49 protein-coding genes (1 of these 49 running past the window's edge) are annotated in these 56,432 nt (G+C 67.4%); 14 read left to right on the forward strand and 35 right to left on the reverse strand.

Annotated elements, in window-relative coordinates; all coding sequences use genetic code 11:
- Positions 1-60: 60 nt before the first annotated feature.
- A complete protein-coding gene (gene tgt, locus ASD94_RS22440; RefSeq protein WP_056648377.1) occupies positions 61-1,233 on the reverse strand; it encodes a tRNA guanosine(34) transglycosylase Tgt in 1,173 nt (390 codons plus the stop codon).
- A 109-nt stretch (positions 1,234-1,342) separates the two neighbouring features.
- Between tgt and ASD94_RS22445 the strand changes: the two genes are divergently transcribed.
- Positions 1,343-1,822, forward strand: coding sequence for a universal stress protein (locus ASD94_RS22445; protein ID WP_056648077.1), 480 nt, complete (start codon positions 1,343-1,345; stop codon positions 1,820-1,822).
- An 86-nt stretch (positions 1,823-1,908) separates the two neighbouring features.
- On the opposite strand, the gene ASD94_RS22450 is transcribed toward ASD94_RS22445, so the two are convergent.
- The 4 genes from ASD94_RS22450 to ASD94_RS22465 all read right to left on the reverse strand — a co-directional run bounded on the left by ASD94_RS22450 (position 1,909) and on the right by ASD94_RS22465 (position 6,532).
- On the reverse strand, positions 1,909-2,295 hold the full coding sequence (locus tag ASD94_RS22450; protein ID WP_056648080.1) for a hypothetical protein: 387 nt from the start codon (positions 2,293-2,295) through the stop codon (positions 1,909-1,911).
- A gap of 372 nt (positions 2,296-2,667) precedes the next feature.
- Positions 2,668-3,903 (reverse strand): phospholipase A, encoded by a 1,236-nt coding sequence (locus tag ASD94_RS22455; RefSeq protein ID WP_056648082.1) that lies wholly within the window; start codon positions 3,901-3,903, stop codon positions 2,668-2,670.
- Positions 3,900-4,253, reverse strand: a complete 354-nt coding sequence (locus ASD94_RS22460; protein WP_235510738.1) for a hypothetical protein — start codon at positions 4,251-4,253, stop codon at positions 3,900-3,902. Before ASD94_RS22460 ends, ASD94_RS22455 begins: the two co-directional genes overlap by 4 nt.
- Positions 4,254-4,432: 179 nt before the next feature.
- A complete protein-coding gene (locus ASD94_RS22465) occupies positions 4,433-6,532 on the reverse strand; it encodes an ATP-dependent helicase (protein ID WP_056648086.1) in 2,100 nt (699 codons plus the stop codon).
- A 323-nt stretch (positions 6,533-6,855) separates the two neighbouring features.
- Here ASD94_RS22465 and ASD94_RS22470 point away from each other — a divergent pair, with 323 nt between their 5' ends.
- Together ASD94_RS22470 and ASD94_RS22475 are read left to right on the forward strand one after the other, a co-directional pair.
- The gene (locus ASD94_RS22470; protein WP_156391499.1) at positions 6,856-8,136 is read left to right on the forward strand and encodes an ABC transporter substrate-binding protein; all 1,281 of its coding nucleotides are present in this window, start codon (positions 6,856-6,858) and stop codon (positions 8,134-8,136) included.
- Positions 8,137-8,246: 110 nt separating this feature from the next.
- Positions 8,247-9,200, forward strand: a complete 954-nt coding sequence (locus ASD94_RS22475; RefSeq protein ID WP_056648088.1) for an AEC family transporter — start codon at positions 8,247-8,249, stop codon at positions 9,198-9,200.
- Positions 9,201-9,228: 28 nt separating this feature from the next.
- Here the strand turns inward: ASD94_RS22475 and ASD94_RS22480 are convergent, their stop codons facing one another.
- Complete coding sequence (locus tag ASD94_RS22480; RefSeq protein ID WP_056648092.1) at positions 9,229-9,510, reverse strand: cupin domain-containing protein; 282 nt, start codon at positions 9,508-9,510, stop codon at positions 9,229-9,231.
- A gap of 324 nt (positions 9,511-9,834) precedes the next feature.
- Here ASD94_RS22480 and ASD94_RS22485 point away from each other — a divergent pair, with 324 nt between their 5' ends.
- Positions 9,835-11,796, forward strand: a complete 1,962-nt coding sequence (locus ASD94_RS22485; protein WP_056648095.1) for a gamma-glutamyltransferase family protein — start codon at positions 9,835-9,837, stop codon at positions 11,794-11,796.
- 93 nt (positions 11,797-11,889) lie between these two features.
- Here ASD94_RS22485 and priA read toward each other — a convergent pair whose 3' ends face one another.
- The 4 genes from priA to ASD94_RS22505 all read right to left on the reverse strand — a co-directional run bounded on the left by priA (position 11,890) and on the right by ASD94_RS22505 (position 18,434).
- On the reverse strand, positions 11,890-14,022 hold the full coding sequence (priA, locus tag ASD94_RS22490) for a primosomal protein N' (RefSeq protein WP_056648386.1): 2,133 nt from the start codon (positions 14,020-14,022) through the stop codon (positions 11,890-11,892).
- Between the two features lie 885 nt (positions 14,023-14,907).
- Entirely contained in the window at positions 14,908-16,020 is a 1,113-nt protein-coding gene (gene hemE / locus ASD94_RS22495) for a uroporphyrinogen decarboxylase (RefSeq protein WP_056648097.1), read from the reverse strand.
- Between the two features lie 152 nt (positions 16,021-16,172).
- Positions 16,173-17,753, reverse strand: a complete 1,581-nt coding sequence (locus ASD94_RS22500) for an MFS transporter (protein ID WP_056648100.1) — start codon at positions 17,751-17,753, stop codon at positions 16,173-16,175.
- Positions 17,754-17,888: 135 nt separating this feature from the next.
- Positions 17,889-18,434: a MarR family winged helix-turn-helix transcriptional regulator gene (locus ASD94_RS22505; protein ID WP_056648103.1), complete on the reverse strand. Its 546-nt coding sequence runs from the start codon at positions 18,432-18,434 to the stop codon at positions 17,889-17,891.
- Positions 18,435-18,552: 118 nt separating this feature from the next.
- Here ASD94_RS22505 and ASD94_RS22510 point away from each other — a divergent pair, with 118 nt between their 5' ends.
- The 4 genes from ASD94_RS22510 to ASD94_RS22525 all read left to right on the forward strand — a co-directional run bounded on the left by ASD94_RS22510 (position 18,553) and on the right by ASD94_RS22525 (position 22,958).
- The gene (locus tag ASD94_RS22510) at positions 18,553-19,509 is read left to right on the forward strand and encodes a Bug family tripartite tricarboxylate transporter substrate binding protein (RefSeq protein ID WP_056648106.1); all 957 of its coding nucleotides are present in this window, start codon (positions 18,553-18,555) and stop codon (positions 19,507-19,509) included.
- Between the two features lie 148 nt (positions 19,510-19,657).
- Positions 19,658-20,992 (forward strand): sulfatase, encoded by a 1,335-nt coding sequence (locus ASD94_RS22515; protein WP_056648110.1) that lies wholly within the window; start codon positions 19,658-19,660, stop codon positions 20,990-20,992.
- An 84-nt stretch (positions 20,993-21,076) separates the two neighbouring features.
- Positions 21,077-22,045 carry a helix-turn-helix domain-containing protein gene (locus ASD94_RS22520; protein ID WP_056648113.1) on the forward strand — a complete coding sequence of 323 codons (969 nt, stop codon included), beginning with the start codon at positions 21,077-21,079 and terminating at the stop codon, positions 22,043-22,045.
- A gap of 184 nt (positions 22,046-22,229) precedes the next feature.
- Positions 22,230-22,958: an alpha/beta hydrolase gene (locus ASD94_RS22525; protein WP_056648116.1), complete on the forward strand. Its 729-nt coding sequence runs from the start codon at positions 22,230-22,232 to the stop codon at positions 22,956-22,958.
- Between the two features lie 78 nt (positions 22,959-23,036).
- Here the strand turns inward: ASD94_RS22525 and ASD94_RS22530 are convergent, their stop codons facing one another.
- Entirely contained in the window at positions 23,037-23,939 is a 903-nt protein-coding gene (locus ASD94_RS22530; RefSeq protein ID WP_056648119.1) for a LysR family transcriptional regulator, read from the reverse strand.
- A 160-nt stretch (positions 23,940-24,099) separates the two neighbouring features.
- Here ASD94_RS22530 and ASD94_RS22535 point away from each other — a divergent pair, with 160 nt between their 5' ends.
- The 3 genes from ASD94_RS22535 to ASD94_RS22540 are packed head-to-tail and all read left to right on the forward strand — an operon-like array spanning position 24,100 to position 25,817.
- On the forward strand, positions 24,100-25,083 hold the full coding sequence (locus ASD94_RS22535) for a TerC family protein (protein ID WP_056648123.1): 984 nt from the start codon (positions 24,100-24,102) through the stop codon (positions 25,081-25,083).
- Positions 25,084-25,110: 27 nt separating this feature from the next.
- Positions 25,111-25,269, forward strand: a complete 159-nt coding sequence (locus ASD94_RS23910) for a hypothetical protein (RefSeq protein WP_200954265.1) — start codon at positions 25,111-25,113, stop codon at positions 25,267-25,269.
- Positions 25,266-25,817 carry a DUF2062 domain-containing protein gene (locus ASD94_RS22540; protein WP_056648127.1) on the forward strand — a complete coding sequence of 184 codons (552 nt, stop codon included), beginning with the start codon at positions 25,266-25,268 and terminating at the stop codon, positions 25,815-25,817. Before ASD94_RS23910 ends, ASD94_RS22540 begins: the two co-directional genes overlap by 4 nt.
- Positions 25,818-25,880: 63 nt before the next feature.
- Here the strand turns inward: ASD94_RS22540 and ASD94_RS22545 are convergent, their stop codons facing one another.
- From ASD94_RS22545 to ASD94_RS22560, 4 genes are all read right to left on the reverse strand, one after another.
- A complete protein-coding gene (locus tag ASD94_RS22545; RefSeq protein WP_056648130.1) occupies positions 25,881-26,849 on the reverse strand; it encodes a tripartite tricarboxylate transporter substrate binding protein in 969 nt (322 codons plus the stop codon).
- A gap of 96 nt (positions 26,850-26,945) precedes the next feature.
- Positions 26,946-27,203, reverse strand: coding sequence for a DUF2783 domain-containing protein (locus tag ASD94_RS22550; protein ID WP_056648132.1), 258 nt, complete (start codon positions 27,201-27,203; stop codon positions 26,946-26,948).
- Positions 27,204-27,229: 26 nt separating this feature from the next.
- Positions 27,230-28,882, reverse strand: coding sequence for an FAD-dependent oxidoreductase (locus ASD94_RS22555; protein WP_056648135.1), 1,653 nt, complete (start codon positions 28,880-28,882; stop codon positions 27,230-27,232).
- A 26-nt stretch (positions 28,883-28,908) separates the two neighbouring features.
- Positions 28,909-29,868 (reverse strand): MBL fold metallo-hydrolase, encoded by a 960-nt coding sequence (locus tag ASD94_RS22560; protein WP_056648138.1) that lies wholly within the window; start codon positions 29,866-29,868, stop codon positions 28,909-28,911.
- A gap of 142 nt (positions 29,869-30,010) precedes the next feature.
- On the opposite strand from ASD94_RS22560, the gene ASD94_RS22565 reads away from it, so the two are divergent.
- Entirely contained in the window at positions 30,011-30,820 is an 810-nt protein-coding gene (locus tag ASD94_RS22565; RefSeq protein ID WP_056648142.1) for an IclR family transcriptional regulator, read from the forward strand.
- Positions 30,821-30,832: 12 nt separating this feature from the next.
- Here the strand turns inward: ASD94_RS22565 and ASD94_RS22570 are convergent, their stop codons facing one another.
- The 6 genes from ASD94_RS22570 to ASD94_RS22595 form a co-directional block, all read right to left on the reverse strand.
- Positions 30,833-32,155, reverse strand: coding sequence for an O-acetylhomoserine aminocarboxypropyltransferase/cysteine synthase family protein (locus ASD94_RS22570; protein ID WP_056648144.1), 1,323 nt, complete (start codon positions 32,153-32,155; stop codon positions 30,833-30,835).
- Positions 32,156-32,259: 104 nt separating this feature from the next.
- Positions 32,260-32,775 carry a CoA-binding protein gene (locus tag ASD94_RS22575; protein WP_056648147.1) on the reverse strand — a complete coding sequence of 172 codons (516 nt, stop codon included), beginning with the start codon at positions 32,773-32,775 and terminating at the stop codon, positions 32,260-32,262.
- Between the two features lie 40 nt (positions 32,776-32,815).
- Positions 32,816-33,430: a thioredoxin family protein gene (locus ASD94_RS22580; RefSeq protein ID WP_056648151.1), complete on the reverse strand. Its 615-nt coding sequence runs from the start codon at positions 33,428-33,430 to the stop codon at positions 32,816-32,818.
- Positions 33,431-33,493: 63 nt separating this feature from the next.
- Complete coding sequence (locus ASD94_RS22585) at positions 33,494-35,749, reverse strand: protein-disulfide reductase DsbD (protein ID WP_056648154.1); 2,256 nt, start codon at positions 35,747-35,749, stop codon at positions 33,494-33,496.
- Between the two features lie 241 nt (positions 35,750-35,990).
- Positions 35,991-39,830, reverse strand: a complete 3,840-nt coding sequence (locus tag ASD94_RS22590) for a DUF748 domain-containing protein (RefSeq protein ID WP_056648389.1) — start codon at positions 39,828-39,830, stop codon at positions 35,991-35,993.
- Positions 39,831-40,131: 301 nt separating this feature from the next.
- Positions 40,132-40,884 carry an alanyl-tRNA editing protein gene (locus ASD94_RS22595; RefSeq protein ID WP_056648157.1) on the reverse strand — a complete coding sequence of 251 codons (753 nt, stop codon included), beginning with the start codon at positions 40,882-40,884 and terminating at the stop codon, positions 40,132-40,134.
- Positions 40,885-40,948: 64 nt separating this feature from the next.
- Between ASD94_RS22595 and ASD94_RS22600 the strand changes: the two genes are divergently transcribed.
- Positions 40,949-41,800 (forward strand): creatininase family protein, encoded by an 852-nt coding sequence (locus tag ASD94_RS22600; protein ID WP_056648160.1) that lies wholly within the window; start codon positions 40,949-40,951, stop codon positions 41,798-41,800.
- Positions 41,801-41,888: 88 nt separating this feature from the next.
- Here the strand turns inward: ASD94_RS22600 and ASD94_RS22605 are convergent, their stop codons facing one another.
- The 12 genes from ASD94_RS22605 to ASD94_RS22660 all read right to left on the reverse strand — a co-directional run bounded on the left by ASD94_RS22605 (position 41,889) and on the right by ASD94_RS22660 (position 52,574).
- Positions 41,889-42,560, reverse strand: a complete 672-nt coding sequence (locus ASD94_RS22605) for a histidine phosphatase family protein (RefSeq protein WP_056648163.1) — start codon at positions 42,558-42,560, stop codon at positions 41,889-41,891.
- 119 nt (positions 42,561-42,679) lie between these two features.
- Complete coding sequence (locus tag ASD94_RS22610) at positions 42,680-44,443, reverse strand: hypothetical protein (protein ID WP_056648166.1); 1,764 nt, start codon at positions 44,441-44,443, stop codon at positions 42,680-42,682.
- A 73-nt stretch (positions 44,444-44,516) separates the two neighbouring features.
- Positions 44,517-45,503 (reverse strand): threonine dehydratase, encoded by a 987-nt coding sequence (locus ASD94_RS22615; RefSeq protein WP_056648169.1) that lies wholly within the window; start codon positions 45,501-45,503, stop codon positions 44,517-44,519.
- Positions 45,500-46,141: a LysE family translocator gene (locus tag ASD94_RS22620; protein WP_056648172.1), complete on the reverse strand. Its 642-nt coding sequence runs from the start codon at positions 46,139-46,141 to the stop codon at positions 45,500-45,502. Before ASD94_RS22620 ends, ASD94_RS22615 begins: the two co-directional genes overlap by 4 nt.
- 6 nt (positions 46,142-46,147) lie before the next feature.
- Entirely contained in the window at positions 46,148-46,867 is a 720-nt protein-coding gene (locus tag ASD94_RS22625) for a VOC family protein (protein WP_056648175.1), read from the reverse strand.
- Positions 46,864-47,739, reverse strand: coding sequence for a PhzF family phenazine biosynthesis protein (locus tag ASD94_RS22630; protein WP_056648176.1), 876 nt, complete (start codon positions 47,737-47,739; stop codon positions 46,864-46,866). Before ASD94_RS22630 ends, ASD94_RS22625 begins: the two co-directional genes overlap by 4 nt.
- 180 nt (positions 47,740-47,919) lie before the next feature.
- On the reverse strand, positions 47,920-48,783 hold the full coding sequence (locus ASD94_RS22635; RefSeq protein ID WP_056648179.1) for a PhzF family phenazine biosynthesis protein: 864 nt from the start codon (positions 48,781-48,783) through the stop codon (positions 47,920-47,922).
- 8 nt (positions 48,784-48,791) lie between these two features.
- Positions 48,792-49,421 (reverse strand): glutathione S-transferase, encoded by a 630-nt coding sequence (locus ASD94_RS22640; protein ID WP_056648184.1) that lies wholly within the window; start codon positions 49,419-49,421, stop codon positions 48,792-48,794.
- 6 nt (positions 49,422-49,427) lie between these two features.
- Entirely contained in the window at positions 49,428-50,633 is a 1,206-nt protein-coding gene (locus tag ASD94_RS22645; protein ID WP_200954266.1) for a PLP-dependent aminotransferase family protein, read from the reverse strand.
- 98 nt (positions 50,634-50,731) lie between these two features.
- Entirely contained in the window at positions 50,732-51,061 is a 330-nt protein-coding gene (locus ASD94_RS22650; protein WP_056648187.1) for a DHCW motif cupin fold protein, read from the reverse strand.
- Positions 51,058-51,963 (reverse strand): DMT family transporter, encoded by a 906-nt coding sequence (locus ASD94_RS22655; protein WP_056648190.1) that lies wholly within the window; start codon positions 51,961-51,963, stop codon positions 51,058-51,060. The genes ASD94_RS22650 and ASD94_RS22655 overlap by 4 nt, the downstream gene beginning before the upstream one ends.
- The gene (locus ASD94_RS22660; protein WP_056648192.1) at positions 51,960-52,574 is read right to left on the reverse strand and encodes a LysE family translocator; all 615 of its coding nucleotides are present in this window, start codon (positions 52,572-52,574) and stop codon (positions 51,960-51,962) included. Before ASD94_RS22660 ends, ASD94_RS22655 begins: the two co-directional genes overlap by 4 nt.
- A gap of 165 nt (positions 52,575-52,739) precedes the next feature.
- Between ASD94_RS22660 and ASD94_RS22665 the strand changes: the two genes are divergently transcribed.
- Complete coding sequence (locus ASD94_RS22665; RefSeq protein WP_056648196.1) at positions 52,740-54,236, forward strand: PLP-dependent aminotransferase family protein; 1,497 nt, start codon at positions 52,740-52,742, stop codon at positions 54,234-54,236.
- Positions 54,237-54,323: 87 nt separating this feature from the next.
- On the opposite strand, the gene ASD94_RS22670 is transcribed toward ASD94_RS22665, so the two are convergent.
- Positions 54,324-55,571, reverse strand: a complete 1,248-nt coding sequence (locus tag ASD94_RS22670; protein ID WP_056648198.1) for an HDOD domain-containing protein — start codon at positions 55,569-55,571, stop codon at positions 54,324-54,326.
- Positions 55,572-55,706: 135 nt separating this feature from the next.
- Positions 55,707-56,432, reverse strand: partial view of a flagellar hook-associated protein FlgL gene (gene flgL / locus ASD94_RS22675; protein ID WP_056648201.1) — the 3' portion only. It continues 528 nt past the right edge of the window; only the last 726 of its 1,254 coding nucleotides appear in the window; its start codon lies off the right edge, out of view; it ends in the stop codon at positions 55,707-55,709.

Here is a 56,432-nt window from a genome sequence, read left to right on the forward strand (position 1 = left end):
GGATCATGCCTAGATTGCTATACAAAACATAGCAAATCTGGCGAAAAGCGGATCTGCCGCTCACACGCCGCGCGCCCGTTCGGCCTTGAACTGCGCGCGGAACTGGGCAAAGGTGCCGGCCTCCAGCGACTCGCGCACCTCGCGCATCAGGTTCAGGTAGTAGTGCAGGTTGTGCACGGTGGTGAGCATGGGGCCCAGCATCTCGCCGCAGCGGTCCAGGTGGTGCAGGTAGGCACGTGAGAAGCCTTCACGCCCACCGTCGTCCCACGACACGCCCGAGCTGCCTGCACAGGCATAGCAGGTGCAGCTGGTGTCCATCGGCTGGTGGTCGGCCTTGTGGCGGGCGTTGCGGATCTTCAGGTCGCCAAAGCGCGTGAACATGGTGCCGTTGCGTGCATTGCGGGTGGGCATCACGCAGTCGAACATGTCCACGCCGTCGGCCACGCCCTGCACCAGGTCCTCGGGCGTGCCCACGCCCATCAGGTAGCGCGGCTTGTGTGCGGGCAGGCGGTGGGGCGTGTGGGCCATGATGTCCAGCATCTCGTCCTTGGGCTCACCCACGCTCACGCCGCCCACGGCGTAGCCGGGGAAGTCCATCTCGACCAGGCGCTCCAGCGACTCCTGGCGCAGGTGCTTGAACATGCCGCCCTGCACGATGCCGAAGAGCGCGTTGGGGTTTTGCAGCCGCTGGAACTCATCGCGCGAACGCTGGGCCCAGCGCAGGCTCATCTCCATGCTCTTGCGCGCCTCGGCTTCGGTGGTGAGGTGGCCCTTGGTTTCGTACGGGGTGCACTCGTCGAGCTGCATCACGATGTCGGAGTTGAGCGTGGTCTGGATCTGCATGCTCACCTCGGGCGACATGAAGAGCTTGTCGCCGTTGACGGGGCTGGCAAAGGTCACGCCTTCTTCGGTGATCTTGCGCATGGCGCCCAGGCTCCAGACCTGGAAGCCGCCCGAGTCGGTGAGGATGGGCTTGTCCCATTTTTCAAAGCCGTGCAGGCCGCCAAAGCTCTGCATCACGTCGAGCCCCGGGCGCATCCACAGGTGGAAGGTGTTGCCCAGGATGATCTGCGCGCCCATGTCGTGCAGGCTGCGCGGCATCACGCCCTTGACGGTGCCATAGGTGCCCACGGGCATGAAGATGGGGGTCTGCACCACGCCGTGGTTGAGCGTGAGCTGGCCACGGCGTGCGTGGCTGGAGGGGTCGGTTTTGAGAAGGTCGAACTGCAGCATGATGGGGCGCATTGTCCCAGACGGGCCGGGCTGACCTGCTGCAAGGGATTGGACTGGCGCTGGCGGATGGCGTCGCTACACTGGTCTTCACTGACTCAAGGAGAACCCCATGCTCAAGATCCTCATCGCCGTGGACGGCTCTGAACTCTCCCTGGACGGCGTGCACCACGCGCTGGCGCTGGTGCGCCAGGGGCTCCAGGCCACGATGGTGCTGGCCAATGTGCAAGAGCCCGCCACGCTGTACGAGCTGGTCACCACCCGCGACCCCGACCTGATCGCCGCCGCCAGCCTGGAGGCCGGCGAGCACCTGATGGCGCCTGCCCGAGCGCTGCTCGATGCCGCCGGGGTGGCCTACGAAACCGATGTGGGCGTGGGCGACGTGGCGCACACGCTGGTGGACATGATCGAGCGCTCGGGCTGCGACATGGTCATCATCGGCGCCAAGGGGCAAGGCGCCATCACCAGCGCGCTGCTGGGCTCGGTGTCGCAGGAGGTGGCGCACGCGAGCCCGGTACCCGTGACCATCGTCAAGCATGCGGAGGTGCTGGAGACCCAGGGAAGTGATGTGGCTGAGGATACGGAGGCCTGAGCCCTTTTCAGTGCGCACGTCTGAAAAGAAAAGGGCCGCTGTGCGCGGCCCCGGTGGGGAGCTTGGAGGAGGGGCGCTCCCAGGGATCAGGCAGCCTTGCGAAACGGCTCCGCAGGGCGCTGCAGCTTGCCATGGGGCAAGGTGGCCAGGCGCGAGAACATGCGGCGCACATAACCGCGCACCCACAGGCATTTGTTGAGCTCGTCCACGGGTAGCGGGCCCGACACCACCACGATGTCGTTGGCCACGTCCTGCGCCCCGGCGGCGCGCAGGCGGCGGCGCGTGTTGTTGGCCCACGACTGGATGCGCGTGGGGCTGCCATGCTGGTGCACCTCGCCCGTGTGCTTGTCGAACGCAATGGCCACTGTGTCGGTCTTGAGCTTGAAGCGGCGTTCACCCGTCACGGCGCTGGGCGTCTCGCGCATGTCATACAGGTAGTAGCTGCCTGCCTTGAGCTGGTATTGCATGTCCATGGGTGTGTTCCTCTCTCGGGGCATTGTCGAGGGGCACGCTGCAGGCGATGGCAGGTAAAACGGTGGGAAAGGGGCTCTTTTTGAACGCCTTCCGCAGAAGGCCACGCCGGTTTCGGTGCGCGTGCCATTGTGGCCGCACGTCGGCGCCATCCGGAGAAACTTGAGGACGATGTCGTAACGAGTTGTGAGCAGACTCGTACGACCCCTGGTGGCGTTGGGCTGTGCCCTGTCTCGGGCCTGTGCAGCGGGCACGGCCCACCCCAGGGCCACCGCGCAAGGGCCACCCCGCCGCGCTGGTGGCGTTCCCCTTCCCGACTCGCGCAGCGAGGCGAGAGAAGGGGGAAGCGGCGCAGCCGCTCAGGGGGATGGCCTCTAGAAATCTACCAGGCTCAGTCCCACGCTGAACACGGTGCGCTTGCGGTTGTAGTCGATCATGCTGTCGCCGTAGCCGCTGAACAGCGAGGTGTGCAGGCGCAGGTTGCTCTTGCTGCCAAACAGGCCGGTGCCCAGGGCCTGCAGCCACTCCACGCGCACCGAGCCCCGGTCGCTGCTGGCCAGCGTGTGGCGCACGGTGGCGCCCAGGGTGTTGTCCTTGTTCACGTTCCACAGCAGCGACAGTTCGCCCCGGCCGATGTAGTCGCTGACGCCGGGGTTGTCGTCGCTGCCCGCGCTTTCGGGGACGCGCTTCCAGAGGCGGGCGTTCACGCTGAAACGGTTGTCCAGCTCCACGCCGGTCATCAGGTACGCGCGGTTCCAGCTGCGCGACAGGGGCTTGCTCTGGCCATTGGACTGGTGCACCAGTCCGATGCCGCTGTAGCGCCACCTCCAGCCCCACGGCAGTTGCGCCGTGGTGGGGTACACGTACATCAGCTCGGGCTCGTGGTCGGTGGCGCGGAAGGGGCGGGAGATGTCGGGCGTGAACAGTTGCCAGTACGACTGCTGTGTGTAGCCAAACCACAGCGAGTCCTTGAGCGTGGGATGGCCCTGGGTGAGCATGCCCTGGGCGATCTTGGTGCGCACGGACAGCTGGATGCGGTTTTCGGTGCGGCGGTACGGCGTGGAGTCGGTGGCCGAGTTGCCGTCGGCGTCCGATGTGGGCTGGCGGTTCACGCTGCTCGATGCCACCACCGACACCGTGATCGGGCGGTAGCCGCGGAAGCTGAACGTGCCGCAGTCGGTGCCCGTCTCCAGCTCCCAGAAGCGGGAGAGGTCGCTGTACTGCGGGTCGCGGCAGCCTTCGGTGCGCGCCACGTCGATGATGCGCGTGGCGGGCAGCGTGGCGTCCACCGGTGGCGGCACGGCCGACGAGGACGTTGCGCCGCTGGCGTTGGCTGATGCCGCCGGGGCTTGCCACGCCTGCCCACCCGCAGGAGCCGCCTGCGCCTGCTCGGCCGCCCAGGCATCAAAGCAGGCCAGGCGCGCCTGGTTGTCGCTGGACAGGGCGGTACAGCGGCGCAGGGCGGCGTCGGTCCCCGCCACAGCGCCGGTGGCTGCGGAAGGGGCTGATTGCGCCAGCGCCGCGCCAGCCGGTGCGAGGGCTGCCACCAGCAGCAAGGCCAGCGAGCGGTGCCGATGGGGTGCTGCGGGGACGCGCGTCACGGCGCTCATTGCCAGGCCGCCTGTTTGCGCAGCACAAACGGTGCTGACGGCGTGGTGGGGGTGGGGTGGGCGTTGTTCCATGTTCCGCGTATTTCCTTGCCGCAACTTCCATCGACCACCTGGCCTGTCCAGGTGGCGCTGATGTTGGTGCCGTTGATCGATTCTTCCAGGGTCAGGTCGCCGCCATCGACGTCACCACTGACCTGGGCGGTGGTGCCGCTGCGCACCACGGTGCCGCGCACGCTCTGTGCCAGCTCGGGGTGCGGGCCCAGTTGCAGCGTGGCCGTCGTGGGCTTGTCTCCCGGTGCCGGGGCCTGCAGCTCGGCGCGCCACTGGCCCTGCAGGTGTTGGTGGTCCATGTCTGCCGCCGTCGGGCATGCCGCGGTGGATTGTGGGCCTTTTTGGCCGATGGCGCTTGTAGGACAAGCGCTTATAGCTATCAAAAGCGCAGCAATGCCCCAGGCGCTGCGGCCACGGGGCAGGGCGGGGCGTGGGGTGGTATCGGTGGCGGGGTGTTGTGCCATGTGCGTACGCCCTCTCAAGCAGTCGGCGCCGGGTTGGCGGCAGCAGCGGCGTTGGCTGCCGTGGTGGCCTGGGCTTTGGCCGCAAACTCGGCGCGCAGGGCCTTGAGCTTTTCGCGCGGGTCTTCGCGGGCAGTGGTCTTGTCCAGGCCCATTTCGGCGATGAAGCGGCTGGGCTGTGCGGCCACCATTTCGCGGCCCTTCTTGCGGCGCTTGGTCCAGCTCACGGCCAGGGTGCGCTGGGCGCGTGTGATGCCCACGTACATCAGGCGGCGCTCTTCCTGCAGGCGCTGCAGCACGTCGTCGGTCACCTTCTGCTGGCGGCCTTCGTCGTCGTCCAGCTTGAAGGGCAGCATGCCCTCGGTCACACCCACCAGCACCACATGCGGCCACTCCAGCCCCTTGCTGGCGTGCAGGGTCGAGAGCGTGACCATGTCCTGCTCTTGCTCGCGCTCGCTGATGGTGGAGAGCAGCGCAATGGTCTGCGACACCTCCAGCAGGCTCTTGGTCTCCTTGGCCACCACGGCGCCTGCGGTGTCGTCGATTTGCCCGCCCGCGCGCTGGGCCATCCAGTCGCAGAACTCCATCACGTTGCTCCAGCGGGCGGCAGCCACCTTCTCGCTGTCCTCGTTGTCGTACAGGTGCTGCTCGTAGCCGATTTCCTTGAGCCATTCGTTCAAGAAGGTACGGGCGTCTTCGGCGCCATGGGTGCGGCGCGCGCTGTACTCCAGGTAGTTGATGTAGCGGCCAAACTCGTGCAGCCCGTCCATGGCGCGCTTCGGAATCGCAGCGGGCAGCATGCCGTTGAACAGCGCGCCGAACATGCTTTGCTTGTGCTGGGTGGCAAAGGCCCCCAGCGAGGCCAGCGTGGTGTGGCCGATACCACGCTTGGGCGTGGTGATGGCGCGCAAAAACGCCGGGTCATCGTCGTTGTTGATCCACAGCCGGAACCACGCGCACAGGTCCTTGATTTCGGCGCGGTCAAAAAAGCTGGTGCCGCCTGACACCTTGTACGGCACATTGGCTTTGCGCAGCGCTTTCTCGAAGGGCTTGGCCTGGTGGTTGGCGCGGTACAGGATGGCAAAGCTCTTCCAGTCCGGTGGCGGGTTGCTGGCCGCGCGCAGGCTCTGGATGCGGGCCACGGCGCGCTCGGCCTCGTGCTCCTCGTTGTCGGCATCGACCACGCGCACGGGCTCGCCTTCGCCCAGCTCGCTGAACAACGTCTTGGGAAACAGCTTGGGGTTGGGCCCGATCACGTTGTTGGCCGCGCGCAGGATGGCGCTGGTGGAACGGTAGTTCTGCTCCAGCTTGATGACCTTGAGGTGCGGGAAGTCGATGGGCAGCTTTTTCAGGTTGTCGAGCGTCGCGCCTCGCCAGCCATAGATGCTCTGGTCATCGTCGCCCACGGCGGTGAAGTGGCCGTTCTCCCCCACCAGCAGCTTGAGCAGCTCGTACTGCGTGGCATTGGTGTCCTGGTATTCGTCTACCAGCACATGGCCCAGCGACGCCTGCCACTTGGCGCGCACTTCCGGGAAGTCGCGCAGCAGGCGCAGTGGCATGCCGATCAGGTCGTCAAAGTCCACGCTCTGGTAGGCCGCCAGGCGCTCTTCGTAGCGCGCCATCAGCGTGGCGATGATGCGTTCGTTGTCGTCCGCTGCCTGGGCCAGGGCCTCTTCGGAGGTCAGGCCCATGTTCTTCCACTTGCTGATGACCCACTGCCACTGGCGCGCGGTGGCCATGTCGGTGGTGCCGCCCGAGGCTTCCTTCAGGATGCCCGTCACATCGTCGGCATCGAGGATGCTGAACTGCGGCTTGAGGCCGAGCACCGCGCCGTCCTCGCGCACCATGCGCACACCCAGGGCGTGGAAGGTGCAGACCAGCACATCCTTGGCGCGGCGCCCGATCAGGCCCTTGGCGCGCTCTCGCATCTCGGCGGCCGCCTTGTTGGTGAAGGTGATGGCCGCAATGCGCTTGGGGTCCATGCCTTTTTCGATCATGTGGGCGATCTTTTGGGTGATCACCCGCGTCTTGCCTGAGCCCGCACCCGCCAGAACGAGGCAGGCCCCGTCGGTGTAGTGGACAGCCTGGAGCTGGGCGAGATTGAGACCGGCGGACATGGGAATGGGGCGGGGGGAATAAAGAGGCGAAGGGCAGGAGCGGGGCAGGGCCGAGGCAGATGCTTGCCACGGCGCAGTTGGTACACCGGGGGTGTGCAGCGCAAGGGCGCAATGATACCGGCGCGCCCGTGGCGGCGGCGCGGGGCATCGGCCGTCGTCCATGCGCGCGACGCCTGACGGCGTGCTGACGGGCCCGCCGTCGGAGCAGGGTGTGGCCCCCGTGCTTCGGGTAACCCCGCTAGGGGCTTTGTTTTCACAATTTGATACTGGTTGGCGAGTCCCTCCCGTTGTCGGGCGGGGTGTGTTGTGAACCGAGCACCGCCATGAACCCTGTTGATCTGCCTCCCGCCGCCTTGACCGCCGCAGCTACCCCGCCGCGCCGCCGTCTGTTGCCGCCGCCCGCGTGGACGGCGCTGGTGGCTGCTGGTGCGATAGCGGGCGCGGCGCTGCTGCCGGGGCTGGCGCAGGCCCAGATCGGCGGCAACACCCCCGTGCGCGTCGGCGTGGTGGGGCCTTTCACCGGGCCGTCGGCCGACTTTGGCGTGCCCATGCTCAACGGCATCAAGCTGGCGGTGGACGAAATCAACGCCGTGGGCGGCTACCTGGGTCGGCCGCTGGAGCTGGTCGTCAAGGACGACGCGGCCAACCCGGACCAGGGCCGCAAGGTGTCGCAGGAGCTGCTGGCCGACAAGGTCGTCGCCACCATCGGCTTTTGCAACACCGGCGTGGCGATGAAGGCCATTGACCTGTTCCAGGACGCCAAGAGTCCGCTCATCGTGCCCTGCGCCACGGGCACGGCGGTCACCACCAAATACCCCTCTGCCGACAGCTACATCTTCCGCGTGCAGGCCCGCGATGCGTTGCAGGCCCCCTTCATGGTGGATGACATCGTCAAGCGGGGCTGGGACAAGGTCGCCATCTTTGCCGACAAGACCGGCTATGGCGAAGGTGGCTATACCGATGTGGTGGCGGCACTGGCGGCCAAGAACCTCAAGCCTGTGCACGTGGCCCGCTTCGACCTGGGCGTGAAGGACCTCACGGCCGAACTCGCAGCGGCGCGCAACGCGGGCGCCAATGTGGTCTACAGCTACACCGTGGGCCCCGAAAACGCGGTCATCGCCAACGGCAAGAAGGCGCTGGGCTGGAAGGTGCCCCAGGTGGGCGCCTGGCCGCTGTCGTTCCCGTTTTTCCTCGAAGGCGCCAAGGATGCGGCCGAGGGCGCGCTCATGGTGCAGACCTTCATCGCCGAGCCCAGCAACGAGCGCCGCGCGTCCTTCCTGTCGAGCTACACCCGCAAGTACCAGGGCAAGGTGGCCGTGCCCATGGCTGCGGCCAACGCCTACGACGCCACCTATCTGCTGATGTATTCGTTCCTGGGCATCCGTGACGGCAACCTGAACGGCAAGGCCATCAAGGAGTCGCTGGAAGGCAAGATGAAGACCTACTACGGTGTGGTCTCCACCTACGAAAAGCCGTTCAGCGTGCAGGACAAGGACGCCATCACCCGCAACATGCTGGTGATCGGGCAGGTGAAGAACGGCGCCATCACTTTTGCCTACCCCGAGGATGCCAAGCGCAACCTCATCATCCAGCGCAAGCAATAACAAAAAACGGTGCCTGCGCTCGCCACCCGCGAGCCCACCCACCTGACTTTGCGCTGACCACCCCGGGCGCTGCAGGCCCTGGCCGCAGGCGCAACAAGGACAATCGGGCTGTGCTGTCCGTCCTTCTCATCACCTTCCCCTTCTTTGCGCTGGTGCTCTGCGGCTACCTCGCCGCACGGCGCGGTGTGCTGCCGCAGCCTGCCATTCCGGGGCTCAATGCCTTCGTGCTGTACTTTGCGCTGCCCTGCATGCTGTACCGCTTTGGCGCCAGCACGCCCATCGGGCAGCTGCTCGATCCGGCCGTGGCGGGCGTCTATCTGCTGTGCGCGCTGGTCATGGTGGGAGCCACGGTGGCGCTCACGCGCAACGCGCGCATCGGCTGGAACGACGCGGCCTTTGGTGCGCTGGTGGCGGCCTTCCCCAACACCGGCTTCATGGGCGTGCCGCTGCTGGTGGCCCTCCTGGGCGCGCAGAGCGCGGGCCCGGCCATCGTCACCATCGTGGTGGACATGGTCATCACCAGCTCGCTGTGCATTGCGCTCTCGCGCCTGGATGGCGCAGGCACCCATGGCGTGGGCGTGGCGCTGAGGAACGCCTTCAGGGGCATGGCCACCAACCCCATGCCCTGGTCGATTGCGCTGGGCGCGCTGGCGTCGGCGCTGCAGTTCAAGCTGCCGGGTCCGGTGGACAAGACCATCGCCATGCTGGCCGACGCGGCCTCGCCGGTCGCGTTGTTCACCATCGGCGCGGTGCTGGCCCGTTCGCAGATGAACCAGCACGAGCAGGTCCCCGCGCGGGACTATGTGCCGGTGGCGCTGGCCAAGCTGCTGGTGCACCCGCTGCTGGTGTGGGGCGCAGGTACCGCGGCCATGGCGCTGGGGGTGCCGCTCACGCCGTTTGCACTCACGGTGATGGTGCTGCTGGCGGCGCTGCCCAGCGCCAGCAACGTGTCGCTGCTGGCCGAGAAGTTTGGCGCCAACAACGGGCGGGTGGCGCGCATCATCCTGGTGTCCACCGCGCTGGCGTTTCTGAGCTTCTCTGCCGCCGTCGCGCTGCTGACCTGAGCCGCCAGGCTGCTGCGGTGCGGTGGGCTCAGGCCGCTGCAGGCGTCTTGCGCCCAACCAGGTATTGCACGCCCAGCATTCCGTAGAACTCCGAGTGCGGCTCTTCGGCCGCTAGGTGAAAGACATCACCCGCCTGGTACATGCGTTCTGACGTAGCCGTGGAGATGCGGATATCGCCCGACAGGATCAGCGCCTTGGCCTCGAACGGGTGCGTGTGATCGCCCAGCATGCCCCCGGCCTCGCGGGTCACGGTGACGGCGGGCTCAAAGCCCTCGCGGGCCAGTTCGTCTGCAAATTGTTCGGGGGTCATGGGGTCTCCTGCTGCGGTACGGGGCAGTGTAGGTGCGGGCTCAAAGCCAGGGTAGGGGCTCGGACTATCAAAAATGATAGCTACCAGCGCATGATTCACTAGCGCTACCGCAGGATTTTCTTCAATTTTCATGCGGAGCTCGCGCGCAGGTGTCGTCCAGACAATGTGGCCGTTCCGCTGCCTTGGCCTGCCTGTCGTTGCCTTCCTTAGATGGCAGCCTTGAGAAAACGATACGAAAAAACATTCGACACGGCATGCTTTTTGCGCCGACGATGCCACGTGGTCAATCCATGCCCACGAACGGACAACAACAGGAGATTCACTATGAGGAAGAGGAATATTGCGCTGTGGGCACTCACGCCCGTGGCCGTTGCGCTGGTGCTTTCGGGCTGCGGCAGTGGCTCGGACAACGACCTGGCCGTGGACAACAATGCCCAGAGCTGCTCGGTGGTGTCCAGCTCCGGCTCGGCCGTGGTGGTGGGCTCTGGCGTGGCGGGCGACCCGGCAGCGCCCGAGGCGGCATCGGGCTACCGCCTGGGCTACAAGGCCAAGCAGTCGAGCAAGTACATGGTGGTGGCTAACACCCCACTGGCCACCAAGGCCGGGTGCGACGTGCTCAAGGCCGGCGGCACGGCGGTGGACGCTGCCGTGGCCGTGCAGGCCGTGCTGGGCTTGGTGGAGCCGCAGTCCAGCACGCTGGCGGGCAGCGCCTTCATGATGTATTACGACGCCAACACCAAGAAGGTCGTGGCTTACGACGGCCGCGAGACCGCGCCTGCTGCCGCCAATGGCTACTACCTGGTGCGCCAGGACCAGGGCGATGCCTCTTCCGCCGCGCCCGTGCCCAGTGCTCGCCGCAGTGGCCGCTCCATCGGGGTGCCCGGTGTGATGCGCATGCTGGACATGGCCCACAAGGAACACGGCAAGCTGGGCTGGGACAAGCTGTTCGACGAAGGCATCCAGCTGGCCACCAACGGCTACCGCATTCCGGGCCGCATGGGCGACGCCATCAAGGGCAACGCTGCCAGTCTGGCGCTGGACGCGAATGCGGTCGCCGCCTTCTTCAACGCCGACGGCACACCCAAGGCCACCGGCACCGTGACGACCAACCTGCCCTATGCACAGACGCTGCGCACGCTGGCTAGCGGCGGCGCCAGCGCCCTGTACTCCGGCCCCCTGGCCGAAGCCATCGTGGCCAAGGCAGCCCAGGCGGTGGGTGACGATGCGGCCAAGACGCCCATCACCCCCAGCCTGATGACGGTGGCCGACCTCAAGAACTACCAGGCCAAAAAACGCGAGCCCGTGTGCACCACCTACCGCGCAAGCTACTACGTCTGCACCATGTCGCCACCGTCGTCGGGCGGTATCGCCATTGCGCAGGCGCTGGGCATTTTGGAGAACTTCGACCTTTCCAAATACGGCCCCACCAACCCCACCAACGAAGGCGGCGTACCGAGCGTGATGGGCGTGCACCTGGTGTCCGAGGCCGAGCGCCTAGCCTATGCCGACCGCGACAAGTACGTGGCCGACACTGACTTCATCCCGCTGCCCGGTAAGGGCGTGTCCACCATGCTGGACAAGGTCTACCTCAAGCAGCGCGCGGCACTGATCCAGCCGGACGGCAAGTCGCTGGGAACGGCCTCGGCAGGGGCGCTGGGCGATGTGCCTCTGGGCGTGGACAAGACGGTGGAGCGCGGCACGACGCACTTCTCCATCGTGGATGCCTACGGCAACGTGGTGTCGATGACCTCCACGGTCGAGTCCAGCATGGGCTCGTTCCACATGGTGGGCGGCTTTCTGCTGACTAACCAGCTCACCGACTTCTCGGCCCAGCCGGCTGACGGCGCCGGTGTGCCCATTGCCAACCGCGTGGCGCCCGGCAAACGCCCCCGCAGCACCATGGCGCCCACCCTGGTGTTCAAGGGCTCGGAGCCGGGTGATTTCGTGATGGCCACGGGCTCGCCCGGCGGCGGCACCATCATCCAGTACGTGCTCAAGACCGTGGTCGGTGCGGTGGACTGGAACCTCGATGCCCAGCAGGCCACATCGCTGGTGAACTTTGGCGCCACCAACAGCCCCACCACCAACGTGGATGGTGCCAACACGGCGCTGGACCTCACCGGCCTGATCGACGGCCTCAAGGCCAAGGGCCACACGGTGAACAACGCCGCGCAGTCGAGCGGAGTCTCCACCATCATGCGGGTCAACCGCAACGGCCAGACCCGGCTGGAAGGCGGGGTGGACCCCCGCCGTGAAGGCATCGTGCTGGGTGACGGCGCGCTGTAACCGGCGAACCACGCTCTGTCGAGACGGGGGCTGCGTTGAAAAGCGCAGCCCCCGTTGTGTATTGAGGCCGCTGCGTGGGCCTGCCGGTCGGACTTAGATGGCCAGCGGGTCCACGTCCACCAGCCAGCGGATCAGCCCTTTGTGCTCCGGCTGGCTGCGCGTGGCTTGCAATATCGGCTGCCACGCGGCCAGAAAGCGCTGGAGGGTGGCGCGGCTGCTGCTTTCCATCAGCATCTGGGCGCGCTCCACATTGGCAACGCGCTGGATCGTGAGCGGCACGGGCGGGAACAGGATCACCGTGCCATCGGGCAAACCCGGCAACTGCGCGGCGTGAGCGGCGGCCGTGGCAGCGGTCAGAAAGCCCTGGGCCACCTCCTGCGTGCGCGCATCGGCCCGCACCAGCGCCTGGTACGAGAACGGCGGCATGGCCGCCTCTTCGCGCTCCTTGAGCTGCTGGGCCGCAAAGGCCTCATAGTCGTGCTTGCGCAGCGCCTCGAACACGGCGTGCTGGGGGTGAAAGCTCTGCACCCACATCTCGGGCTGCGTGCCGTGCACCGCTTGGGCGGCCATGTAGGCAGCGTCGCGCCCGGCGCGGCCCGCCGCCTGCATCAGCAGGGCAAACAGCCGTTCGGCGGCGCGGAAGTCGCTGCTGAACAGCGCGCCATCGGGCTGCACCGCAGCCACCAGCGTGATGCGCCGAAAGTCGTGCCCCTTGGCAATCATCTGCGTGCCCACCAGCACATCCACTTCGCCCGAATGCACCTGTGCCAGTTGGGCTTCCAGTGCGCCCTTGGCTTTGGTGGTGTCGGCGTCGATGCGGGCGATGCGGGCGGGCGTGCGGTCGGGCCGCAGCACCTCCCGCAACAGGGTGCCCAGCTGCTCCTCCAGTTGCTCGGTGCCCTTGCCCATGGGGTGGATGTCGGGGCTGCCGCAGGTCGGGCAGTGAAACGGCACGCGCACCGTGTAGCCGCAGTGGTGGCAGCGCAGGGTGCGGTCGGTCTTGTGGAACACCTGGTGCGCGCTGCAGTGCGGACAGTCGCTCTTCCAGCCGCAGTCCACGCAGTGCAGCACGGGCGCGTAGCCCCGGCGGTTCAGCAGGATCATGCTCTGCTCGCCGCGCGCCACGCGTTCGGTAATGGCCTGCAGCAGCGGCGCGCTGAACACGGTGCGGCGGGGCTGCTGGTTCATGTCTACCCGGCGCACACGGGCGAGGGCCCCGGCGCCGATGCGGCTGGGCATGTGCAGGCGCACGTAGCGGCCGCCCTCGGGGTCTTCGGCCGTGGGCGGGCGGCTGGCGTGCCAGCTCTCCAGCGAAGGCGTGGCCGAGCCCAGGACCACCTTCGCGCCCTGCTCGCGCCCGCGCCAGATGGCCAGGTCACGGGCCGAGTAGCGCGCGCCTTCTTGCTGCTTGTAGCTGGGGTCGTGCTCCTCATCCACCACGATGAGCTTCAACCCCGGCAGGCTGGCGAACACCGCCATGCGCGTGCCCAGCACGATGCGCGCGCTGCCGCCATGGGCGGCCAGCCAGCTGGCCAGGCGTTGCGGGTTGGTCATGCCGCTGTGCAGCGACACCACGGCGCCGGGGCCAAAGCGCGGCGCAAAGCGGCCTGCAAACCGCTCCTCCAGCTGGGGCGTGAGGTTGATCTCGGGCACCATGACCAGCGCCTGGGCGGTGGGATCGGCCTCCAGCATCTCTTGCACGCAGCGCAGATACACCTCGGTCTTGCCGCTGCCCGTGCTGCCAAACAGCAGGAAGGGCCCTCTTTCTGCAGAAATTCGGGCTCTGGCGCTTTCCTGTTCTGCGGTGAGTGCTATGTTTTCGATAGTAAATGAGGCGTCTCCAGCGCCCCTGGCCGGGCGCCGCAGCCGCCGCGCCAACTGCTCGGGGCGCAGGTCGCGTAACTGGGGGGGCAGGGCGGCCAGCGCCACCTCGCCCAAGGCGCGCTGGTAGTAGCGCGCCGCAAACCCCACCAGCCGGCGCCACGGCGCATCCAGGGGGGGGACACCCTCCAGCACGCCGGCAATGGGGCGCAGGGTGGCGCCATCGGGCAGCTCGCCAGGGGCCTCGTCGGCATCCCACACCACGCCCAGCACCTCGCGTGTGCCCAGGGGCACACGCACCAACGCACCTGGAGGGAGCGGGTGCTCACTGGCGTAGCTCAGCAGGTCGCCGACGCCACTGTGGGAAGGCGTTTGCAGGGCAACGTGGACGATGGCGAAAGGGATTGACACAAGCTATGAGACAAGAAGAAGGCTTAGTGCGGGTTGTGGATGTGATCTGGAGGTTTAGCGGCTAAGTGCTTGATTTGCCGTGGGTGTGTGAGTAATCCCGAATTTCTGTGGATAACTTTGTTGACATCCTGCCCGGACCACCGTCCAAGCCGCATGAATACTGGCTGCGAACAGATTGCCCGGAAATACGGCACCCCAAAAAAATCGTTATGAATCAATCATCTGAAGAAATTTGCCGCCGATTTTTGTGCTATGCCGTGCCGGCGGCTTTATGTTGCGCTGCATCACGAATTGTGTGCATAAGTCGGACACCCGGACTTCGTCAAGAGGACAGGTAGCCCCTTTTTGTGCTAGTGGCGTGGTTTCATGTTCATGCATTTCTTCGATATGGGCTGCAAGTGATTGATTTGACAGGGTATTTGTAAGAAATTCAGAATTCCTGTGGATAACTTTGTTGATATCCCTTGGGTTTGCCCCGCAAGTCTTTGTCAATCCGTGCTTTGGCTGGATTGCCTATCAAAAAGGCAGGGGCTTTAAATTCATACAAATCAACCACTTAGCGATTGGGCAAGGATATTTGGCGAGCCCCGGTCTGAAGCCGAAAGGGGCGGGCGGATGCTCCAGTTTTGTGCATAAGTGCGCCTGGCGCGCCGCCTCGGCCGGAGGTAAACGCTCTCGGATTGTCGCAGGGGCCGCTGTGGCGCCCTACCCAGGTGCAAGCCAGAGGATGATGACCGGGCAGGGGCAATGGTGGGGAGAGGGGGCGGGCGGCGGGTGGCTGCCAGGGCCGGAGTGTGCTTGCACCCAGGGCGGGCCTGGGAAGGGAGCGCATGCCGCCAGAGAGGATGGCGGGCTCTTACCGCTGTCTGGTCCCTGCGATCAGCGCTGGCGCTGCGCGCGCGAGTGGCTGTGCACTGCTTCCACAAGGGCTGCCACATGCTCTGGCGGCGTGAACTGGCTGATGCCGTGGCCCAGGTTGAAGATGTGCGTGGGACCCGTGGTGGTTCGGTCGGTGTGCGGCGTGCCGAAGCTGTCGAGCACGGCGTGCACCTGCGTGATGATCTGCGCGGGGGGCGCAAACAGCACGTTGGGGTCGATATTGCCTTGCAAGGCCTTGCCGGGGCCGCCCGCCGTGCCACCCACGATGGTGCGCGCCTTGCCCAGGTGGGCCGTCCAGTCCAGCCCCAGCACCTCGCAGTCGATGTCTTTCATGTCTTCCAGCCAGATACCGCCGCCCTTGGTGAAGACGATGCGCGGCACGTCGGTGCCATCCACGCCGGTGCGCTTGAGTTGCGCCAGCACACGCTTGGTGTACGCCAGGCTGAATTCCTGGAACGCGCCATCGGCCAGCACGCCGCCCCAGCTGTCAAAAATCATCACGGCTTGGGCGCCCGCGTCGATCTGGGCGTTGAGGTACGCGGCCACGCTGTCGGCATTCACGGCCAGGATGCGGTGCATCAGGTCGGGGCGGCTGTACATCAGCGTCTTGACCAGGCGGTAGTCGTCGCTGCCCTTGCCCTCGACCATGTAGCAGGCCAGCGTCCAGGGGCTGCCCGAGAAGCCGATCAGCGGTACACGGCCGTTGAGGGCCTTGCGGATGCTGGTCACAGCGTCGAACACGTAGCGCAGCTTGTCCATGTCGGGCACGGCCAGCTCGGCCACGGCGGCTTCGTCGCGTACCACCTTGGCAAAGCGCGGGCCTTCGCCCTCGGCAAACGACAGGCCCAGGCCCATGGCGTCGGGCACGGTGAGGATGTCACTGAACAGGATGGCCGCGTCGAGCGGGAAACGCTCCAGCGGCTGCAGAGTCACTTCGGTGGCGTAATCCACATTGGTGGCCAGGCCCATGAAGCTGCCCGCCTGGGCGCGTGTGGCCTTGTACTCCGGCAGATAGCGCCCCGCCTGGCGCATCAGCCACAGGGGCGTGTAGTCAGTGGCCTGGCGGCGGCAGGCGCGCAGGAAGGTGTCGTTGGCAAGAGGGGCGAAGGTCATTCCGCAATTGTCGCAGGCCGACTGCCAGCCTTGGCACCCGACCTGGCGGTAGAAATTGACGCGCATCAAGTTGGTGCGCCTGCGGAACCGGCTTTGCCGGGCCGCCGGATGCATCCCCTTTGGGAAAAGCGGCGCAGCCGCTCAGGGAGGCGTCACCTTTCAGCGATGTAGTGCGACATGCGTACCACCTCGCCCGGCGCCAGAAACGTCCGCACCTCGGTCTCCAGGGCTTGGTCGGCCATGGTCGCGCGGGAGCGCTGGTGCAGGTAGTCGGCCCAGGATTCGACGATGAAGCGCTCCACATAGCGCGAGGGCTCGCCCAGGTCCTTGTACACGCGCCAGAAGGTGGCGCCGTCACGGCGGCGCGGGGCCTTCATGCGGCTGATGGTGTCGAGGAAGGCGGCGTCGGTGCCGGGGGCGATGCGGTAGCCCACCTCCACGGCCACGGGGCCAGCTTCGGGCAGGGGCTCGGCTTCGATGAACAGTTCATCCCAGGGCGTGGCCTGGGTCACCTCGTGCAGCGCACCCATGCGCAGCGGCATGGGGCGGGCCAGCAGCAGGCCCACGCCCATGAGCGCGGCGGCCACACACAGCGTGGGCGTGAGGCCCAGGATGTCCGACGTAGCGCCCCAGAACGCCGAGCCCATCGCAAACGCACCCAGCGCCGCCACCATGTGCATGGCCACGGCGCGTGAGCGCACCCACTGCGGCGCGCTGGCCTGCGTGGCGGTGTTGAAGGTGGACATGGCCGACATCCAGGCCGCGCCTGCAAACAGCATGGCGATGTAGACCACCCAGGTAATGTGGGTGAGCGCCGCCACCAGCATGGCGATGCCAAACACGACGCCGCCTACGCCCACGATGACCTCCATGCCAAAGCGTGCGCGCAGCCGCCCCAGCACCAGACCCACGCCCACGGCGCCCGTGCCCAGGCAGCCCATGAGCAGGCCAAAGCCCTGGGCGCCTGTGCCCAACCGCTGGGCGATCACGGGCAGCAACGCCCACAAGGCCGAGCCCGCTGCGCTGAAAGCCATCACGCGCACCAGCTGCGCCAGGATCATGCGCGAGTGCCATGCAAACCGCAGGCCGCTGAGCGTGCCGCCCCACAGCCGCTCGGCGGGCAGCTTGGAGGGCGGGTGCGCTTTGGGCGGCCAGCGGCGGATCGACTCCCACATCACCAGCGTCGTGGTCACCGTGACGGCAAACACCCAGCCCGCGCCCAGCTGCGCAAACACCAGCCCTGCCATCGTGGGCCCCACCGCGCGCGCGGCGTTGTAGGCAATGCTCACGGCGGTGATGGCCTGGGGCCATTCGTCACGCGGCACGGGGTCGATGACCGATGAGTTCCACGCGGGTGTGAGCACCGCTGTGCAGCAGCCGCAGACGAATACCAAAAACAGCACCGAGGCCGACCCGCCCCAGCCGCCCAGCACCAGCAGCGTGAGCAGTGCACTGGCCCCCGCCTGCGCCAGCAGTGCGCCAGAGATCAGGCGCCGCCGGTCGGTGGTGTCGGCCAGCACGCCGGCGGGCAGAGCCAGCAAAAACATGGGCATGAACACAGCGGTCTGCACCAGCGCGGCCAGAAAGGACGAGCCCGTTAGCTCCACCATGAGCCAGGCGGCTGCCATGGTCTGCATGCCACTGCCCACAAAAAAGATGCCGCCACAAATCCACAGGCCCCGGAACGCGGGTTGGCGCAGGGGGCTCCACAAAGAGGTCGAGTGCTGGGACATGAGGGATGGCGTAGGGTGTGCGTGGGTCGTTGTGGGACAAGGGGAGCGCGTGCGTGCCGTGGGCGGGTGGCTCAGGGCGGGTTTGAGGATATCGCCGGTTCCCCGTTTTGGGGCCACTCCATTCTGCAAACCCCCTCAATCCACATGCCGTCCACCACGCAGCCGGTAGGTGCGAGGCACATCGGTGCGGGTAGCGACCAGTGCCTCGGCGCGCTGCTGCATGTCGGCCAGGGCCTGGTCCAGGCCTGCCACCGCCTCGGTGCCGAGTCCGGCCAGCAGCTCCTGGTTGAGCGCCTTGACCTGAGGAAACAGCTCGTCGTGCACGGCCTGGCCCGCCGCCGTGAGCGACAACTGGGCCTGGCGCCGGTCGCCAGGCATGGCGTCGCGGGTGATGAGCTTCTTGGCCAGCAGCGAGGTGATGGCGCGCGAGGTGCGGGCCCGGTCCAGCCCCAGGCGTTGGGCCAACTCGGCCGGGGGCATGCCGGGGTGCTGTGCCAGCATCATCATCAGCCCCCACTCGCGGCGGGTGATGCCATAGCCGCCTTCGCACAGTCGCACCACCAGGCTGCCCGCCACTGCCAGCAGGCGGTTGAGGCGGTACATCAGCAGGTCGTTGGCGGCCTGCGGGTGGGCCAGCCGGTGGCCAGGCGCTGCGGGTGGGTTGGGGGCCGGGGCTGGCATCAGGGTATTTCCTGGCAATGATTGATTAGATCAATTGATTGTGTGGCCAATACATTGCGCCCATCAATCCGGGCAGCCCCGCTGCCGGGCCCGTCTGCCCACGCTGGAGAAACCAATCATGTGGAAACCCCTTGCCACCTCTGCCCTGACCGCCGTGCTGGCTCTGTGTGCCACCCTGGCGCATGCCCAGGACACCCCGCTGCGCATCGTGGTGGGCTACGCCCCTGGCGGCGCGACCGACCGCGTGGCCCGCATCGTGGCCGACAAGCTGGGCAGCAAGCTTGGCACGCCTGTGATCGTGGAGAACAAGACCGGCGCGGGCGGCCGCCTGTCGGCCCAGGCTGTCAAAGCCGCGCCCGCCAACCAGCCCACGCTGCTGCTGGCCAACCCCGCCGTGATGCTGGTGGCGCCTCTGGTGTTCCCTGACGCGGGCTACGACCCCGAACGCGACTTCCGCCCCGTGAGCCATGTCAACAGCTACGAATTCGGCGTGGCTGTGGGCAGTGCCGTGCCGGTCAAGGAGCTGCCGCACCTCATGGCCTGGCTCAAGGCTAACCCGGACAAGGCCAACTTCGGCGTGCCCGCCACCGGCAGTCTGCCGCACTTTTTTGGCCTGATGGTGGGCGACGCGGCCAAGGTGCGCGCCGAGGTGGTGGGCTACCGGGGCTCGGCGCCGCTGCTGAACGACCTGCTAGGCGGCCAGGTGCCTGTGGCGTTCGATACGTTTGACACCCTGCTGCCCCAGCACGAAGCCGGCAAGATCCGCATCCTGGCCGTGTCGAGCGCCAAGCGCAGCGCGCTGGCGCCCCAGATTCCTACGTTCAAGGAAGCCGGCATGGACCTGGCCGCCACTGGCTGGAACACCTTCTTTGCGCCCATGAGCATGCCTAAGGCGCAGGCCGAGCGCCTGGCCGGCCTGATCCATGAGGTGATGAAGGACCCCGACACCCAGCGCAAGTTCGCAACCGCAAAGATGGAACCCGTGGTGGCGACCATGGCGCAGACCGAAGCCATGCTCAAGGCCTATCGTGCGCAATGGGCGCCAGTCGTACAGCGTTCTGGCTTCAAACCTTGATAGGAAGCACCCCCTGAGCGGCTGCGCCGCTTCCCCCTCAAGGGGGACGGCGGCCTCGCTGCGGGGCGGCCCTTGCTAGCCGCCCCTCGCATGGGCCGTGCCAGTTGCGCAGGTCACAGCCCGGGTTCAGTCACATTGGATCTCAGAGATGAAAACGCACCCCCGCCCCAACATCATCTTCATCGTTGCCGACGACCTCGGCTATGCCGACCTGGGCTGCTATGGTGGGCGCGACGCAGCCTTTGGCCCGGTGTCGCCGGTGCTCGACCAGCTGGCGGCCAACGGGCTCAAGCTCACGCAGGGCTATTCGAATTCGCCCGTCTGCTCGCCCACACGTTTTGCGCTGATGACGGCGCGCTACCAGTACCGCCTGCGCGGCGCGGCCGAGGAGCCCATCAACAGCAAAAGCCGGGGCAGCACCACACTGGGCCTGCCACCCGAGCACCCCACGCTGCCGTCGCTACTGCGCGCATCGGGCTACCGCACGGCGCTGATGGGCAAGTGGCACCTGGGTTACCCGCCCGCGTTCGGGCCGCTGCGCTCGGGCTATGAGGAGTTCTTCGGCCCCATGTCGGGCGGGGTGGACTACTTCACCCACTGCAGCTCCAATGGCGCGCACGACCTGTACCTGGGCGAGGAGGAAAAGCAGCAGGACGGCTACCTCACCGACCTCATCACCGACCACGCGCTCGACTATGTGCAGCGCATGGCGCCGGGCGCGCAGGCCGGCACGCCGTTCTTTCTTAGCCTGCACTACACCGCACCCCACTGGCCGTGGGAGACCCGCGACGACGAGGCGCTGGCGCAGGAGGTGAAGACGAACCTGTTCCACCTGCACGGCGGCAACATCGAGACCTACCGCCGCATGATCCACCACATGGACGAGGGCATCGGCCGCATCATGGCGCTGCTGGAGGCAAAGGGCCTGGCGCGCGACACGCTGGTGGTGTTCACCAGCGACAACGGCGGCGAGCGTTTCTCGGACAACTGGCCCCTGGTGGGCGGCAAGATGGACCTGACCGAAGGCGGCATCCGCGTGCCCTGGATCGCCCACTGGCCTGCGGTGATCGCCCCTGGCGGCGTGAGCGCACAGACCTGCATGACCATGGACTGGTCCGCCACCATGCTCGACGCCGCAGGCGCCGCCGCGCATGCGGACTACCCGCTGGACGGCCGCTCGCTGATGCCGCTGCTGCGCGATGCCAGCATGATTGACGAGCCCCCGCTGTTCTGGCGCATGAACCACCGGGGCCAGCGCGCCATGCGCCAGGGCGTGTGGAAGTACCTGCGGGTGGACGGCAACGACTACCTGTTCAACCTGGCCGACGACGAACGCGAGCGCGCCAACCGCGCGCCCGTGGAGCCCGCACGCCTGCAGGCCATGCGCGCCGCCTGGGAGGCGTGGAACGCGTCCATGCCCGCCATTCCTGACGACGCCACGGTGAGCCTGGGGTACTCGGCCAAGGACATGCCGCAGCGCTGAACCCGGCGGGCATGCAAGTTAGCGGGCGGACGGCAGGGCTTGCCCTGTTGCCTGCCACGCTCGCTTGCCGGTAGATTGGGCGCCATGCCCGCCGTGTCTGTGCCCTCGTCCCCCGCTGCTCTGCGCCAGTGGACCACCGATGTGGTGGCGCCGCCCGCGCGCCTGGACTACTGGGTGGGGGCGATCTGCGAGGCGTTTCTGGAGATGGACTGTAGCTCTCGCGAGGCGCCGCTGTTTGGCGGCGAGCTGCAAAGCCTGCCGGTGGAGACACTGTCCATCAACCGCGTGCGGGCCTCCACCCAGGACGTGTTTCGCACGCCCGCCGGTATTGCGCGCAGCCGCCAGCTGCCCTTCTACCTGATCGGCCAGGCCGAGACCGCATGGCATGTGCGCCAGGATGGCCATGTGGCCCACCTGCGACCGGGCGATGTGGTGCTGCTGGATTCGGCCCGGCCGTACGAACTGCACTTTCCCGACGGCGTGCACTGCGTGTCGCTGCAGCTGCCGCGTGCCTGGGTGGGACAGTGGCTGCAGCAAGCCGAGGCGCCCGGGCCGCGCGTGGCCTGGCGCGACCAGGGCTGGGGCCAGAGCCTGGGGGCGCTGGCCGTGCAGCTGGCGCGCGACCCCGCCTCGGCGCAGGCGCTGCCGCCCGCATTGCTGTCCGACCACCTGGGCGCGCTGCTGTGCGCCGCGCTGGAGCCGCCCCAGCCACCGGCGCCCACCGCTGCGCGCAGCCTGCATGCCCATTTGTGTGCGCTGCTGCGGGCGCGCATCGACCAGCCCAGCCTCTCGGCCCCGGCGCTGGCGCAGGAGGCGGGCGTGTCGCTGCGCACCCTGCACCGGGCGTTTGCGGCGCAGGGCCACACCTTTGCGGGCACCTTGCGCGAACTGCGCCTGGCGCGGGCGGGCGAGCTGCTGCGCCGTCCCCAGCTGGCCCATGTGGCCGTGGGCGAGATCGGGCGGCGCTGCGGCTTTGCGGACCCCTCGCATTTCGCGCGCGCTTTTCAGCGCGTCATGGGTGTGTCGCCCGCGCAGTGGCGGCGCGGCGGCTGATTCCGTCTCCCGATCCTCCGGGTCGTTGTGGCTTCGCCTCGCCGTGCTGCACGGCGGTGGAGCTTTTGGCACACCCAACACAGACGGCTGGCACGCGCAGGCCATTCAGCTCCGTCCGGTGTTCCTAAGGTAGCGGCAGGGCGGATAGCCCGGTCCTGCAACACAACCCCAAGGAGACACACACATGCCGGATACCTATGTCCTGGTCCATGGCGCATGGCACACCGGTGCCGAGATGGAAGCCACCGCCACCCACCTGCGCGCGCGCGGCCACACTGTGCACTGCCCCACGCTCGCGGGCAACAACCCCGGCGACGACCGCGCGGCCACGGGCCTGGCCGACGCGGTGGATTCGCTGGCGGCCTTCATCGAAGGCCAAGGCCTGACCGATGTGCGACTGGTGGGCCACAGCTACGGCGGCATGGTCATCAGCCACATGCCATCGCGCCTGCCCGGGCGCATCCGCCGCTTGGTGTACTGGAACGCCTTTGTGCCGCAGCCGGGCGAGTGCCTGAACGACTTGGTGCCGCCACACTACCGCGCGCTGTTTGATCAGGTGGCGGCCAGCAACGGCAATGCCGTGATGCTGCCGTACCCCATCTGGCGCGAGGCCTTCATCAACGACGCCGACGAGGCCCTGGCGCAAAGCACCTACGCGCTGCTCAACCCCCACCCCTACCGCACCTTCACCGAACCGGCGCAGCTGCCGGTGCCGCTGGCCGCGCTGGAGGTGGGCAAGAGCTATCTGAACGCGCAGCAAGACACCGCGTTGCCCCACAGCCTGCCCTGGCACCCGCGCCTGTCGGAGCGGCTGGGCCTGTTCCGCCTGGTGGAGTGCCCGGGCAGCCACGAGCTGTGCTTCTCGGACCCTGCATCGGCCGCACTGCACATCGAGCGGGCCGGGCGCGACTGACGGACCCTGTGGAGGGGTATGCGTCGGTTTTTGAGTATTTTTGGCCCCAAGCGCCAGATGAATATGCGCCAGCAGCTATTAATTCAATAGCGTTCCGCCCTGGCCCGCCTCCAGCAGCCGCGTGAGCAGCGGGTGCATCACCTTGCGCGCGCTGTAGATCAGGTGGAACTGCTCCTGCACGTCGGGCGCGGTGCCCACCTGCACCAGCCCGTGGGTCTGGGCCAAGTGCTCGCCCAGGGAGACCGGTGCGGGCATCACGCCCATGCCGGTGGCGGCAAAGGTGCTCAAGAGGGCGCTGTCTTCAAATTCCCCGGCAATGTGCGGGCGGATGCGTTCGCGCTCCAGCCAGTGGTCGATGCGTGCGCGCATGGCGGCGTGGTCGGTGGGCAGCAGCACGGGCACCACGGCCAGGCTGTGCGGGAAGTTGTTGGCCGCCGCCTCGGCCCACAGCGGGGGCGCGTACCAGGCAATCGCGCTGGTGCCCAGCAGCTGGCTGGTGGTGCGCAGGGCGGGGTTGGGGGGCGCGGCGCGGTCGGCCAGCACGGCATCGAGCTTGTGCAGCGCCAGCTCGCCCAAAAGGGGTTGGAACTCGCCCTCGTGGCACAGCAGGCGCAGGTGGGGCTCGTCCAGCACGGGGGTCAGCAGCCGGTGCACGGCCAGCTTGGCGATGCCGTCGGAGATGCCCAGGTTCAGCCGCAGCGTCTGGCCACTGGCGGCCTCGCGCACGCGCACGGGCAGCAATTCACCCAGCGCAAAGATATGGTCGGCCTCGTGCAGCGCGGCCACGCCCGCATCGGTCAGCACCAGGTTGCGGCCCTCGGTGCGCAGCAGGCTCACGCCCAGCGACTTTTCCAGGTCGCGCACCTGGGCGCTGATGGTCTGCACGGCCATGTCCAGCCGCTCGGCGGCGCGCGCGATGCCGCCTTCCTTGGCCACCACCCAGAAGTAGAAAAGATGGCGGTAGTTGAAGCTCTGGCTCATGATGTTGGCGTGACGGTTTGGTCAAAAAGGTGGTTGGTTCGTAAAAACCGAACCAATGCTACCAATATGACAGGTTTTAAAGAATCTCCTGCGTCCCTACAGTGCGGGTCTGCCGCTGGGTTAGCGCCCGGCCAGAGCAATACCCCTTTGGAGAAAGAGCATGGAAACAATAGGCACCTGGTGGATGTGGGCGGGTTTTGCCGTCTTTGTGGTGGTGGCGATCGCCATCGACCTCTTGGTGATGGAGCGCCAGGGCGCGCACAAGGTCACGATGAAAGAGGCGCTGCGCTGGAGCCTCTTGTGGTTCTCGCTGGCCTTTGTGTTCGTGGCCATCCTGTGGTGGTACCTGGACAGCAGCCAGGGCCGCGAGGTCGCCAACACGGTGTCCATGCAGTTCATCACCGGCTACCTGGTCGAGAAGAGCCTGTCGGTGGACAACATCTTCGTCTTCCTGATGCTGTTCAGCTACTTTGCCGTGCCGCCGCAGTACCAGAAGCGCGCGCTCATCATCGGCATCATCGGTGCCATCGTGCTGCGCACGCTGCTGATCCTGGCCGGTGCCTGGCTGCTGGCGACCTTCCACTGGCTGCTGTATGTGTTCGGCGCGTTCCTGGTCATCACCGGCATCAAGATGTGGTTTGCCGCCGGGCAGGAGCCTGACATCGCCACCAACCCGGTGCTCAAGTTCCTGAAAAAGCGCATCCGCATCACCGACCAGTTCGATGGTGAAAAGCTCTCGACCCTGATCAACGGCGTCAAGCACTACACGCCCTTGTTCGTGGTGCTGATCCTGATCGGCACGACCGACATCATCTTTGCGGTGGACAGCATCCCGGCCATCTTCGCGATCACCAGCGACCCGTTCATCGTGCTCACGGCCAACATCTTTGCCATCCTGGGCCTGCGTGCGCTGTACTTCTTGCTGGCAGACCTGGCGGACCGCTTCCACCTGCTGGCCTACGGCCTGGCGCTGGTCCTGGTCTTCATCGGCGGCAAGATGTTGCTCATCGACTTTGTGAAGATTCCGATTGGCTATGCGTTGCTGGTCACGGCCACGCTGATCGCCGGGTCGATTTTCCTGTCGCTGCGCAATTCGGGCGAGGCGGCCAAGGGCGCCCCACCCGCACTGCCCCCCAAGGCCTGATCGCTGCCGAACCGGGAGACCCGAGCCATGGATCTGATCGAATCGGTGATGCTGTGCATGTTGTTGGGCCTGGTGGGGGCCACCGCAATGGCCTACCGCTCGGGTAACGAGCCGCGCGATGTGCGCCTGCTGGTGGGCCTGACCACCTTGTGGGGCGCTGGCACCGCGGTAGCGTTCGTCGCATGATGCAGCCGCTGTGTCGCCTGCGCCGCTGGCTGCGGGCCCTGGAGCCCCGGGCCCGGCAGCTGCTGGACCGCAGCTGGCTGGCGCAGTTCCAGCCCTGGCTGGAGCAGCGCGCGCTGTTCCGCTTTCAGCGCCAGCCGCTGGCGCGCGGGGTGGCGGCGGGCATGTTCTGCGGCCTGATCCCCGGGCCGCTGCAGATCCCGGGCACGCTGCTGGTATGCGCCTGGCTGCGCGGCAACGTGGTGGCCGGGGGCGTGGCCACCTTCTATACCAACCCGCTCACCACCGTGCCGCTGTATGTGATGGCCTTCTACCTCGGTGCGCTGCTGATGCCCGGCGCGCAGACCCTGCCCGCCTGGAGCAGCGTGGCGCCGGGTGGGGAGTTCACGGTGCAGGCCCTGGGCACCTGGATGCAGGCACTGGGCACGCCGCTGCTGATCGGCCTGCCCACCCTGGGCCTGCTGCTGGCGGTGCTGGGCTATGTGACGGTGCAGCTGCTGTGGCTCGCACCCGCCTTGCACCGCAAGCGAAGGCTGGCGCGCAGCCGCTGAGCCCCATATTCGGCCCGCAACGTGGGCGCCCCCGCAGGGGGATGGGTCGCAGCCGCTGGGGGGTTAGTCGAGTTTTACGCCTACCTTGGTGATGACGCGCCCCCACTTCTCCCGCTCGGTGCGTGCAAAGCTGCCCATCTGGGCAGCGGTGCCGGGCATAGGCTCCACACCCAGGGCCTGCAGCCGGGCCTTGGTGCGCGTGTCGGCCAGGGCCGTCTGCAGCGCCTTGCTGAAGCTGGCCACTACATCGGCCGGTGCGCCCGTGGGCACCACCAAGCCCTGCCATGCAAAACCCTCAAACCCTTGCAGACCTTGTTCGGAAATCGTGGGCACATCGGGCATGGTCGCCACGCGCTGCGGGCTGGCGACGCCAATGGCGCGCACCTTGTTGCCCGCGAGGAACGGATACACCGTGGCGCTGTCGATCCACATCGCAGACACCTGGCCGCCAATCACGTCCTGAATGGCCGGAGCCGCACCGCGATACGGCACGTGCGTGAGCTTGAGCCCGCTCTGCTCACGGAACAGCTCGCCCACCAGGTGGTGCGGGCTGCCCGGGCCGGCCGATGCCCAGTTGACCCCATCGGGCATCCCCTTGGCCCAGGCCATGAACTCTTTGAGGTTCTTGGCCGGCACGCTGTTGGACACCACCAGGAACATCGGAAAGCGCACCAGCAGCCCCACTGGCTGGAAGTCCTTCTCGGCGTTGTAGCTCAGCTTGCTGAACAAAAACGGGTTGGCCGCCAGCGTGGCGAAGTCGGCCGAGAACATCAGGTTGCCGTAGTCCTTGTTGCGCGCGCTGTACTCGGCGGCAATGTTGGTGCCCGCGCCGGGCTTGTTGTTGATGATGATGGTGCGGCCCAGCGTGGCCGACATCGACTCGGCAATGGTGCGCGCCACGATGTCCGAGCCACCGCCTGCGGCGTAGCCCACCACCCATTCGAGCGGCTTGGAGTCCTGGGCGTGGGCCAGGGGCAGGGTGGTGGCCAGGGCCAGGCCCGCGAGGGTGGCGAGGAAATGTTTGCGCTGCATGGTGGTGTTGTCTCCGTAGTGGTCTAGGTTCAAGGCGAGTCGGGCCCTGCACCATCTGCGCGGTGCTGAAGCCGTGGGGATGAAAAGGGGCTGCGGCTAGGCTGCCACCGCGTGGGTGGGCACCACCGGCGTGACGGCCGGGGTGGTGCGCCGGTCGGCCATCGGCACGGCGCTGCCGCGCGCCAGTTGCAGCGCGTGCTGCAGCGTGGCTTGGTCGCTGATGTGGTTGGCCAGCAGCAGCACCAGGCGTGCGTTCATGGCGTGGCTTTCGGGCGTGGACAGGCCCTGGTGCGCCGCAATCAGCGCTTCATAAAAATCGTCGCAGGCCTGCAGGTTCGGTTGGGTGTTCAGCATGGGCATGTTCCTTGTCGTCTTCCTGGTCAGACGGCTGCGGCCGTGGCACGCGCCAGTGCGCTGCGCACCGCTGCTTCGGTGGGCTTGCGCCAGCGCGCGCACACATGCTGGTCGGGCCGCACCAGGTACACAGTGCGCAGCAGCGCGTCCAGCCGCTGGGCGGCCAGCGCCTGGTGGTCGATCACGTCGATGCCGATCTGCAGCACCTTCACACCGGGCAGGCCATGGGCCCACGCAGGAGCCGGGCCAAACACCAGCAGCGTGAAGTCCGGCCCCAGCTCGCGCAGCAGCCAGGTAGGCTGGCCCTGCTTTGTCAACGGCGCATCCAGCAGCACGGCGCCGGGCACCTGCGTGCCCGCAAACGCATCGGTGTCGGGCGTGTTCAATGGCGATGCATGTAGCGTGGCTGGCACCGACAGACGCCCGCTGTTGACGATGCGCCTTGCAAACGCATGTTCACGCGCCAGGTGCAGCGCCGCGTCGCGGAACAGGCGGCTCACCTCGCTCTTGGGCGTGATGAAGTCGGTGGCGCGGGTGGAGTTGCACAGGTTTTCGTCGGCGGCGTATTCGCGCTCTGGCCCATAGGTGGCTACCAGCGCGGGGCTGGCGCGGCCCTGGAGCACCCAGTCCAGCTTCCAGGCCAGGTTCTCGGCGTCCTGCACGCCGCTGTTGGCACCGCGTGCGCCGAAGGGTGAGACGCCATGCGCGCTGTCGCCCGCAAAGATGACGCGGCCGTGCACGAACTGGTCCATGCGCAGGCAGGCAAAGGTGTAGACACTGGCCCAGTCCAGCTCGAACTGCGCCTCCGCACCCAGCAGCGCCTGCACGCGCGGAATGATGTTCTCGGGTTTCTTTTCTTCCTCAGGGTCGGCGTCCCAGCCCAGCTGGAAGTCGATGCGCCACACGTTGTCGGGCTGGCGGTGCAGCAGCACGCTCTGGCCGGGGTGAAAGGGCGGGTCGAACCAGAACCAGCGCTCGGTGGGGAAGTTCGCCTCATCCGCCAGCTTCACGTCGGCGATCAGAAAGCGGTCCTGAAAGATGCGCCCCTTGCTCTCCAGCCCCAGCATCTGCCGCGTGGGTGAGCGCGCGCCGTCGCAGGCCACCAGCCACTCTGCATCCATCTGGTAGACGCCCTCGGGCGTGTCGATGCTCAGCAGTGCGCCGTCCGCGCGGCTTTGCACGGCCGTCACCTTGTTGTGCCAGCGGATGTCGATGCCCGGCAGCTGCAGTGCACGCTCCACCAGGTAGGCCTCGGCGTAGTACTGCTGCAGGTTGATGAAGGCGGGGCGCTCGTGGCCTTCTTCGGGCAGCAGGTTGAATTCGTACAGCTGCTCGTCTTTGAGGAACACCTTGCCCAGGTTCCACGACACGCCCTTGTCCACCATGCGCTGGCCCACACCCAGGCGGTCCCAGATTTCGAGCGTGCGCTTGGCAAAGCAGATGGCGCGCGAGCCGATGGAGAGCTTGTGGTCGTTGTCCAGCACCACCACACGCTGTCCGCGCTGGGCCAGGTCGATGGCGAGTGACAGGCCCACGGGACCTGCGCCGATGACCACGATGGGGTGTTGTGCGGGCGTCGCACCGTCCTGATCGGGCGAGCGCACATAACCAAAATCGAGCGCCTGCACCTCGGCGCCGCTGGCGTGGAAGGCCTCTGGGGGAATGTCTTTGGGGTTCATTTTTTGTCTCCTCCAACCTCGGGGGCTCAACCTTCCAAAGCCTTCCACATTTGGACATCACGCTCGGCGGTCCAGATGCGCGGGTCGGGGTATTGCGTGGCTTCGTCGTACGCACGGGTCACGTCGAACGGCATGCAGTGGTTGAAGATCACCCAGTGCCCGTACTTGGGTTGCAGTTGGGCAAACGTGGCCTCGTACACCTTGCGCAGGTCTTCGCCCTTCGCCGCACTGGCCTTCACGCTGTCGTACAGGTCGCTGATGAAGGCGCGCGTGCCCGCCAGGCCCGCCTGGACCTGCTCGGGCGTTTGCAGCGCGGCGCCCCGGCCGGGCACGAGCTTTTCGGGCTTCAGGGCCGCGATGTTGTCCAGCGTCTGCGGCCAGTCCTGGAAGTAGGCATCGCCCGCATACGGCGTGGCGTCGAACTCCACCAGGTCGCCGCTGAAGAGGATCTTTTCCTGCGGCAGCCAGGCCACCGTGTCGCCCTTGGTGTGGCCTCGGCCCAGCTGCAGGATCTGCACCTCCAGCTTGCCCAGCCACAGGGTCATCTTTTGGTTGAAGGTCATGGTCGGCCAAGTCAGGCCGTCGGGCACGCTCTCCACGTTCTGGAACAGGCGGGGGAAGCGGCCGATCTCGCTGTCCTTGTCGAACTGGCCGCGCTCCACGATCAGGTCGCGCGTGTCCTCGCTGGCAATGATGTGCTCGGCCCCATATGCGCTGGCGCCCAGCACGCGCACCGCGTGGTAGTGGCTCAGCAGCACGTACTTGATGGGCTTGTCCGTCACCTCGCGGATGCGGCGGATCACGTCCTGCGCCATCACGGGCGTGGCCTGGGTGTCGATGACCATCACCGCGTCGTCGCCAATGATGATGCCGGTGTTGGGGTCGCCCTCGGCCGTGTAGGCGTAGGCGTGGTCGGAGAGCTTGTCGAAGCTCACCTTCTTCACTTCGAGGTCGGCGGCGGAGGCAAAGGTTTTGACTGTGCTCATGGTGATGATTTGTTAATGGTGAATGCGTTTATCTAAACGGAATGTGTTGATGTTAGGCAAGAAATTCGTTAATGTCTAACGCATTTGTTTAGGTGAAAACCAGAATGATTGGTAGAGACCGCGCTGCGTGGACAATCGCCGCATGCCCACGATGCCCCCCGACCTGCCCCCCGCCGACGACGAAGACACGCCCCGCAGCCCGCGCGGCATCCAGAGCGTGGAGGTGGGTGGCCAGCTGCTGAAGGTGCTGGCGCGCACTGGCCGGCGCATGGCGCTCAAGGACCTGGCCCGCGCGGCGGACATGACGGCCGCCAAGGCGCATCCCTACCTGGTGAGTTTTGGCAAGCTGGGCCTGATCGAGCAGGACGCCGTGAGCGGCCACTACGGCCTGGGCCCGCTGGCCATGCAGCTGGGCCTGATCAGCCTGCAGCAGGTGGACCCGGTGCGCCTAGCCATTGCCGAGCTGCCTGCGCTGGCCCAGCGCATCGGCTACACCGTGTCGGCCTCGGTCTGGGGCGACAACGGCCCCACCATCATTCGGGTGGAAGAGGGGCCCACCGCCGTGTATGTGGCCATGCGCCACGGCACCGCGGCCTCGGTGCGGCACACGGCCACGGGCAAGGTGTTCGCCGCCTTCGGACCGCGCGAACGCGCTGCCGCCGCATTGGCGGCCGAAGGGTTTGCGGGCGCTTTGGACGAGCCCGCCTTTGCGGCCGAGCTGGAGGCTGTGCGCGAGCACCAGATCAGCGAGGTGACCGACCAGCTCCTGCCCGGCATCAGCGCGCTGGCCACGCCGGTGTTTGATGGGTTTGGGCAACTGGTGCTGTGCATCGCAGTGATCGGTCCGAGTGCCACGCTACAGACGGGGCCTGCGAGCCCGGCGGCGCAGCACCTGCGGGAGGCGGCGCGGAGTTTGTCGCAGCGCCTGGGGGCGCCGGTCGGCCCTGTGTAGGCGGTGGGGCGATCAGCCCGCTGCGCGCTCCAGCGCCTGGTCGATGTCCCACAGGATGTCGTCCAGGTCTTCAATGCCTACCGACAACCGCACCATGTCTGCGCTCACACCCGCGCGGGCCAGCTCTTCTTCGTTCAGCTGCCGGTGCGTGGTCGATGCAGGGTGGATCACCAGCGTCTTGGCGTCGCCGATATTGGCGAGGTGGCTCAAGAACTCGCAGGCATCAATGAACTTCTCACCGGCCGCTGCACCGCCTTTCACACCAAAGGTCAGGATGCCTGATGCGCCTGGCGTGCCGTCCACCGCGCGGAACTGCTTTTGCGCCAGGTCGTAGTACGGCGAATCCGCCAGACCCGGATAGTTGACCCACGCCACCTGCGGGTGGCTCTGCAAAAACTTCGCCACGGCCAGCGCATTGCGGCAGTGCTCGCGCATGCGCAGGTGCAGCGTTTCTGCGCCCTGCAACAGTTGCCATGCGTTCATGGGCGAAAGCACGCCGCCAAAGGTGCGGTTGACTTCCATGCGCGCCTTCATCGCGTAGCCGAAGTCGCCAAAGGTCTCGTAGAACTTCACGCCGTGGTAGGCGCGGCTGGGCTCCACCATCTCGGGGAACTTGCCGTTGTCCCACGGGAACTTGCCACCCTCTACCACCACACCGCCCATGGTCGTGCCATGCCCGCCGATGTACTTGGTGGCGCTGTGCACCACGATGTCGGCGCCCAGGGCCAGCGGGTTGCACAGGTAAGGGCTGGCCACCGTGTTGTCGATGACGAGCGGCACGCCGTGGGCATGCGCCACCTCGGCCACGGCGGCGATGTCGAGCACGTTGACCAGCGGGTTGCCGATGGTCTCGCCGTACACGGCACGGGTGTTGGGGCGCATGGCGCGCGCAAAGTTCTCGGGGTCGGCCGGGTCCACAAAGGTGGTCTCGATGCCCAGACGGCCAAAGCCCACGCCCAGCTGCCCCACCGTGCCGCCGTAGAGCGTGCTGGCCGCCACGATGTGGTCGCCCGTCTTCAGAATGGCCAGCAGCGCTGCCATCTGCGCGGCCATGCCGCTGGCGCAGGCCAGGGCCGCACGGCCGTTTTCAAGGCTGGCAATGCGCTCCTCGAACACCGCCACCGTGGGGTTGCTGATGCGGCTGTAGACGTTGCCAAAGGTCTGCAGGTTGAACAGGCTGCTGGCGTGCTCGGCGTTGTCGAACACAAAGCTGGTTGTCTGGTGGATGGGCGTGGCGCGCGCGCCGGTCACAGGGTCGGGCTGGGCCCCGGCGTGGATGGCGCGGGTGCCAAAGCCGAAGTGGCGGTCGGCGCCGTTGGATGTGGGCTCGGTCATGGCGGTGGCGCAGCCCGCAGTGCTGCGCAGAGGGTTGGGTGAAGGAATTTGAATGAAACTGGCCGCAAGCGCTAGTGCAATATGCGCTGATAGCTATCAATTTGCTAGTAAGGCAGCTGCCGCAAGCGCTTGGCGCTGATCACCTTGGTGTTCACGCCCATCCAGCCCAGGCCACCAAACAGCCGCGCGTGTTCGATCTTCACGCAGCGGTTCTGGATGACTTGCAGCCCGGCCGCTTCAGCACGGAGGCCTGCGGCCTCGTTGAAAACCCCCAGCTGCAGCCACAGGCACTGTGCGCCGATGGCGACGGCCTCCTCGGCCAGCGGCGGGATGTCCTCACTCTTGCGAAAGCAGTCCACCATGTCGATCTTTTGGCCCTGCGCGGCCAGGGCGGCGGCCGCCTCGGTCACGCTGCCGTAGGCCGTCTCGCCCAGGATCTGCCCGCCATCACGCGCCACCAGCGGGTTGACCGGCACGATGCGGTAGCCATGCGCCTGCATGTACTTGGCGGCAAAGTAGCTGGGGCGGTGCCACTGCGGCGAGAGGCCCACCACCGCAATGGTGCGGCAGGCGGTGAGCAGGTGGCGCAGGGTGCTGATGGTGTCGGGGGTGTGGAGCATGCAAACAGTGTACGCATGCCCTCGGGTTCGCAGCGGAGGGTCAGGCCGGCGACTTGTACTTGATGCTGCACCCATACGGCGCAGTCGTCGCTGCCGAGATCGGCTTGCCCGCCAGCGCCTCGGCCAGCCCCACCTTCACATAGTTGGTGGCCTTCTCGATGTCGGCCGGGCGGGCCGAGGGGATGCTATCTATGCCGCCTGCGTACACCAGCATGCCCTGCGGGTTGACGATGTACATGTGCGGCGTGGTGCGCGCGCCGTAGTTCTTGCCCACGGTGCCTTCTTCATCCATCAGCACGGCGGTGGGGGCGGCTTTACGTTCGGTCTTCCAGGCTGCGAGCTTGGCGGGCTCCAGGTAGTCGCTGCTGGCTTTTTCGGTGGAGTTGATGGACAGCCACACCACGCCTTGGCCGGTGGCGTCCTTCTGTGTGGCGGGCATGTTGCCGCTGTCGTAGTGCTTGCGCACAAAGGGGCAGCCGGGGTTGGTCCACTCCAGCACCACATGTTTGCCCTTGAAGTCCGACAGGCGCACGGTCTTTCCGCTGGTGTCCTTGAGCGTGAAGTCGGGCGCGGGCTGGCCCACGGTGGCAGCGGCCTGGGCGCCCAGGGCGACGAGGGCGGCGGTGGCGATCAACGTACGGCGAAGCAGCTTCATGGCAGGGTCTCCTGAAGGGGTTGGCGGGTGGTCGAAAGCGGAAAGGTGGGCTGGCAGCGCGACCTACAACTGGGCAATGGTGGCGCGCACCTCGTCCACGCTGAGCACCTCGGTCAGCACCACCGGCGGTTTGCCAGGGCGGTAGAACACGTACACGGGCACACCGTTGCGGCCCAGCGATGCCAGGGCGGCCGTGATGGCGGGGTCGCGGCGCGTCCAGTCGGCGCGCAGCAGGGCGACGTTCTTGGTCTGCAGGTCGGCCAGCACGTCAGCGTGGGCCAGCGTGGTCTTCTTGTTGTACTGGCAGGTCACGCACCAGGCGGCGGTGAAGTCCACAAACACAGGGCGGCCACTGGCCACGATCTGATCGGCCGCGCCGGGTGCCCAGGGCTGCCAACCGGTGGCCGAGGCTTGCGCGGACGGTGTGTTGGCGGCTTGCGCGTTGGACACGTTGGTGACGTGCGGCGCAAACGCCCAGACCAGCAGCGCCATCGCCGCGATGGACACCGTGGCCATCCATACCCGCGCACGCCCGGCCAGCGACAGGGCCCACACCACCAGCGACAGCCCCACCAGCAGGATCAGCAGCGCTCCTGCGCCATCGATGCCGCTTTGCTGGCCCAGCACCCACACCAGCCAGACCACGGTGGCCAGCATGGGGAAGGCCATGAGCTTGCGGAAGGTGTCCATCCACGCGCCGGGGCGCGGCAGGGCGCGCGCCACGGCGGGCACCAAGCTGGCCGCCAGGAACGGCAGTGCCAAGCCCAGGCCCAGCGCAGCAAACACGGCCAGCGCCTGGGGCGCGGGCAGCGTGGCGGTGAGGCCCATGGACGCGCCCATGAACGGCGCGGTGCAGGGCGAGGCCACGGCCACGGCCAGCACGCCGGTAAGGAAGCTGTCGGCCACCGGGTGGCGCGCCTGCAGGCTGGCCACCGAGGACGGCAGGAAATGCCCGAACTCGAACACGCCCGCCAGGTTGAGCGCGATCAGCGTGAACAGCGCCGCCAGTGAAGCGACAACGGCCGGCGACTGCAATTGGAAGCCCCAGCCTACGGCCTCGCCCGCCGCGCGCAGGCCCAGCATGAGTGCTCCGAGGGCGATGAATGACAGCACCACGCCCGCCGTGTACGCCATGCCGCTGATGCGGTGCGCGCGCCGGTCTTGCGCATGCTGGGTGAAGCCCACCACCTTGATCGCCAGCACCGGGAACACGCAGGGCATGAGGTTGAGGATGAGCCCGCCAAGCAAGGCGCCCAGCAGCGCGGCAGTGAGGGTGAGGGACGAGGCGCCAGAGCCTGTGGCCGACGTTGCCGAGCCGCCCGCCTGCGCCGCGTTGGCCTTGAGCGCTGCCTCCAGCGCGGGCGACACCGCAGCTGCTGACGCGCCCTGCGGCCAGGTGCCCAGTACCTTCAGCTCGGCGCGGTAACCGGTGCGGGTGTCGGGGCCGGCGCCATGGCCTGCGGCCGCCTGCTCGGCCAGCACCACGGGCATCAGGCTGGGGCTGGCGCTGCGCTGGACCGACAGGGGAATCTGCGCGGTCCACACGCTGCCGTTCCAGGCCTGCTTCCAGCCGGCGGCGTTGTCGATGACCTCGGCGGTTTCGGGGAACAGGTCGAGCGTCTTGCCGCGCAGCGCCACGGGCAGGCCCTGCACGCTGACTTGAAGCAGATTGCCATCTGCAATCTGCGCCTGGCTGTGGGGCACGATGCCGTTGGTACCTGCCAGCACGGAGCGGGGCTGGGCTTTGGCCGCTGCCTCGAACGCGTCGCCGTTCAGCGCCGTGGTGCTCTGAATGGGCAGCTGCAGCGTGAACTCGCCCTCTTCAGGGATGCACTCCTTGCGGCACACCAGCCACGAGGCGCGCAGTTTGATGGTGGCATCTTTGGCCAGCGGCCCGGGGGCATAGGTGCTGGCCACCGTCACGGGCACCGGCAGCAGCACCGTGCCTTCATAGCCATAGTTGGCCAGCGTGCCGATGGGGATCTTCTTGGGCAGCGGCCAGGCGATTTCGCCTGCGTCCAGCCCAGCAGGCAGCGTCCAGACCAGGTCGGTGGGCAGGCCGGAGTCGCCGGGGTTCTTCCAGTAGGTGTGCCACTCCGGCTGGTGGGTGATCTGCAGGCCCAGCCACAGCGGCTGGCCGGGGGCCACGCCCTGGGGCGCATGGGCCAGCAGCTCGGCCCGCACATAGGGCGTGGTGACCACGCTGGTGCCCTGGCCGGTCGTTTTGGTGCCCAATTGGGCGATAGCGCTAGTCCATAAAGCGCTGGCAGCTATGAAAAAGAGAGTGGCTGCAAGGCGGTGGAACAGGCGTGAAGGCATGGTGCAGTGTGGGAGCGGGCGGGGCGGGATTGGTTCCGGCGCTGCCGCCGTTTCGATTCTCGATCCACCATTGTGCTTGGAGCCGTCCATGTCCGTGGAAACTGGCGTGGCCAGTACCAGGGCCCCCGCGCAAGGGCCGCCCCGCCGCGAAGGCGGCGTATCCAGCCTTTGCGCTGGGGGCGTCCCCCTCCCGCGTAGCGAGAGAGGGGGAAGGCGCCGTAGGCGACTCAGGGGGTGTTGCTCACTGTGTCGCCAGGCTCAAATCCGCACGCGGGGTCCACTTTTCGGGCTGCTTGCCCGATTTGGGGGCGGCCACGAACAGCCGTTCTACCGGCAGCTTTTGCGCCACCAGGTACGCGCGGATCGCCTGGCCGCGCTGGGTGGCCAGCTCGGCGGCCATGGCCTCGGTGGCGGGTTGGTGGGCCAGCAGCAGGGCTTCCATCTCGGGCACTGTGAGGTCCTTGGCCAGGCCGACCAGGTTGCGCGGCTTGGGCATGTCGGCGCGGCGGTATACCTCCTTGAGCAGGGCGGGGTACTCGGTGGCCGACACCGGGGCGGTATCCGCCGGGTTGGCGCGGCGTTTTTCAGCCAGCACCCGCTGCTGCAGGTGCTCACGCTGCAGGCCTTCGCGTTCGTCCGGCAGGCTGGCCGTGCCGGTCACGGTGATCTTGAGTGCGGGGCGGTCGGCCAGGGCCTTGGCCACCTTGTCCAGGCTCTGCTGCGCCTCGGGCGTCAGGGTGGCACTGCCGGGGGCAAAGGGCACATGGTTCATTTCCTCGCCACCACCAAAGGCGCTGGCCAGCAGGCTGAAGGGCGAGGTCAGCGCCTTGCCGATGAGGTTGATGATGATCTTGAAGATCACCGGGCCGATGCGGAACTGCGGGTCGTTGAGCGAGCCGCTGATGGGCAGGTCCAGGTCGATCACGCCCTGGCGGTCGGCCAGCAGGGCCACGGCCAGCTTCACGGGCAGGCTGTTGGGTGCGCCCTCCACGGGCTCGCCAAAGGTCAGCTGGTTGAGCACCAGACGGTTGCTGGCGGTGAGCTGGCCATTGGGCAGCACCTTGTAGTTCACGTCCATGCTGAGCTTGCCGCGCTCGATGCCGTGCCCGGCGTACTTGACGGAATACGGTGTGAGCGGGGGCAGCTCCAGATCGCGCACCTTGCCGGTGATGTCGAGCGCCAGTGGTTTGGCCAGCGGGTTGAGCTTGCCGGTGACTTCCAGCGATGCCGAGCCCTCGGCGCGGCCGCGCAGCTCCAGGTCGGCCAGCACGGGATCGCCGCCGCGCGCTTCGGACGAGAACGCGCTGAGCTTGCCGGTCAGCTCCGACAGGTCGGCCGAGTAGTTGGGCTTGATGAAAAAGTCCGAGAACAGCACCTTGCCGTTGACCAGGCTCACCGGGCCAAACACGACCACGGGGGCCAACGGGTCGGCCTGGGCCACGGTTGCAGAGGGGGCGGATGTCGCTGCCGATGCAGTGGCGGCGGGCGCCGATGCGGCAGGGGTGGCCGCACTGGCCGCAGCGCTGGCCGCATTGGCAGCCTGGGCCTCGGCCGGGGTCTTGGCAATGTCGCTCAGGTTGATGCGGCCCGCCTCATTGATCGTGATGCGGGCAAAGAAATCGACCAGGCTGGTTTCCTTCACCTCCACGCGCGGCGCGGTGCCGGGGGTGGTGGCCACGGCCAGGCCGCGCAGGTTCAGGCTCTTCCAGGCCAGCAGTTCCTCACCCACCTGGGCCTCGGTCTTGGGGGTGAAGGCGGCCGTGCTGTTGGCCCGCAAGTCTTCGACCACCGCATCGCCGCTCAGGCGCAGGCTGACTCCCTTGTCCGTCTGCGCCAGCGCCACCTGGCCCCGGTAGCCCACGTCGGCGCGCAGCAGCTCCACCGACAGCTGACTGGCCAGGTAGCCGTCCAGTGCGTGCACCGGCAGGCGGGTGGCGTCGAGCTTGCCCTGGGTGGTCAGCGGTTGCAGGGCCAGCGTGCCCTGGTAGTCGATCGTGCCGGGCGCCGCCTTGTTGCTGCCCTTGCCCGGCGCGGCGGCGCGGGCGGTGAGCGTGAAGGCCTCGGGCTTGCTGCCGTCGCTGGCCAGGTTGCGGGCGGTGATGCCCAGGGCCGCCAGGTCCAGCGCCACGGGGCGCGGCTGGGCGTTGTCGGCCAGGGTGACCGTGCCGCCCTGCACGGAGAAGTCGGCCACGCGCAGCTTCCAGGGCGCGGCATTGCTGGTGGGGGCTGGGTCAGCGGCTGCGGTGGCGCTGCCTTGCGCGGCGGGGGCGGCCTTCTCCGATTTCAGCCAGCGTTCAAACATCCAGCGGCCATCTGCGCCGCGCTCCACTGCCAGTTGCGGTTGGTTGATGGCCAAGCGCTCCAGCGTGGCGGTGCGTGCGTCCAGGGGCACTTCGGCGCCCGCAATCTCCAGCTTGCCCAGGCTGGCCAAGGTGGTCTTGCCCTGCTTGACGGCCAGTTGCTCCAGCGCCAGGGGGCCCGCCTTGAGCGTGACGCCCGTGGCGCCGGTCTGCGTGGCCTGTGGCGTGGGGGCTTGCCACAGCACACCCACATCGCCGCTGAGTTGGCCGGTCACCGTGGGCTCCAGCGCCTGGGCCAGGTAGGGCGCGGCCAGTTGCAAGGCCAAGGCGTTCAGGGTGGCGTTGACCTGGGCCTTCTGGTCCGTGGCTTCGCCAGTGAAGCTGAGCGTGCTGCCTTGCAGGTTGAGTCCACCTTTGAAGGTGAACGGCTTGGCATTCTCTTTGGCAAACGGCAGGGCGATGTCGGCGGCCTCCAGCGCAAATTCGGTGGCCTGCAGGGCGGCGGCAGGGCGCGTGGTGGCGTCGGCCCAGCGCAGGGTGCCGCCACGCACGGCGGCCGTGGCGACTTCGACCGCCCAGGCGGGGGCGGCTGTTTTGGCCTTGGCTTTGCCTTTGCCTTCACCCACAGAGGCGGAGGATGCAGGGGCGTAGGCTGTGCTGGCGCTGGCCACTGGAGCAGATGCAGCGTCGGCAGATGCGGTGGTCCTGTCCTTGGCGGGTGTTGCAGGCTGTGCAGGCGCCGCCAGTTGTGCCAGGTTGATCTGGCCCGCCGCATCGCGCGTGGCCGTGACCACCGGCGCCGTCAGCTCCACATGCTGCAGGCGCACGATCTGCTCCAGCGGGCGCACATCGGCCATGTCGATCTTCAGGCGCTCGTAGCTCAGCAGGTCGGCCCCTTGGCGGTCGGCCATGCGCACACCGCTGGCTTGCACGGTGCCGCTCAGCTTCACGGCCATGCGCGGGTGTTGCTCGAAGGCCACCTTCACATCCGCATCCAGCGTGGCGCTTTGCACCTTTACGGGCAGGTTGGCGGGCAGGTAGCCCAGGTAGGGTGCCAGGTTCAGCCCATCCAGCCGGATCTGCGCGTCGGCTTTGCCGGTCTGCGCAAAAGGCGTGCCCTCGGCGGACGAGTCAAACCGGCTGCCGTCCAGCGTGAACGCCAGGTGGGGCTCGACCTTCACCTCGCGCTGCGAGGGCAGGGTGCTGATGAAGGGCACTTTCAGCGTCAGCGCGCGCACCTCGTGGGTCTCGCGGATGGTGTTGTCGATGAAGTCGATGCTGCCGCCCGTGAGCGCCAGGTTGTACAGCGCCAGGCGCGCGGGGCCTTGGTCGGGCTCAGGGTCGTTCTTGGGCGCGGTGACCTTGGCGATGATGTCGTCCACGTCGTAGCGGCCGTCGCCCAGGTGGGTGATTCGCAGCACCGGGTTGTCGATGGTGAAAGCATCCACCACGGGCGCCAGGCGAAACAACGATTGCAGCTCGCCATCGGCATAGATGCGGCCAATGGTCAGTTGCGGGGGCGCACCATTGGCACCTGCCACGGCTACGTCGCGCAGCGCAAATTCGAGGCTCCAGGGCTGGAAGTCGATGCCGCCAATGGTCACGGTGCGGCCCAGTTGCTCGGACGCGATGCGCTCCAGCGGGCCCTTGACCATCGGCGGGATGGCGAGCCAAGTGACCAGCCAAAGAGCGATCAAGCCCGCCAGTGCGCGAACGGCGGGGCGGAACCAGCGGTGCTGGCGCAGGGTGGCAAACGAGACGGAGCGCAGGGAGATCGGCATGGCGGCAGACAAGGGTAGGCGCCGCAGCCCCGAGAGGAAGAACCGGTCACCGCAGCCCGAGGGATGACGGGCTGGTGCTGCGCGCGGGCGCTATTGTCCCCGTTGTCCGCCTGCTTGCGTAAGCCAATGCAACGGGCGGCTGTTGTGGCTCAAGATTGTTGACAGTGGGGGCGGGCGCCGCTTACGGGGCGAAGCCCAGCACCACCCTGCGGGTGGTTGTTGATGCCAGGGCTTTTGGTGCGGCCTTACTTGCACTGCGTGCAAATGATTCCACCCCAAAGAAAAGCGCTCTTCGCTCCGCTCACTGGGCGAAGCCCAGCACCACCCGCCGGGTGGTGGCGCTTTTCTTTTCAATCTTTGTCACCACAATGCCGCCGATCTCCGACGTGTTGGCCACATGCGTGCCGCCGCAGGGCTGCAGATCGATTAGCGGTGCGTCGCCTTCTCCGCCGATGCGGATGGTGCGGATGCGCCCGGTGCCGCGCGGGGGCTGGACGCTCATGCTCTTGACCAGTGCGGGGTTGGCGTCCAGTTCTTCGTCGCTGATCGAGGCCACGGTGAGCGGGTGCGCAGCGGCCACCAGGGTGGCGATGGCGGTGGTCAGCTGCTCCTTGTCTAGCGGGTCGGTCATCGCAAAGTCCAGCCGCGCGTAGTCGGGCGTGATCGAGCAGCCGTTGACCAGCTGCGGCACCACGTGGCACAGCAGGTGGCTGGTGGTGTGCAGGCGCATCATGCGGTGGCGGCGCTCCCAGTCGATGCGGGCGGTGACGGCCGTACCGGGCTTGAGCTGCGCCACGCGGTCTTCCTGACCGGGGGCGGGGACGTGGACGATGTCGCTGGTGGGGTTGCCTTCGGCGTCCTTGCCCTTGCGGGTGTCTGCAATGGTGATCTGCGTGCCATCTGCCAGCACCAGCACGCCGCTGTCACCGGCCTGGCCGCCGCCCAGGGGGTAGAACACGGTCTGGTCCAGCACGATGCCGGCATCGGTGACGGCGGTGATGTGGGCGCTGCATTCGCGCAGGTAGGCGTCTTGGCGGAAGAGGTCTTGGGTCATGGTGGCATGTTAGCGGCGCTGCGGGCCGTTTCCCAGACGCCAACAGCGCCGCTACCATGCACGCATGACTTCTGCCGCATTGACTCCCTTGCCCTCCCGCTTCTGGGCCGACTTGTCCACCCGTGATTTCGCGGCGCTAAAGGCCAGCGGGCGGGCTGAAGAGGTGGTGGCCGTGCTGCCCGTGGCGGCCGTCGAGCAGCATGGGCCGCACCTGCCCTTGTCGGTCGATGCGACGCTGCTGCAGGGTGTGATAGATGCCGCGCTACCGCAGCTGCCTGCGGATTTGACTGTGCTGTTCTTGCCGCCGCAGAACGTGGGCCTGAGCCCGGAGCACATCCGCTTTCCGGGCACGCTCACGCTGTCGCCCGCTACAGTCATTGCGCTGTGGACCGAGATTGGCGAGTGCGTAGCCCGCGCGGGCATCAAGAAGCTGCTGCTTTTCAACGGCCACGGCGGCCAGGTGAGCGTGATGGACATCGTGGCGCGCGAGCTGCGCACGCGCTGCGACCTCATCGTCTACAGCGCCAGCTGGTTCAGCCTGCCGCTGCCCGATGCGGTGGCGGGCCAGTTCAGCGCCCAGGAGCACCGCTTTGGCATCCATGCGGGTGAGATCGAGACATCGATGATGCTGCACCTGGCGCCCGCCACGGTGCGCATGGAACAGGCGCAGAACTTCCGCTCCACTTCACAAGACCGGTCGGAGCGCTACGCCATCCTGGGTAACGGCAAAAGCGCCAAGCTGGGCTGGCAGATGCAGGACTACCACCCAGCGGGTGCCGTGGGTGACGCGGCCGCAGCCACGGCCGACAAGGGGCGGGCGGTGGTGGACGCTGCAGCGCAGCAACTGGTGGCGCTGCTGCAGGAACTGCAGGCACTGCCGCTATCTACCCTGGCGAGCGGGCCTGACCTGGGTTGATTCGAGTTGCTATCTTATTGATAGCTTCTGGCGCATGATCCACTAGCGCAAGCGGCCTGAAAGGCTCAAAAAACCGAAATGTCGGCGCTCAGGCGTGCGTGACCCACTGCGCATGCTCCAGCTCATTGAGGTGCGGCAGTGTGTTGAAGGTCTGCAGCATCAATCGCTTGGGCGAGATGGAGAACTCCGTCACCGCGCTGTTGCGGATGCGCATGTTCAGCGCAATCGTCACTTCGGGCGCCGTGCCCAGCACCTCGCCCACGGCCGTGGAGATGGGGCCGCCGCTGCTGACCAGCAGCACGCTCTGGCCTGCGTGGTGGTGGCGCACATGGTCCAGTGCGCTGCGCACGCCGGCTGAAAATTCGTTCCAGCTGGGCATGCCCTGGGGGCTGATGACGCCTGCCATCCACTGCGCCAGCGCGTCGCACAGGATGCGGAAGTGCGCGCGGTAGCGCTCGGGCGTGTCGGCCGGGCCCAGGGGCTGGGGGTGGATGGCAGCGATCAGCGCGTGGCTGTCGTATTCGTTGAGACCCGGCAACTGCAGCGCATCGGGCGTGGTCTGCAGGCCTTCGGCAATACCTTCCAGCGTCTGCGTGTGGCGGCGCAGTGTGCCGGTGAGGACGGCGTCAAACGCCATCCCGCGGGCTCGCCAGTATTCGCCCAGGCGCACGGCCTGTTCGCGGCCGCGGGGGCTGAGCACGTCGTAGTCATCTGCGCCAAACGAGGCCTGGCCGTGGCGCACGAGGTAGAGGGTTCCCATGCACCGGATTGTGATGAGCAAGGCGCAGGGCGCTTGTCGCTATTGCGACCGGTGCTATCAATTTGAGAGTTTTCGATGCTGCGCTGCAGCAGTTACCGGGGTGTGCGGTGCCGGGGGCCTCACCGAAGCATCAGCCCCAGCCACAGGCCGCACAGGGCTCCCATGCCGATCACGATGGCGCGCCCGCGCCAGCCGCCGCGTTTCCAGTAGTGGACCAGCCATCCCGGATGCCAGGGGCTGTCGGCCATGTGCATCTGGGGGAGGCGGTTGATGATGTTGTGGCGCAACGCCTCTTCGTCAAACAGGGCCTGGCCATTGAGCCGCAGAGGCACCGTGCCCAGGCCAATCAGCAGCTGCTGGCGCGTGCAGGTGACCTGGTCGGCCGGGGCCTGGTAGTGCTTTTTGCCCACGCGGGCCTGCACCTGTTCGCCATCGGTGCCGATGCGGATGCTCTCCAGCGCCTTCAACCTGCGCCGTACGGCAATGGACGGGATCAACGGTAGCAGAGCCAGCGTCGCAAAGGCATACGGCATCCAGGGTGCGCAGGCCTTGCCTGGGGCGCAGTCGTGTTGGTAGAACTGGGGCCAGGCCCAGTAGACCAGGGCCCCGATGGCCAGGAGCACGACGGCGTCCGTGACGAGCAACATGCGGCGGCGGGTCCGGGTGCTGCCGGGCAGTGCCTTGACCATGGTGACCTGGCCGCGCTCCAGGGCGGGCGCTGTGGTGGTCGTCGTGACGGTGGGTGCTGCCGATGGGCCGGTGGGGGCGGTGTCGTCGTCTTCGTCTTCGGCCGCCGTTGCTGCCGGATCGGTCCGCCATGCGGTGCCGCGCAATTGGCGCAATTCGCCCGCCTTCCAGGCCAGCCACAAGGCCACCAGCAGCAGCACGCCAATGCTGGACATCAGCAGCGTGGGCAACCGGCGCGACCACTGCGCCTGGTTGCGTGCGGCTTCCAGCTCGGCCTGGAAGCTGGCATCCCCAAAGGGCCCCAGCACACGGCCATACAGGTCCAGTCTGCGCACCAGAAAATTGCTCATGTCGGTCAGCAGCATGTGCTGCTGGAACAGGGTGATGGCGTTGGGGTCTTGTTTGGGGGCCAGGGGAATCACCCGCTCGGGCCGCAACTGCGGGTTCATGATGAGCAGGTCGGCGTTCTGCATGTTGGGGCCCGCCACCAGCACCCACAACTGCCCGCGCGGGTCTTGCGCCATGGCAAAGGGGAACGAGCGCCCGGGGCGCAGGTCGGGGTGGGTGATGGTGTGCGGTTGCCGCGCCGCCTTGCCGTCCGGGCCGGTGTGCAGCTGCAGGATCTCGTGACGGTTGGTGTTGGCCACCCACATCGACGGGCCTACCTGCAGCGTCTGGTTGGGGAAGCGCAGGCCTTCGGTCTCGGTGCGTGCGAGGGTGTAGGCGGCCGTGACGGCATCGCGCCGGTACACCAACACCCGGTGGTGCGAGGCGTCCGACACGATGATCTCCGACTCATCGTCGCTCACACGCACCCAGCGGTAGCTTCGGCGGCTGTCCAGCCCGGCCAGTTCCACGGGCAGGCACTGGCGCTGCTGCAGGTCGCAGCGGTGCACGCGGCTGTCGTCATGCACCCAGAAGACCTGCGCCTGCGTGAACTGCAGGCTGGTCGGGCCGTCGGAAATCTTCAGGTCGCGCAGGGGGATCTGCTGCAACCGCCGACCGTTGGCGTCGAACTGGTGGAGTGCCCCGTGGCTTTCAAGCCAGAGGGTGTCGCCTTGCACCGCGGGCAGCCGGGGGCCGAAGGGCCCCGGGGCGGACAGCCCTTGGTACACGAACGCGAAAATCAGCAGGCACTGCAGCGCGATGACCGCGCGCAGGCCCCAGCGATAGCCGGACGGTGGTTGGCTTGCCATGGACACTCCCTCAACGGTTTTGTTATGTCACGGCCCCCGTGGGAGCCATGCGAGGGCATTGTCCAACAGACTGTCAGTGGCTGGCGAGGGTGTTGGCGAACATCGGGGCATCAACGTTGCCGCCTGTCAACGCCAGACCCACGTGCTGCCCCTTCAGTGCATCGCGCTCTTGCAGGGCTGCCGCCAGCGCGGCGGCGCCCGCACCCTCGGCCACGTTGTGGGTGTCGGTGAAGATCGCGCGCATGGCGGCGGCCACTTCGGCGTCGCTCACTTGCACGATGTGGTCGATGTGCGGGGCCAGAACGGCCAGCGCCTCGGCGTCGGCCACACGGCAGGCCATGCCGTCTGCGAGCTGGGTGGTCACCGGTGCTTCGACCACGTGGCCGGCGGCCAGCGAATCGGCATAGGTGGTGGCATGGCTGCTGACCACGCCGACCACGCGCACAGAGTGCTGCAGCGCCAGCTTGGCGGCGATGGCCGAGCACGCGCCTGAGCCCTGGCCGATGGGTACGTACACCACATCGAGCTGCGGCACGGCGCGCAAGAACTCCCACCAGTAGGTGCTCACGCCGCGCAGCAGGTCGGGGTGGAAGCTGGGCACCATGTGGGCGCCGCGCTGGGCCGCCAGCTGGATGGCGTGTTCGCGCGCTTCCTGAAAGTCGTCGCCGTGTTCGATGAGCGTGACGCCCAAAGCGCGCATGGCGGCGTTCTTCTCCACCGAGTTGCCACGCGGCACGACGATGGTGCAGGCCACGCCGTGGCGGCGCGCAGCCCAGCCCATGCTCTGGCCGTGGTTGCCGCGGGTGGCGCTGATGACCTCCTTGGGCAGCGCGCCGCGTTGCGCGAGCTGGTCAAAGTAGGTCAGGCCGCCCCGGATCTTGAACGCGCCCACGGGCGTGTGGTTCTCGTGTTTAAGCCAGCAGTCGGTGCCCAGGCGCTGGCTGAGCAGGCCCCAGCGGTACTGGGGCGTGGCGGCGAAGTCCCGGTACACCACCTGGGCAGCGGCTTCGATGTCGGCCAGGGTGGGCAGCAGGGCGGTGGGGTCGAGGCGGGTGTTCATGCGGCGGCTTTCTTTTCAGTCAACAATTTGAGGGCGAGCAGACCGAGGACGGTGCCCATGAAGTAGCGCTGCGCACGCATCCAGGCAGCGTTGCGGTTGAGGAACAGCGCCACGCGGGCGGCGCCCAGCACCAGCAGGGCGTTCACGGCGGCACTGGTGCCGATCTGCACGGCGCCCAGCGTCAGGCTTTGCAGCAGCAACTGGCCGCGCTCGGGGTGCAGGAACTGGGGGAAGAACGACAGGTAGAACATGGCCACCTTGGGATTCAGAAGGTTGGTCATGAAGCCCATGAGGAACAGCGTGCGCGGGCGGTCGTGCGGCAGGTTGCGCGCTTCAAAAGGTGCGGCTCCACCGGGCTTGATGGCCTGCCAGGCCATCCACAGCAGGTAGGCGGCGCCAGCGTAGCGGATGGCGTCGAACGCGAGCGGCACGGCGGCCAGCAGCGCGGTAAGGCCCAGCGCCGCTGCCAGCAGGTGCACAACAAAACCCAGCACCACGCCGGTCAGCGAGATGAGCCCGGCGCGTGGCCCCTGGGTCAGGCTGCGCGAGACGCAATACACCATGTTGGGGCCCGGCGTGAGCACCAGCACGAGGGCGGCGAGCGCGAAGAACAGCAATTCCTGCAACGAAAACAGCATGGCGGTTTACTCCTGGGGGGTGAACGAGGTGAGGGTGACGGGGCCCTGCGGCGTGCTGAGCTGGGCACAGAGGCGCGGTGCGGCGCCCGGCGTGACGAGGACGGAGGCGGCCACGCCCACGGCATTGCACGCCACCTGCAAGGTGGCGGCTTGCGGGTGCTGCAGTGCGAGTTGTTTCAGCTGCACGCCGCTGGCAGGCAGACTGTCGCAGGGGTGCACGGTGCCCCACTGGATGAGGGTGGGCAGGCATCCGTCCATCAGGCGCAGGCCGTCGTCGCGCACAGTGATCTGCCATTGCAGCAGGCCATGGGGCGTGGGGCGGCTGGCGGTGATGACGGCGCCGCGTTCAATGTCCAGCGCCGACATCGCTGTGCACGCGGCCGCGACGTCCGGCACGCTCGCCACCCAGTGGATGAGCTGCGGGCCATGTTGGGCCACCTGGGCCTGCAAATTGGCGTCATCCATGTCAAACCAGCGTCTTGCGCTAGCGGGTATTGCCTTGGTTGCTCCTGGGTTGATAGCAATGATCTCCAGGTAGGCGCGCGGATGCGCCGGGCTGGAGACGTTGAAGATGCGGTTGTGGGTGCCCATCAGCGGGTGTTCGCCGCCCGCCGTGGGGGTGATGCCCAGCGTGCGTTCGCACCAGTCCACACCACTGGCCAGGTCGGCCGCCAGCACGACCAGGTGGTCCACGCAAGGGGCGTGTTGGGTGGTCGTGGCGGTCACAGCAGCACCTCACCGGCCATGCAGGTGACCGAGCTGCCGCCGACCCAGAGGGTGTCTCCGTCCTGCTCCACAAACACCCGCCCGGCGCGGCCCAGGCAGGTGCCCTGGGCGGCCACATACTGGGTGGGGGCCAGCCCGGCGCCGATGAGCCATTGGGCCAGCGCTGCGTTCAGGCTGCCGGTCACGGGGTCTTCGGCCAGGCCGTTGTTGCCGGGGAAAAAGGCGCGCACTTCAAAGGCGATGCCTTCGGCGTCAGTGCTGCCGATGACGCCGACCTTGCCGCGCGGGCCCACCACGCCCACGTCCAGCTGGCCCAGGAGGCTGGCGTCGGGCTTCAGCGCCAGCACCTGCTCGCTGCTGCGCAGCATCACGCCCCGCCAGTTGGGTCCGTTGTCGCACCAGGCGTGGTGCAGGATGTCGCTGCGCGCCACGCCCAGCCCGCGCGCGATCAGCGCCACGTCCTCTTCGGCCAGCGGGCCGCTCTTGATGAGGGGCGGCGCAGCAAAGGCTAGGCGTTCGCCGTCTTGGCGCAGCGTGACCAGGCTCACGCCGCATTCCTGCACCACTTTGCCGACTGCCTGGGGCTGCCCGCCAGCCTTGAGCCATGCGTGGCAGCTGCCCAGCGTGGGGTGTCCGGCAAACGGCAGCTCAAGCCCGGGGCAGAAGATGCGCACGCGGTAGTCGGCACCGGCGGCGCGGCCTTCCGGTGTGGGGGGCAGCAGGAACGTGGCTTCGGACAGGTTGGTCCAGTTGGTGAAGTCCTGCATGGCTTCGGTGGTGAGGCCGGAGCCGTCCAGCACCACGGCCAGGGGGTTGCCCCGGTAGGGCGTGGCGGTGAACACATCGACTTGCTGGAACGGGCGTTGGTGCATGGGGCAGGTCCTTGAGAGCAAAAAAGCAATGGAGCGGGGTGGGCCGGGCACGCCGGGGGCTCACCGGGGGGTTGCCGGTGGGAACGGGTTGTCATTGGCTCGGCCCCCGTTGCGCGAAGGGCCCAGTTCGAATCAGTCGCGGGGATCAGCCACTGGGGTGTGGGGCAAGGCGGCGCGGGCTCATAGCAGCACCGTGCCTTCGATGCAGGTGACGGCGCGGCCGCCCACCCACAACTGGTGGTCATCGTCCTGGCGGATGTGCACGCGGCCCGCGCGGCCCAGGCATTCGCCCTGGGCCACCAGGTAGCTGCGGGGGGCCAGGCCGTCGGCAATCAGCCATTCGGCCAGGCTGGCGTTGAGGGTGCCCGTCACCGGGTCTTCGGGGTTGCCCATGGGCGCGGCAAACGCGCGTACCACCACGCCGGGCTGGGCGGTGTTGCTGGCGGCAGGGCCCACATGGATCACGCCCACGTCCTGGCCCAGGTCCTTCAGGCGGGCGTGGTCGGGGCGCAGGCCCAGCACCGTGTCGGCGCTGTCGAGCAGCAGGCCCAGCCACACGGGGCCGTTGTCCAGCATCTGCGCACCCAGAATCTGCTGCGGGCGCAGGCCCAGGGCGCTGGCAATCAGCGGCACCAGCGCGGGGCTGGGGGCGCTGCGCTTGAGCGGGGGCGCGGCAAACGCCAGCGTGTCGCCGCTCAGCGCAATGCGCACCAGGCCCAGTGCGCATTCCTGGATCACCATGCTGTCTTGCTGCGGGCGGTGGCCCGCTTGCAGCCAGGCGTGGCAGGTGCCCAGCGTGGGGTGGCCCGCGAAAGGCAGCTCGCCACTGGGGCTGAAGATGCGCAAGTGGTAGTCGGCCCCGGCCGCGCGCCCGGCGTCGGTGGGCGGCATCAGAAAGGTGGTTTCCGACAGGTTGGTCCAGGCCGCAAAACGGCGCATGTCGCTGTCGCTCAGGCCGTCGGCATCCAGCACCACGGCCACGGGGTTGCCGTAGCCGGGGCGGTCGCTGAACACGTCGATCTGCTTGAAGGGGCGCTGGTGCATGGAGAGGCTCACGCGAGAGGCTGATCCAACACGCCCCGGGCGCCGGGGCGGGTGCTGACCGTGTTGTACCACCGCTCCAGATGGGGGTGTGCAGGGCGATCTTGCGGCAGGCCCCACCAGCGGTGGATCTCGCAGCCCACCGGGATGTCGGCCATGGTAAACCGCTCACCCGCCATGAAGGGCTGGCGCGCCAGGTGGGCATCGAGCATCGCCATCAGCGGTTCGGTCAGTGCGACCGATGCGGCGATGAGCGCCTCATTGCGCTGCGCGGCAGGGGTGCGAATCCACTGGAGGAACGCATCACGCCCGGCGGGGTTGAGCGTGGTCTGTTGCCAGTCCATCCACTGTTCGGCCACAAAGCGCGTGGGCAGGTCTTCGGGGTACAGGTTGCCCAGCGAATGCCGGGCGCACAGGTAGCGCATGATGGGGTTGGACTCCCACAGCACTACGCCCGTGTCCTCGTCCTCGATCAGCGGCACCAGGCCGTTGGGGTTGAGGCCCAGAAAGCGCGCCTCGCGCACGATGCCGTACTGGCCGCCCGCGTCGGTGCGCTGCACCGAGGGCAGGCCCAGTTCCTGCACGGCCCACACGACCTTGCGCACGTTGATGGACGACAGGCGACCCCAGAGCCTCAGCATGCCGAATCAGCCCTGGTGCTCACGAATGGCCGCAGCCAGCGCGGCGATGCCGGTGGCGATCTGCTCGACCGTGGAGGTCACGAACGACAGGCGCAGCGTGCGCTGGTCGGCGTTGTCGGCATAGAACGCGGCGCCGGGCACAAAGGCCACGTTGCGCTCCACCGCCTTGGGCAGCAGCTCGATCGCGCTCATGCCTGCGGGCAGGCGCACCCACAGGAACATGCCGCCGTCGGGACGGTTCCAGTGCACGTCCAGGCCAGCCATTTCCTTCGTCAACGCGGCCAGCATGGCCTCGCACTGCTGCTTGTACAGCGCGCGGATGGTGGGCACGTGGCGGTCCAGGAAGCCGTCCTTCATCACCTCGGCCACCAGGCGCTGGTTGTAGCCAGGCGTATGCAGGTCGGCCGCCTGTTTGGCTTGCAGCAGCTTGGGGTACACGGCCTTGGGTGCCACCACAAAGCCCAGGCGCAGGCCGGGGGCCAACACCTTGGAGAAAGAGCCCATGTAGATGCAGCCCTCGGGGTTGCGGGCCGTGAGCGGGGCGGGCGGCGGGGCGTCAAACCACAGGTCGCCGTAGGGGTTGTCTTCCACCAGGGGCAGGTTCAGCTCGGCGGCGGCGGCCACCAGCGCAGCGCGGCGCGCGTCGCTCATGGTGCGGCCGGTGGGGTTCTGGAAGTTGGGCAGCACGTACAGGAAGCGCGCCTTGTTCGCACCCGTGCCCACCTTGGCCTTCAGGTCGTCGATGAGCACGCCTTCGTCGTCACTGGCGACCGACACCACGTTGGGCTCCATGGGCGTGAAGGCCTGCAGCGCGCCCAGGTACGTGGGGGTTTCGACCAGCACGCGACTGCCTTCGTCGATGAGCACCTTGGCAATCAGGTCCAGCGCCTGCTGCGAGCCGGTGGTGATCAGGACCTGCTCGGCATCCACGTCCCAGGGCAGGAAGTCGGCAATCGCCTGGCGCAGCGGGCCGTAGCCTTCGCTGGCGGCGTATTGCAGGGCGCCCGGGCCGTCGTTGGCCAGCACGGCGGCCGAGGCGGCAGCAAAGGCCGACACCGGGAAGGTCTTGGGCGATGGCAGGCCGCCCGCCAGACTGATGATGCCGGGCTTCTCGGTGACCTTGAGGATTTCGCGGATGACCGAGGGGTTCATGCGCTCGGCGCGGCGTGCCAGGGTCCAGGTGCTGGGGGTGGGAAGGTCGTTCAGTTTCACTCTCGTCTCCTGCGGACGGCCGCCTGGGCCGCTACGGTTGCAAAGTTGTTGTCAAAAAATGGGTGTGCAGCAGCCCTGGCGGGCGTGTTCACATCTTCTTAGTCCACGATGAACAGGGTGGCGCCCTGGGGTGAGGTGGACCGGTGAGGTTCTGCATTGTCCGCCACCTGGTAACTCATGCCGGGCGTCAGGGTGACCCGGCGGCCGTCGGCCAGCTCGGTGTGCAGCTCACCACTCAGGCACAGCAGCACATGGCCCTTGGTGCACCAGTGGTCGGACACATAGCCGGGCGTGTACTCCACCATGCGCACGCGCACCTCGCCAAAGGTCTGGGTGCGCCAGAAGGCCTGGCCGGATTCGGCGCGTTTTTCTTCGCGCGGAATGGCCGCCCAGTCGGTGGTGGCAAACGGGATGTGTTGCATTTTCATGGCTGGCCTTTCACTGCGCGCACAGGCATCTTCTTTCCGACGAACACGGTGGCAATCACAGCCAGCGCAAACCCCAGGGTGACGGCGTCAAGCCGCTCGCCCAGCAAGGGGACGGCAAACAGCATGCCCAGGAACGGCTGCACCAGCTGTACCTGGCTCACGCGCACGGTGCCCCCGAGGGCCAGGCCCCGGTACCACGCAAAGAAACCCAGCCACATCGAAAACACGGCCACGTAGGCAAAGCCCCACCAGGCCGAGGCCTGCAGCGTGCCCTGCGGGCGGGCGATGAATGTAGCGGGCAGGGTGATCGGCAACGCGATCAACAGCGCCCAGCAGATCACATGCTCGGCCCGCATGCGCTGCGACAGCCGCGCGCCATATCCGTAGCCCACGGCAGCACAGCCCATGGCGGCCAGCAGCAGCGCGTCGGCCGGGTGCAGGGCCAGCCCTGCGCTGCCCGAGCGCAGCAACGCAAACCCCACCACCAAGCCGCTGCCAATGGCGGCGCAGATCCAGAAGCCTGCCGACGGGCGCTGCCGGTGCAGCAGCGCGCCCACAGCGGCGGTGGCCAGCGGCAACACCCCCACGATCACGCTGGCGTGCACGGCCTCCACATAACGCATGGCCACCGAGGTGAACAGCGGAAACCCGAACACCACCCCCGCGGCCGTGATGGCCAGGGGCCACCAGTCTTCACGCCGGGGCCAGGGCGCACGCGTGGCCAGCAGAAACAGGGCCGACAGCCCGGCAGCCACCACCGCCCGTCCCAGGGCAATGAACACGCCCGACATCTGTGGCGCTTCGGGCGTGCCCACCGCCATGCGGGTCATGGGCAGGGTCAGTGCGAAGATGGTGACACCCAGCAACCCCAGCCACAGGCCCTTGATTTCTTCGGGCTTCATAGCGTCAGCATCCACAGTGCAGTCGCCACCAGCACCAGGGCCAGCAGGCGGTTGAACCACAGCAGGCGCGCGCCCTGCGCCAGCCACTGGCGCAGCAGCGAGCCCACCAGCGCATAGACAAAATTGCTGGTGAAGGCAAACACCATCATCACGCCGCAGATGATGGCCAGGCGCTCCCCCGGGTTGGCGGCAGGCTGGCCGGCGGCGTTGACCACCCAGCCGGCACTGAGCGTGAGCGCCAGCATCCAGGCCTTGATGTTCACGAACTGCAGGCCCACGCCCTGCCAGAAGGTGACGTTGAGCCGCGCGGGGTCGATGGCGGTGAGCTGGCCCGCGCGGGCCAGCTTGAAGGCCAGCCACAGCATGTAGGCCACCCCGAGCAGCGTGACCGCCCAGCGCAGTGCGGGCACGCCCGTGATCAGGGCCCCCAGGCCCAGGCCGCTGCCCAGCATGAGAAGTGTCCAGCCTGTGGGCACGGCCAGGCAAAACCGCAGTGCGCGTTTGAGGCCCAGGTTGGCCGCCAGCGCGGTGGACAAGGTGGTGTTGGGCCCTGGCGAAAAACTCATGGCGGTGCAAAACAGCAGCAGGGCGGTGAGTTCAGCGACGCTCATGGTGGGGTGCGGGGATAGGTAGGGGGCTTGTCGGAGGTCTGCCTTCAATGTAATCTTGCTACCAGTACACGACCAGTACAGACAGTCGGGGCAGTTGCAAATCTGTATTGCCCGGCAAAACAATACACACAGGCGCCTGGCGGCGCACCCCTGCAGGATGCCACCGTGCTGATGAAATCGTCCACCCAGTCGCTGACCGAACAACTGTCTGCCCGGTTTGCCGAACGCATCCGCAATCGCCTGATGGCGCCGGGCGCGCGGCTGCCCTCCGTGCGCCAGTGCGCGCAGCAGCATGGGGTGAGCCCTTCCACCGTGGTGGCGGCCTACGACCAGCTGCTGGCGCAGGGTCTGGTGGAGGCGCGCAAGAACCGGGGTTTTTTTGTGCGTGAAAGTGGCCGGGCGGCGGACGCGCCGGACGCCGACCTCGACACACGGGCCCGTCCCGACGACCTAGCGCTGGAGAGTGCGGCGGCCAACTGGAGCACGGCGCACTGGTTTGCAGCGCGTGCCGCCGGGCGCGCAGGCCCCGGGGTCTCGCCCGTCAACGCCACGGCGCTGATCCGGGGCATGTTCCACAAGATCAGCGACAAGCCCCAGCCCGGCATGGGGGTCTTTCCGCCCGACTGGCTGGAGTCCACCTTCATGCCTGCTGCGGTGCGCAAGGTCACCAACTCACGCGCTCTGCAGGACTTCTCTCTGCAATACGGCGAGCCGCTGGGCGATGCAGGCCTGCGGCGCGTGCTGGCCAAGAAGCTCTCCACGCTCAACGTGCACACGGTGCCCGAGAACATCATCACCACCGTCGGCGCCACGCACGCGCTCGACATCGTGAGCCGTACGCTGCTGCGCCCGGGCGACCCGGTGATGGTGGAGGAGCCCGGCTGGGCGGTGGAGTTTGCGCGCCTGGCCGCATTGGGCATGCACATCCTGCCCGTGCCGCGCCGCGCAGATGGCCCAGACCTGGAGGTGATGGCGCGCTACTGCGAGGTGCACAAGCCCAAGCTCTACGTGAGCGTGAGCGTGTTCCACAACCCCACGGGCTATTGCCTGTCGCCGGGCAGTGCCCACCGCGTGCTGCAGCTGGCCAACCAGCACAACTTCCATGTGGTGGAGGACGATACCTACAGCCACATTGCACCGGAGCACGCCACGCGCCTCACGGCGCTGGATGGCCTGCAGCGCACCATCTACGTGAGCGGCTTCGCCAAGATCCTGGCGCCCAACTGGCGCATCGGCTTCATGGCTGCGCCGCCCGCGCTGGTGGAACAGTTGCTCGACACCAAGCTGCTGGCCACGCTCACCACGCCTGCGCTACTGGAGAAAGCCCTGGCCTTGTGCATCGAGCAAGGGCAGCTGCGCCGCCACGCCGAACGCATCCGCACCCGGCTCGATGCCGCCCGTGCGCGCAGCGTCAAGCTCGCCATGGGGGCGGGCTGCACCTTTGCAGCCGAGCCGGTGGGCCTGTTCGGCTGGGTGGAGACGGGGGTAGACACTGATGCGCTGTCGCAGCGCATGCTGGACGAAGGCTACCTGCTGGCGCCCGGTGCGTTGTTCCATGCAGAGCGCAAGCCCAGCACGCTCATGCGCATCAACTTTGCCACCACGCAGGAGGCGGCGTTCTGGAAGACGTTCGCCCGGGTGCGCGACGAGCAGGCAAGGTAAGCAAGCCGGGAGCGGCCCGTTCGCGCAGAGCAAGGGCTTCAACGCGTTGCAGGCCCAGGGGAAGGCGCGCGGCGGCTCGGGGCGCGCTTATTTCCGTTCCACCTCCAGGTCAGACAGCACCCGCAGCAGCGCGCGGTTGACCTCTTCCAGATCCATCTCGAAGGTTTCGCACAGCTGGCGGATGGCGCTGGCATCGTCCGTCTCCAGCGCACAGGCCATCTGCAGGCCCCCGGTGTAGGGGCCGGTGCGCAGCACGGCGGCGTCGTAGATGCGTTCAGATAGGGGCAGGCGCTTGAGGATGGTGCCGAGCGGCTCCCCCAGCAGCTCATCGATCTGGGAGAGCAGGCCACACAGGTAGATTTCGCGGCGCAGGTCGTTCTCGATGCCTGCGTCCAGCAGCCTGGCGGTGAGCTGGGCGCGGATCACCATGGCTTCGCGCACCGGCTGCATGTTGGCCTCGGTGCTTGCATGGGGCAGCTGGTCGGACAGCCAGCGCTTGATGGAGCTGTAGCCCATCATCACCAGGCCCCGGCGCAGCGAATCGATGCCCGTGCGCAGCCCCAATGCGGCCGAGTTGGTATAGACCATGAAGCGGTAGGCGAGCAGCGGGTCCTCGCCCATGATGTCTTCAAAGGTCTCCAGCGACTGCTCGGCGTCGATGGCTTTCATGAGCTTGAAGATCACCGCGTGCGACGGCTGTTGCGGATGGTGGCGCAGGCTGTAGAGCACGTCTTCCGTGGGCCAACCGGCCAGGGCCATCGCGTTGCCCTGGTCCAGACAATGCTCCATGAGGGCCCGGCTGGCAATGTTTTCGTACATCTGGCCGGCCAGCACCGGGCTGGGAGTGCGCTTGGCGGCGGGCGCTGCAGTGGCAGCCGCTGCGCTGCCGGGGCGTGGGGGCGTGGCCTGCAGCGCGGTCACGGCGTCTTCGGGGCGCAGGGTCAGCAGGCTGTTGTCAAAGCACCGGGCAATCTCGGGCTCGGGCAGCTTGTCCATGTCGCCCCGCCACACCATGCGCAACCCGCGCTGGTGCGCGGCCTTCACCCGGTCATAGATGGCCGAGTCCGACAGCCACTCGCCACGCACCTCGATCCAGGGTGCGGCCCGTGGCGCGTTCTCAAGCAGGTCGCACAGCAGCTGGCGGGTCATTGCCGAGATCAGCAGCGGGGGGGAGCTGGCTGACCACAGCTCCTGCAGCGTGCGCAGCAGGTGGCCGCCGTCGACCGCCGCCGAGGCCTCGTTGTGGGCGTACAGCTGGATGCCCGCCAGTTTACGGGCGCGGTTCCACAAAGGGCGGTAGCCCAGGATCAGGCTGCCAAGGACGGATTGGACCATGTGCTCTCAGGCAAAAAAACGGGGCCAGCCAGCGCGCGCGGGATGGGTGTCGCCACGGTGCACCAGCCGGTGCTGAGGCCGGGCGGCACAGGGCGCACCGGGTGCAGCACCCACAACACCCTGCCGCGCAGGCTCTTAGCCAATAAAGTTGAACAGCGACAACTTCTGAACCTGCGCGTAGGACTTGAGTGCGGCCTCATAACCCACCTGCTGGTTCTGGAAGTCGGAAATGCCCTTGATCATATCGAGATCCTCCGCCCGCGAACGGTCGCCTTCAAGCTGAATGGAGCGCTTGTCTTGGTCGCCGGTGATGCGGTCAGCCCGATTCAGCAGCTCGCCCGCAAAGCCGCGGATGTTGTGCAGCCGCTCCAGCCCCACGTCCATGTTGGCCAGTGCCTGCCCCACGGCCTGGATGGCCGCGTTGCTGTTGGAGGCGTTGCGGATGCCGTTGATGGCGCTGTCCAGTGTGCTGAACATGCTCGGGCTGGGCTGCAGGGTGACGGTGTCGCCGTTGGCAGGGTTGCCCTGGATATCGAAGGTCAGCCCCGGAATGCCGGTGACGGAAATGGTGACCGGCTTGTCGGTGGGGTAGTCGGGCACCGTGACGGGCGCAGACACGGCCCCCGTAGTGGTGTTGGTCAGCGTGTAGGTGGCAGTGCTCGTGCCAGGCGTGGCGCCCGCGCCCACCGCGCTGAAGGTGATGGTGTAGTTGTCGCCGGTGATCAGGCTCTTGTCCACGGGCGTGATGGGGGTGGTGGTGAGCTGGCGGCTGTTGGGGATGGGGCTGACGCCCGCGGTGTACACGCCATCGCGGTTGGGGTCGAACATGAAGGCGGCGTCGCCGTCCACGGTACCGGGGAT

Source organism: Acidovorax sp. Root70 (assembly GCF_001428225.1).
GTDB lineage: Bacteria > Pseudomonadota > Gammaproteobacteria > Burkholderiales > Burkholderiaceae_C > Acidovorax.

Coding starts and splice junctions, on each gene's coding strand:
- tgt (WP_056648377.1), bottom strand. CDS start 1,233: ATGCTGCAGTTCGACCTTCTCAAAACCGACCCCTCCAGCCACGCACGC.
- ASD94_RS22445 (WP_056648077.1), top strand. CDS start 1,343: ATGCTCAAGATCCTCATCGCCGTGGACGGCTCTGAACTCTCCCTGGAC.
- ASD94_RS22450 (WP_056648080.1), bottom strand. CDS start 2,295: ATGGACATGCAATACCAGCTCAAGGCAGGCAGCTACTACCTGTATGAC.
- ASD94_RS22455 (WP_056648082.1), bottom strand. CDS start 3,903: ATGAGCGCCGTGACGCGCGTCCCCGCAGCACCCCATCGGCACCGCTCG.
- ASD94_RS22460 (WP_235510738.1), bottom strand. CDS start 4,253: ATGGACCACCAACACCTGCAGGGCCAGTGGCGCGCCGAGCTGCAGGCC.
- ASD94_RS22465 (WP_056648086.1), bottom strand. CDS start 6,532: ATGTCCGCCGGTCTCAATCTCGCCCAGCTCCAGGCTGTCCACTACACC.
- ASD94_RS22470 (WP_156391499.1), top strand. CDS start 6,856: ATGAACCCTGTTGATCTGCCTCCCGCCGCCTTGACCGCCGCAGCTACC.
- ASD94_RS22480 (WP_056648092.1), bottom strand. CDS start 9,510: ATGACCCCCGAACAATTTGCAGACGAACTGGCCCGCGAGGGCTTTGAG.
- ASD94_RS22485 (WP_056648095.1), top strand. CDS start 9,835: ATGAGGAAGAGGAATATTGCGCTGTGGGCACTCACGCCCGTGGCCGTT.
- hemE (WP_056648097.1), bottom strand. CDS start 16,020: ATGACCTTCGCCCCTCTTGCCAACGACACCTTCCTGCGCGCCTGCCGC.
- ASD94_RS22500 (WP_056648100.1), bottom strand. CDS start 17,753: ATGTCCCAGCACTCGACCTCTTTGTGGAGCCCCCTGCGCCAACCCGCG.
- ASD94_RS22505 (WP_056648103.1), bottom strand. CDS start 18,434: ATGCCAGCCCCGGCCCCCAACCCACCCGCAGCGCCTGGCCACCGGCTG.
- ASD94_RS22510 (WP_056648106.1), top strand. CDS start 18,553: ATGTGGAAACCCCTTGCCACCTCTGCCCTGACCGCCGTGCTGGCTCTG.
- ASD94_RS22515 (WP_056648110.1), top strand. CDS start 19,658: ATGAAAACGCACCCCCGCCCCAACATCATCTTCATCGTTGCCGACGAC.
- ASD94_RS22520 (WP_056648113.1), top strand. CDS start 21,077: ATGCCCGCCGTGTCTGTGCCCTCGTCCCCCGCTGCTCTGCGCCAGTGG.
- ASD94_RS22525 (WP_056648116.1), top strand. CDS start 22,230: ATGCCGGATACCTATGTCCTGGTCCATGGCGCATGGCACACCGGTGCC.
- ASD94_RS22530 (WP_056648119.1), bottom strand. CDS start 23,939: ATGAGCCAGAGCTTCAACTACCGCCATCTTTTCTACTTCTGGGTGGTG.
- ASD94_RS22535 (WP_056648123.1), top strand. CDS start 24,100: ATGGAAACAATAGGCACCTGGTGGATGTGGGCGGGTTTTGCCGTCTTT.
- ASD94_RS23910 (WP_200954265.1), top strand. CDS start 25,111: ATGGATCTGATCGAATCGGTGATGCTGTGCATGTTGTTGGGCCTGGTG.
- ASD94_RS22540 (WP_056648127.1), top strand. CDS start 25,266: ATGATGCAGCCGCTGTGTCGCCTGCGCCGCTGGCTGCGGGCCCTGGAG.
- ASD94_RS22545 (WP_056648130.1), bottom strand. CDS start 26,849: ATGCAGCGCAAACATTTCCTCGCCACCCTCGCGGGCCTGGCCCTGGCC.
- ASD94_RS22550 (WP_056648132.1), bottom strand. CDS start 27,203: ATGCTGAACACCCAACCGAACCTGCAGGCCTGCGACGATTTTTATGAA.
- ASD94_RS22555 (WP_056648135.1), bottom strand. CDS start 28,882: ATGAACCCCAAAGACATTCCCCCAGAGGCCTTCCACGCCAGCGGCGCC.
- ASD94_RS22560 (WP_056648138.1), bottom strand. CDS start 29,868: ATGAGCACAGTCAAAACCTTTGCCTCCGCCGCCGACCTCGAAGTGAAG.
- ASD94_RS22565 (WP_056648142.1), top strand. CDS start 30,011: ATGCCCACGATGCCCCCCGACCTGCCCCCCGCCGACGACGAAGACACG.
- ASD94_RS22570 (WP_056648144.1), bottom strand. CDS start 32,155: ATGACCGAGCCCACATCCAACGGCGCCGACCGCCACTTCGGCTTTGGC.
- ASD94_RS22575 (WP_056648147.1), bottom strand. CDS start 32,775: ATGCTCCACACCCCCGACACCATCAGCACCCTGCGCCACCTGCTCACC.
- ASD94_RS22580 (WP_056648151.1), bottom strand. CDS start 33,430: ATGAAGCTGCTTCGCCGTACGTTGATCGCCACCGCCGCCCTCGTCGCC.
- ASD94_RS22585 (WP_056648154.1), bottom strand. CDS start 35,749: ATGCCTTCACGCCTGTTCCACCGCCTTGCAGCCACTCTCTTTTTCATA.
- ASD94_RS22590 (WP_056648389.1), bottom strand. CDS start 39,830: ATGCCGATCTCCCTGCGCTCCGTCTCGTTTGCCACCCTGCGCCAGCAC.
- ASD94_RS22595 (WP_056648157.1), bottom strand. CDS start 40,884: ATGACCCAAGACCTCTTCCGCCAAGACGCCTACCTGCGCGAATGCAGC.
- ASD94_RS22600 (WP_056648160.1), top strand. CDS start 40,949: ATGACTTCTGCCGCATTGACTCCCTTGCCCTCCCGCTTCTGGGCCGAC.
- ASD94_RS22605 (WP_056648163.1), bottom strand. CDS start 42,560: ATGGGAACCCTCTACCTCGTGCGCCACGGCCAGGCCTCGTTTGGCGCA.
- ASD94_RS22610 (WP_056648166.1), bottom strand. CDS start 44,443: ATGGCAAGCCAACCACCGTCCGGCTATCGCTGGGGCCTGCGCGCGGTC.
- ASD94_RS22615 (WP_056648169.1), bottom strand. CDS start 45,503: ATGAACACCCGCCTCGACCCCACCGCCCTGCTGCCCACCCTGGCCGAC.
- ASD94_RS22620 (WP_056648172.1), bottom strand. CDS start 46,141: ATGCTGTTTTCGTTGCAGGAATTGCTGTTCTTCGCGCTCGCCGCCCTC.
- ASD94_RS22630 (WP_056648176.1), bottom strand. CDS start 47,739: ATGCACCAACGCCCGTTCCAGCAAGTCGATGTGTTCACCGCCACGCCC.
- ASD94_RS22635 (WP_056648179.1), bottom strand. CDS start 48,783: ATGCACCAGCGCCCCTTCAAGCAGATCGACGTGTTCAGCGACCGCCCC.
- ASD94_RS22640 (WP_056648184.1), bottom strand. CDS start 49,421: ATGCTGAGGCTCTGGGGTCGCCTGTCGTCCATCAACGTGCGCAAGGTC.
- ASD94_RS22650 (WP_056648187.1), bottom strand. CDS start 51,061: ATGAAAATGCAACACATCCCGTTTGCCACCACCGACTGGGCGGCCATT.
- ASD94_RS22655 (WP_056648190.1), bottom strand. CDS start 51,963: ATGAAGCCCGAAGAAATCAAGGGCCTGTGGCTGGGGTTGCTGGGTGTC.
- ASD94_RS22660 (WP_056648192.1), bottom strand. CDS start 52,574: ATGAGCGTCGCTGAACTCACCGCCCTGCTGCTGTTTTGCACCGCCATG.
- ASD94_RS22670 (WP_056648198.1), bottom strand. CDS start 55,571: ATGGTCCAATCCGTCCTTGGCAGCCTGATCCTGGGCTACCGCCCTTTG.